The following is a 57671-nucleotide window of genomic DNA, read 5'->3' as shown; positions in this document are numbered from 1 at the left end:
CGTCATCGCCTCCGAGGCGAGGCGGTAGGAGTCGGCGACCTTGCCGAGCTGGTCGGGGAGCTTGCTCGATCGGGTGCGGAATTGATCGCCGGCCTGGCCGATCCAGGTGACGATCGCGTCGTCGCCGAGAAGACCGCGCAGCTTGCCCTCCGCGTACTGGGCCTCGGATCCGATCGCGCCCCACCGCCGCGCCACATCGCGGACGACGAAGGGGTCACCGGGGGTGGGATCGTCGAAGCCGAAAACCTCCTGCCAGTCGCGGGGCCTCATCGGCGGTCCCCCTCACGTGCATCGGCCTCCAACGGCACCACGCGGAAGGTGGAGGCGACGGCGTCGAACAGCTCGTGGAGCTCGTCGACCAACGGCAGCACCGGGGAGCTGAAGGCGAGGAGGAAGAGGCGGGCGCTGTCGCGGACCGGTACGGCGGTGACGGCGAACACGTGGCGCACCAGTCCGCCGCCGGGCAGCGGCGCGTCGTCGATGCCGACGCTGCGGGCGCAGGATGTGCCGCCGTCGAGCTGGACGATCGACGACCGCGACCACGGCGCGAGCGGGTCGGCGCCCCGGGGACGCTCGGTGAACCGTTCGTCGAGACCGATGGGCGCGGCGTCGGCCGCGGCCGAGGGATCCTCGACGAGTGAGATCGTGCAGGACCCGGTGATGGGTCCGTCCTCGGTCGGGAGGGCGAACCCTGCGGCGTAGACCGCACCGGAATCCCAGGCGTCGGCCGCCTGCCGGGTCAGGAGCGCGCGGACCGCGCCGCGCTGCTCCCACAGCTCCGGGATGCCGCGGGTGCGCTCATCGACCATCCGGCGGATGGCGTCGTCGCGCAGGGCGGGACGCAACTCGAGCTCGTACCAGCTCTGCGGGACGGTGATGGAGAAGCCGAGGCGGCCGGCGAGGCCGGCGAGCGCGGGTCCGCCGCTCACGGCGTCGGCCCCGCGGGAGGAGAGGTGGTCGGGGTGGACGACGTCACCGAGTCGCGCAGGCCGTCACGCAGGTCGTCGTCGGCCTGGCGGTAGGCCTGCGCGGACTGCTCGACCGCGCTGACGATCGCCTCGATGTTCTCCTTCACGCGACCGCGACCGTCGTCCCAGTGGTCCTCGAAGGAGTCGAGGGCCGAGGCGACATCGGCCGATCCCATGCTGCTCGCGCTGCCGTCGACGACCCGCCGGGTGTCGTCGAGGCCGCTCTTGATGGCGCCGAGCGACGAGACGAGCCCCTCCAGGCCGTCGATGTCGACTTCGAGGTCCCCCACGATGCGTCCTCACCTCGGCGGCGCCCCCGAGACGCCGCGTGCGCTGCGGACCTACCCGATTCTCGGCGTCCCAATCCTCGGTGCGGGGACGCCCATCACGACCACCTCAGGCCACGCGGATGCGCAGGCCGGCATCGGCCAGCAGGGACCAGCCGTCAGAGCCCTGGACGACGACGATCCCCGGCGGAAGCGCGAGCGCACCGGCGACCTGGAGGAGCGCGGCCCGAGGGTCGCTGCATCGCACCTCGACGTCGACCCGGTCGGCGGTCTCCACCGCCCGGCCCCGCGGACGCCCGCCTGCCGAGCGCAGCGCCTCGAGGATCGGACCGCTCCAGGCGGTGAGGTCGACCGGCTCCGCCGGCAGCGGGAGGGCGTCCGGTCGGGGCGGCCGGGCGGTGGCGAGGAGGCTCTCCCAGATCACGTCGGGGTCGCGGGCGTCGACGGGGCGCACCTGCACCAGGCGTCCCTCGGCGACGGTGCGGCGCGGCGAGGGCGCCGACGGGGTGGCCGAGGGCCCGGCGAGCGGGGTGACGGTCGCCGTCCCCCGCAGCTGCCAGCCGACGATCGGCGCCGTCCAGGCCTCGCCGCCGTCGGCGGCGAGATCACCGTCGAGCAGCAGGGCGCGCGCCGGCGCTCGCCCGTCGAGGAGACCGTGGCCGTCGTCGATCAGGGTGACGCGGGCGGGGCCGGTGACGCGCACCAGACCGCCGGAGCCGACGAACAGCCGTCCGCCCTCGGCCTCGACGAGACCGCCGTCGCCGACATGGAGCGTCTCGCCCTCGCGCACCGGCTCGGAGCGTCGGGTGGTCAGCACGTCGCCGCTCATGCCTCGGCCGCCAGGGCCTTGCGGATGCGCTGGTCGCTGACCGGCACGGCGGTGCCGAGCTGCTGGGCCCACAGCGAGATGCGGTACTCCTCCAGTAGCCAGCGCACGGTGCGCAGGGCGGCGCCCGGCGGCCGCCCCGGCGGCAGGGCCTCGACACGGTGCAGCCAGGTGTCCTGGAGGTCGGCGATCTGGTCGGCCAGCTGCCGGTCGCGGACGACGGCGGGCGCACCCTCGCCGAGCCGCTCGCGGCGCTGCCGGGCGGCGGCGAGGTAGGCGGGATAGCGCCGCAGCTGCGCGGCCCCGGCCTCGGCGACGAAGCCGCGCGCCATCAGGCGCCCGACCTGGGCACGCAGGTCGGTGAGCGCCGGCAGGAGAGGCAGGTCGGCACGGCCGGTGAGCAGCCGGTCGACCTCGCGCCACTCCCCCAGCACGCGCAACACGTCGGCGAGCACCGCGCGGATGCGCGGCTCCTGCTCGCGGGCGACCCCGGCCTTCAGCGCCTCGTACGCCGCGGCGTCGCGCACCGGGGGCCGCGCGTCGACGGCGTCGCCGAGCACCGCCAGGCGGCAGTCGGCGAGGAGGTCGGCGACGCTCGGATAGGGCGAGCCGGCGAGGCCGAGCTTCTCCAGGTTGGTCAGCGAGTCGAGGACGGCGGCCGTCGGGTCGGGCAGTTCGAGGGCGAGCAGCCGCCGGACGCCGAGGCGGTGGCGGGCGTCGCGCTCGTCGACGGAGCCGAAGACCTGGAGGCCCACGGCGTCCTGCTCGTCGACGAGGCCGGGGTGGACCGTGACCTCGTGGCCGGCACGCCGCTCGGTGTGCGTGGCGGGGATGGTGTCGAAGGTCCACGACGTCTGGCCGGTGGCCGCGATGCCGCTGGTGTCGGCGACCTCGGCGATGGCCTGCTGGAACTGCGGGCGCAGCGGCTCCTTCAGCGCGTCGAGGTCCTTGCCGCGTGCCTGCTCGGCGCCGGCGTCGTCGACGACGCGGTAGGTGGGGCGCAGGTGCTCGGGCACCTTCGACCAGTCCCACGCCTCGCGCGGGACGACGACGCCGGTGGTCGAGCGACACCAGCGTTCGAGGGCGTCGAGCAGCGGCTCCTCGCCGGCGGGCACGGTCGCCAGGAACTCCCGCGCCTTGTCGGGCGCGGGCACGAAGGAGACCCGCAGGTTCTTGGGCAGGCTGCGGATGAGCGCGGTGACCAGCTCCTCGCGCAGCCCCGGCACGATCCAGGAGAAGTCGTCGGCCTCGACCCGGTTGAGGGTGGCCACCGGCACCTCGATGGTCAGGCCGTCGTCGGCCGCCCCGGGCTCGAAGTGGTAGCTGATCGGGAACGTCAGGCCCTCCCCCACCCACTGCTCGGGGTAGTCGGCGAGCGCGACCTCCTCGGCGGTGTCGTGGGTGAGCATGTCGGGGTCGAAGGTGAGCAGGTCGGGACGCCGACGCCGCTCGTCCTTCCACCACCGGTCGAAGTGGGCGCCGCTGACCACCTCGGCGCCGACGCGGGCGTCGTAGAAGTCGAAGAGGGTGTGCTCGTCGACGACGAGGTCGCGGCGGCGCGCGCGGTGCTCGAGCTCGGCCGCCTCCTCGAGCATGCGGCGGTTCTCCTCCAGGAAGCGGTGCCGGCTGTGCCATTCGCCGTAGACCAGGGCGTGGCGGATGAACAGCTCGCGGGCCAGCGCCGGATCGACCTTGCCGTAGCTGACGAGCCGGTCGGCGACGAGCGGGACGCCGTACAGGGTGGCGCGTTCGTGGGCCATGACCGCGGCGCGCTTCTTCGACCAGTGCGGCTCGGAGTAGGTGCGCTTGACGAGGTCGCCGGCGAGCTTCTCGGCCCACTCGGGCTGGATCTCAGCGACCTGCCGGGCCCACAGCCGGCTGGTCTCGACGAGCTCGCCGGCCATCACGAACGCCGGCGGCTTCTTGGCCAGCGGGCTGCCGGGGAAGATCGCGAAGCGTGCGTTGCGGGCGCCGAGGTACTCGCGCAGCGGACGGCGTCCGCGGGGCGCGCCGGGCTTCTGGCGCTCCTTCTCCCGCTCCTCCAGCAGTCCGATCTGGGAGAGCAGGCCCGAGAGCAGGGCCTGGTGGATGCCGTCGGCGTCGGGCTCGTCGGCCGGGTGGCCGATGTGGATGCCCATCTCCTTGCAGACCGTGCGCAGCTGGGACTCGAAGTCCTGCCACTCCCGCACCCGCAGGTAGTTGAGGAACTCGCGCTTGCACATGCGCCGGAAGGCGTTGCCCGACAGCTCGCGCTGCTGTTCGCGCAGGTAGCGCCAAAGGTTGAGCCAGGTGAGGAAGTCGGACTTCTCGGCACGGAACCGGGCGTGCAGCTGGTCGGCCTGCGCCTGATGCTCGGCCGGGCGCTCGCGCGGATCCTGGAGGCTGAGGGCCGCGGCGATGACCAGCACCTCGCGCACGCAGCCGAGCCGTTCGGCCTCGAGGATCATCCGGCCCAGGCGCGGGTCGATCGGCAGCCGCGCGAGACGGCGTCCGATCTCGGTGAGGGCGGGTCCGCGGTCGGCGTCCTGCCGGGGCTTGAGCGCGTGCAGCTCCTCGAGCAACTGGACGCCGGAGGCGACGTTGCGGCGGTCGGGCGGCTCGACGAACGGGAAGCGGGCGAGATCGCCGAGGCCGAGGGAGGCCATCTGCAGGACGACGCTGGCCAGGTTGGTGCGCAGGATCTCGGGATCGGTGAACTCGGGGCGACCCTCGAAGTCCTCCTCGGAGTAGAGGCGGATCGCGATGCCGGGCGCGACGCGGCCGCATCGGCCCGAACGCTGGTTGGCCGAGGCCTGGCTGATCGGCTCGATGGGCAGGCGCTGCACCTTGGTGCGCACCGAGTAGCGGGAGATGCGGGCGACGCCGGTGTCGACGACGTAACGGATGCCGGGCACGGTCAGCGACGTCTCGGCGACGTTGGTGGCCAGCACAATACGGCGACCGGAGTGCGGCGCGAAGACCCGCTGCTGCTCGGCGGCCGAGAGCCGGGAGTAGAGCGGCACGACCTCGATGCCGCCGCCGCGGGTACCTCGGGCGGTGACGAGCTCGCCGAGCGCCTCGGCGGTGTCGCGGATCTCCCGCTCGCCGGGCAGGAACACCAGGATGTCGCCCGACCCCTCGGCCGAGAGCTCGCCGACGGCCTCGACGATCGCCTCGGTCTGGTCGCGCTGGATGGGTTCGCCGTCGTCGTCGTTCTCGGGCAGCTCCAGCAGCGGGCGGTAGCGCACCTCGACGGGGTAGGTGCGCCCGGAGACCTCGATGATCGGCGCCGGGGTGCCGTCGGGGGCGGCGAAGTGGGCGGCGAACCGCTCGGGGTCGATCGTCGCCGAGGTGATGATCAGCTTGAGATCGGGACGCTTCGGCAGCAGCTGCTTGAGGTAGCCGAGCAGGAAGTCGATGTTGAGCGACCGCTCGTGCGCCTCGTCGACGATGATCGTGTCGTACTTCCACAGCATCCGGTCGCGCTGGAGCTCGGCGAGCAGGATGCCGTCGGTCATCAGCTTCACGCGGGTGTCGCGGCTGGTCTGGTCGGTGAAGCGCACCTGGTAGCCGACCGGCGAATCCGGGCCGAGGGGGACGCCGAGCTCGTCGGCGATGCGCTGGGCCACCGATCGGGCCGCGATCCGGCGTGGCTGGGTGTGGCCGATGAGGCCGCCGCGGCGGCGCTGCTTGCCGTCGCGGGCCCGGTGCATCGTCGAGCGTCCACGGCCGAGCTCGAGGCAGATCTTCGGCAGCTGCGTGGTCTTGCCCGACCCGGTCTCGCCGGCCACGATCACGACCTGGTGGTCGCGGATGGCCTCCGCGATGTCGTCGCGGCGCTGGCTGACCGGCAGCTCGGCCGGATAGGTGATCGCGAGCTCCGGCCGGGGGCGCTCGCTCGACGCTGCGGCGCCGGACGTGGTGTCCGCGCTCGTGTCCGCCGTCGTCTCCTCCATGTCCGCGCCATCGTGCCAGGGGCCGCCACGCCGTGCCGAGTCCCGGGCCTTGCGAGAACACGTTCTACCGACGACGATCGGCCGCGTGACCGACGGCCAGCATGCCCCCGACTCCTTCTACGACGTGCTCGTCGTCGGCTCCGGTGGCGGCGCGATGACCGCCGCCTTCCTGGCCGCGCGCGCCGGGCTGCGCACCGCGGTGGTCGAGCGCACCGGCTTCCTCGGCGGCACCTCCGCCTACTCCGGCGGAGCGTGCTGGCTGCCCGGCAGTGCCGTGCAGCAGCGGGCGGGACTGCCCGACTCCACGGCGTCCGCGCGGGAGTACCTCGACGTCGTCCTCGCCGGGGACGCCGACTGGTCGCCCGATCCGGCGCGCATCGAGGCGTTCCTCGCCCAGGCACCCCAGCTGGTCGAGGAGCTCGAGGCGGCCGGCGTCCCGTTCGAGTGGCTGCCGTTCCCGGAGTACTACGACGCGCCCGGCCGGGTGCCGTCGGGCCGCTCGATCCAGCCCGTGTCGATCACCCGCGACGAGCTGCCTGCCGAGGTCGCCGCGCTGGTGCGGCCGCCGGTCGAGCGCGACCGCGCCGGCCAGGGCGGACGCCGCACGCTCTCGGGCGGTCAGGCGCTGATCGCGCGACTGGCCGCCGGCTTCGTGGAGGCGGGCGGCACGGTGCTGACCGGCCACTGCGTGCGGCATCTCCTCACCGAGGCCTCCGGCGGCGGCGACCGCGTCGTCGGCGTGTGGGCGACCACCGAGCACGGCGCCGTCGAGCTGCGGGCGCGGCGGGGCGTCGTCCTCGGGTCGGGCGGGTTCGAGGGCAGCGACGAACGGCGCGGCGAGCACGGCGTCCCGGGCGACGTCGCCTGGACCATGGCGCCGGCGGGCACCAACATCGGGGAGCCGATCGCGGCTGCGCTCGTCGCAGGCGCCGACGCCGACTGGACCGGCCTCGGCTGGTTCTGCCCGGGCCTGGAGCAGCCGGACGGCGGCGGCTCGTTCACCCTGGGCTTCCGCAGCGGCCTCATGGTCGACCGGTCGGGTCGCCGCTACGGCAACGAGTGCCTGCCCTACGACCGGTTCGGGCGGGTGATGGCGCAGGCCGCCGAACGGGTGCCGTCGTGGTTCGTCTTCGACTCCCGCGAGGGCGGGCGGCTGCCGGCGATCGCGATGCCGGAGGGCGACCCCGAGGCTCATCTCGCCGCCGGCACCTGGGTGCGAGCCGACACCATCGCCGACCTCGCGCTGCACCTCGGCATGGACGCCGCCGTGCTGGTCGAGCAGGTCGAGCGGTTCAACGGGTTCTGTCACAGCGGGGTCGATGAGGACTTCGGCCGGGGCGAGGACGAGTACGACACGTTCTTCGCCTTCGGCGAGAGCCCCGGCCCGAACCGGGCCCTGTGCCCGGTCGAGGTCGCGCCGTTCTACGCCGCGCGCTTCGTGCTCTCCGACCTGGGCACCAAGGGCGGGGTGCGCATCGACGCCGAGGGTCGCGCCCTGCGTCCCGACGGCACTGCGGTGCCGGGCCTCTACGCGTGCGGCAACGCGGCGGCGTCCCTCTTCGGGCCGTTCTATCCCGGCCCCGGGGCGCCGCTCGGCAGCGCGATGGTGATGGCGTCGCTGGCCGTGCGCGACCTGGTGGGCTGATCGGTCCTCACTGATCGCCCTTCGCTGATCGCCCTTCGCTGAGGGCGCGCGGCTCCCAGCCGGGGCCGGTGGATCCCACAGGATGCGCACAGGCTGCGGCTCCACGGTGGTCGCCATGACGACCTCCACCGACGCCGCTCCCCCTGCCTCCGCTCCCCCTGCCTCCGCTCCCCCTGCCTCCGGTCCCGCAGCGCGCGTGCCGCTCTCGCAACGCCAGCTCGGCTGGCGCGGCGTCGCGGCTGTCTCGCTGGTCTCCGTCGCCCTCGGCGGCGCCGGAGCCGCCGTGCTCGGCGCCGTCACCGGTGGCGGACAGGGCGGCTTCGGCGGCCCGGGCGGCTTCCGCGGCCCGGGCGGGGGCGGCTTCCCCGGTCAGATGGGTGGGCAGTTCGGCGGGCAGTTCGGGGGACAGCAGGGCGGGCAGCAGGGGCAGTTCGGGCAGATGCCGGGCCAGCCGGGACAGCTCGGGCAGCAGGGCCAGCAGGGGCAGGCGCCGACGGCGCCGTCGGGGTCGGCGTCGGCCGACCCGTCGGTCTGGAGCGCCGGCATCGCCGCCGGCACCCCCGTCGGGCGCCCGCACCCCCGCGCCCTGCACGGGGTCGCCGTCACCACCACCGCTCCCCGGGACGACGTGCGCCCGGACGCCGCGACGATCGTGACGACGGCGGTCTGAGGGGTTGGTCGTCCTCCGGTGGTCGAGGTGCGAGGCGCCCTGGCGCCGAGCCCGCGAGACCCGGCGGCATGACTGCTGACGGTGGAGAGGTCGTCGTTGCTCGGTGTCTGCTCCCGGCTTCCTTGTTCGCTTCGGGGAAAGGCTCCGGTTAGGGCGGTGGGTGGCGCTGTCGCCTGTCGGGTCGCCGCCTGCTTCGGGTTGAAAGGCGCCGGCTACGTGGGTGCCGGGTTGCTCTCGGTGTTCGGGTCGCCGTCGGCGTTGGGTCGAAAGGCGCCGGCTAGGCAGGTGGGTGGGCGCTGTCGCCTGTCGGGTCGCCGTCGGCGTTGGGTCGAAAGGCGCCGGCTACGCGGGTGGGGTTCCGGCTGCTGCTCGTCTCACCGGGCTTCGAGGCTCGCTTCGCTCGCACCTCAGCCACCGGCGATGCCTCCGGACCGGTGGTCGAGGTGCGAGGCGCCCCAGCGCCGAGCCGCGAGACCCAGCAAGATGGACGCCGACAGCAGGGACGATCTGCGGCTCCCGCCCGGTGGCTGAGGTGGCCGAGCCCCCGGGCGAGGGCCTCGAAGCCCAGACACCCGAATGGCAGCCAGGACCAGCGAGATTCAGCCCTCCGAACCCTTGTATTCGAACATGTGTTCGAGTAGGCTGAGGCATGGCCTCCACCACCCCACACCAGGATCTCCCCGAGCTTGCGGACCCGCGTGACCCGCGGTCCCTCCTGGTCCTCGCGCGCAATGCGCGGGTGGTGGCCGAGGACGCCGAACGATCCGTGTTCATCGCCGCCGCACGCTGGGCCCTCGCGCACCCGGCCGTCGATGAATGGGACAGCGCGTGTGTCCCCGGCACCGAACGCACCCTCGCCATCGCCGGCCAAGGTACACCCCTCGTCGCGGAGTTCTGCATCGACGAGTTCGCCGCCGCCATCGGCCTGTCCACCGACGCGGGGCACTACTACATCGGCGACGCCCTCGAACTCGCCACCCGTCTGCCCCGGTGCTGGCGACGGGTGGAGGCCGGCGAGGTGCCGGTGTGGCGGGCACGCAAGATCGCCCAAGCCACCCGACTCCTCTCACCCGAAGCCGTCGCTCTCGTCGATCAACGCCTGGCGTCGTTCGCGCACTCCATCGGCGGACGCGGCATCGAACAGACCGTCAAGGCAGCCGAAGCAGAAGCCGACCCCGAGCTCCTCAAGGCCAGGCGCGAAGCGGCCGACGACAAGCGACACGTCACCATCTACTCCCGCCACGTCGACTTCCACGGCAGGGTCGACATCGAAGGAGCCCTCGACCTCGCCGACGCGTTGGATCTCGAAGACGCCCTCGCGGCCGTCGCTGCCCAACTGAAAGACCTCGGCTGTGAGGAGTCGTTGGACGCCCGCCGGGCCATGGCACTCGGCGAACTCGCACGACGCGAAACACCCCTGACCTTCGACGCGGCTGGCGAGGTGGGGCCGCCGGTCCGGTCCAAGCGGACCCTCCAGCTCTACGTCCACATCAGCCACGCCCCCGGCGAGAACCCCTTCGGTACGGCCGCTCGGGTCGAGAACACCCGCACCGCCCTCGACCTCGACACCCTCCGGTCCTGGTGCACCGACCCCGACACCCAGATCCACGTCCGACCCGTCCTCGACCTCGCCGAACACCGGTCGAGCGAGTCCTACGAGATCCCCACACTCCTCCGGGAACAGGTGATCCTCAGAGACGTCACCTGCGTCTTCCCCCACTTCACCAGGCCCGCCAGATCAGCCGACATCGACCACATCGTCCCCTGGGATCAAGGCGGAAGCACCAGCACAGACAATCTCGCCGCCCTGTGTCGACATCACCATCGTGTGAAGACCCACCACGGCTGGACCTACACCAGCACCAGCGGACCACCCGGCACCGGCGGCACGAGCTATCTCTGGACCAGCCCCCACGGCCAGCACTACCTCCGCACAGCCACCGGCACCACGCCTCTCACGACGACAGCCTGAACCCACGACGGGTTCGGGCCCGTCGTGCTGTCCCAGGGGTCTCGCGCCGAGAGTCCCAGCCCGGCAAGATGTGGCGCACAGGAATCTCACAGACAGCTGGCTCACAGTGATGCCCATGGACCTCACCCGCCCTGATGGATCTCCCCTGCGCGTCCTCGTCGTCGACGACGAGGTCAACATCGCCGAGCTCATCTCCATGGCCCTGCGCTACGAGGGCTTCGGCGTGGAGATGGCCCACACGGGGTCGAAGGCGGTGCAGGCGGCGCGGGACTTCCAGCCCGACGCGGTGGTCCTCGACATCCAGCTCCCCGACTTCGACGGCCTGGAGGTGCTGCGGCGGATGCGCGGCACCGACCCCGACCTGCCGGTGGTGTTCCTGACGGCGCGCGACGCCGTCGAGGACCGCATCGCGGGCCTGACGGCGGGCGGCGACGACTACGTGACCAAGCCCTTCTCGCTGGAGGAGCTGGTGGCCCGGCTGCGGGGCCTCATGCGACGCGCGGGCGCGCAGCAGGCGGCGTCGTCCTCGGTGCTGACCGTCGGCGACCTGACCCTCGACGAGGACAGCCACGAGGTCTTCCGCGACGGCCAGGAGATCAACCTGACCGCCACCGAGTTCGAGTTGCTGCGCTTCCTCATGCGCAACCCGCGGCGGGTGCTGAGCAAGGCGCAGATCCTCGACCGGGTCTGGAACTACGACTTCGGCGGCCAGGCGAACGTCGTGGAGCTCTACATCTCCTACCTGCGCAAGAAGATCGACGTCGGCCGCGAGCCGATGATCCACACGATGCGCGGCGCCGGGTACGTGCTGAAGCCGACCGGCTGACGCATGCGCGACCGCCTGCTGCCCCGCACCCTCACCTCCCGCCTGGTCCTCACCGCCGCGGCCATCGCGCTGCTGGCGACCGCCCTCGTCGGCACGATCTCGACCCTCGCGGCACGCAACTACCTCGACGACCAGCTCTCCCGCGACGTGAAGTCGAGCCTCCAGCGGGCCGAACGCATCCCGCCGCTGGCGGTGCTCCAACAGCCGCCGGCGCAACCGCAGACGGGCGCCCCGGGCGATCCGGACGGCGACGGCCGCTACGGGAGCCGCGACCTGTACGGCCCGGGCGACGCCGTCGGCACGTTGACCGCGTTCTCCCGCGACGCCCTGGCGTCCGGCACCGGCTGGTTCGGCGGCATCGTCGAGCAGGCCGACAACGGCCGCACCAGTCGGGTCGACCTCACCGACGAGGAGAGCGAGCTGCTCAGCTCGGTGCCGGCCGACGGCCGCCCCCATCGCGTCGATCTCGGCGATCGCGGCACCTACCTGGTGGCCGTCGACGCCCAGGGCGCCGTCGCCGCCGGCCTGCCCACCGCGAAGGTCGACGACGTCGTCACGAACCTCGTGCGCTCTACGCTCCTGCTCGGCCTCGGCGTCATCCTGCTCGCCTCGCTGGCCGCGTCCGCCCTGGTGCGTCGCCAGCTGCGTCCGCTGCGCGAGGTCGCCGAGACGGCCCACACCGTCTCCGAGATCCCGTTGGCCGACGGCGAGATCGATCTCGACGAGCGGGTGCCGTCCCATCTCACCGACGAGCGCACCGAGGTCGGCCAGGTCGGTGCCGCCCTCAACACGCTGCTCGACCACGTGGCCGACTCCCTGGAGGCGCGACACCGCAGCGAGCAGCAGGTGCGCCAGTTCGTCGCCGACGCCTCCCACGAGCTGCGTACCCCGCTGGCGACCATCGCCGGCTACACCGAGCTGGCCCGACGCCGTCCCGACGACGCCGCGATGTCGGCGACCGCGCTGGGCAAGGTCGAGGAGGAGGCGGCGCGCATGACCGCGCTCGTCGAGGACCTGCTGCTGCTGGCCCGCCTCGACTCCGGGCGCCCGCTCGAGCGCGAGCCCGTCGACCTCGTGCGCCTGTGCCTGGAGGCGGTCACCGACGCCCGCGTCGTCGCCCCCGAGCACCGCTGGCAGCTCGAGACCCCCGGCGAGGACGCCGCGTGCGAGGTGCTCGGCGACGAGCTGCGCCTGCACCAGGTGCTCACCAACCTGCTGACCAACGCCCGCAAGTACACCCCGGCCGGCTCGACGATCACCGTGACCGTGCTGCCCCAGGGCTTCCGGGTGCACGACGACGGCCCGGGCTTCCCGCCCGACCTGCTCGAGCACGCCTTCGAGCGCTTCGCCCGCGGGGACGCCGCCCGCACCCGCGCCGGCGGCGTGGGCCTGGGCCTGGCGCTCGTCGAGGCGATCGTCACCTCCCACGGCGGCACGGTGTCGCTGCGCTCGCAGCCGGGCGACACCGTCATCGAGGTGGAGCTCCCCGCGGCCATCCCGTCGGCCATCCCCTAGGTCATCGAGCGACCCCGGTGCTACGCTCCTGTCAGATTGTCTGACAATTTCTGGGAGGCACCGATGACCATCGTGAGCGAGCAGCGCACCGGCGAGATGTTCCGTCGCGCCGAGGAGCACACGGCGCACAACTACCACCCGCTTCCGGTGGTCATCGATCACGCCGAGGGCGCCTGGATGACCGACGTCGACGGACGCCGTCACCTCGACCTGCTGGCCGGGTACTCCGCCCTCAACTTCGGCCACGGCCACCCCGACCTCCTGCGCGTCGCCCACGAGCAGCTCGACCGGCTCACCCTCACCAGCCGCGCCTTCGTGCACGACCGGTTCGCCTCCTTCACCGAGGCCCTCGCCGACCTGTGCGGCAAGGACATGGTGCTGCCCATGAACACCGGCGCCGAGGCCGTCGAGACCGCCATCAAGGTCGCCCGCAAGTGGGGCTACGAGGTCAAGGGCGTGCGCGACGGCGCGGCCCGCATCATCGTGGCCTCCGGCAACTTCCACGGCCGCACCACCACCATCGTCGGCTTCTCCGACGACCCCGACGCCCGCGACGGCTTCGGTCCCTTCACCCCCGGCTTCGTCACCGTCCCCTACGGCGACCTCGCCGCCCTCGAGGCCGCGATCCTCGCCGACCCCGCCTCCACCGTCGCCGTGCTCGTCGAGCCGATCCAGGGCGAGGGCGGCGTGATCATCCCGCCGGCCGGCTACCTGCGCGGCGTCCGCGAGCTGTGCACCCGCCACGACGTGCTCTTCGCCGCCGACGAGATCCAGGCCGGCCTCGGCCGCACCGGACGCACCTTCGCGTGCGACCACGAGGACGTCGTCCCCGACATGTACGTGCTCGGCAAGGCGCTCGGCGGCGGCATCGTGCCGGTCTCGGCGGTCGTCGCCGACCGCGACGTCCTCGGCGTCCTGCGCCCCGGCCAGCACGGCTCGACCTTCGGCGGCAACCCGCTCGCCTGCGCGGTCGGCGAGGAGGTCGTGCGCCTGCTCGCCACCGGCGTCTACCAGCAGCGTGCGGCCGAACTCGGCGTCCTCCTGCACGACCGGCTCGCAGCGATGGTCGGCCACGGCATCGTCGGGTTCCGCACCCGCGGCCTGTGGGCCGGCGTCGACATCGACCCGAACGTCGGCACCGGCCGCGCGATCTGCGAGCGGCTGCTCGAGCGCGGCGTGCTGGCCAAGGACACCCACGGCTCCACCATCCGGCTCGCGCCGCCGATCGTGATCTCCGCCGACGACCTCGCCTGGGGCCTCGACCAGCTCGCGGCGGTCGTCGCCGGCTCCTGACCGGGGCCTGACCGGGGCCTGAGAGCCCCACAGGAAACCGACAGGCCAGCTTCACGCTCGCCTCAGAGGGGGCGCCGACAGTGGTCCCATGACCACCGTCGCGCCTCCTCCCTCGGCCCCGTCCGCCCCGTCGCCCACCTCGCCACCCGAGGGCTCGGGTGACGGACGCCGTGCGCTCCCGTGGGAGCGGATCGGGCTCGCCGCCCTCCTCGCCGCCACCGCGGCGCTCTACCTGATCGGGCTCTCGGAGTCCGGCTGGGGCAACTCCTTCTACGCCGCCGCCGCGCAGGCCGGCTCGGAGTCGTGGAAGGCGTTCTTCTTCGGCTCCTCCGACGCCGCGAACTCCATCACCGTCGACAAGACGCCGCTGGCGCTGTGGCCGATGGGCCTCTCGGTGCGGATCTTCGGCCTCTCCAGCTGGAGCATCCTGGTGCCGCAGGCCCTCGAGGGCGTCGCGTGCGTCGCCGTCCTCTACGCGGCGGTCAAGCGCGCCACCGGTTCGGCCGGTGCGGCCCTGCTCGCAGGCGCCACGATGGCGCTGACGCCCGTAGCCGTGCTGATGTTCCGCTTCGACAACCCCGACGCGATGCTCGTCCTGCTGCTCACCGGCTCCGCGTACGCCGTCCAGCGGGCCGTGGAGGCCAGCCGCACCGACGGCGGTCGCCCGACCCGCTGGCTCGTGCTCGCCGGAGCGCTCGTCGGCCTGGGCTTCCTGGCCAAGATGCTCCAGGCGTTCCTCGTGCTGCCGGCCCTCGGCCTGGCCTACCTGATCTTCGCCGGCGTGCCGCTCGCCAAGCGCTTCGGGCAGCTGCTGCTCGGCTTCGGTGCGATGGTGCTCGCCGCCGGATGGTGGATCGCGATCGTCGAGCTGTGGCCGGCGTCCTCGCGGCCCTACATCGGCGGCTCGCAGAACAACTCGATCCTCGAACTGACCCTCGGCTACAACGGCTTCGGACGACTGACCGGCAACGAGACCGGCTCGGTCGGAGGCGGCGGTGGCGGCAACGGCGGCGGCATGTGGGGCGAGACCGGCCTCGGGCGCCTGTTCAACGACGAGATCGGCGCCCAGGCGGCCTGGCTCATCCCGGCCGCGCTCATCCTCGGCATCGCCGCGCTGCTGCTGGTGCGTCGCCTGCCCGTGCTGGAGCGGGTGCGGGCGCGTGCCGGCGTCACGATCTGGCTGGGCTGGCTGGTCACCACCGGCCTCACCTTCAGCTTCATGGCGGGCATCTTCCACGCCTACTACACCGTCGCCCTCGCCCCGGCGATCGGCGCCCTCGTCGGCATCGGCGGCTGGGCTGCCTGGCAGCGGCGCACGTCCCTGTGGGCCGGCGCCGTACTCGGCGCGACGCTCGCCTTCACCTCCGTGTGGGGCTTCGTGCTGCTCGGTCGCAGCGACTGGCAGCCCTGGCTGCGCTGGGTCGTGCTGATCGGCGGCCTCGCCACCGCCCTCGTGCTGGCCGGTGTCTCGCTGCTGCCGCGCCGGATCGCCGCCGCGACCGCGCTGCTGGCCGTCGTCCTGGGCCTCGCGGCTCCGGGCGCCTACTCCCTGGCCACCGCCTCCGAGCCGCACACCGGCTCGATCCCCAGCGCCGGTCCGGCCGGCTCCGGCGGCTTCGGGTTCGGCGGCGGACGCCCCGGCGGCATGGGCGGCATGCCCGGCGGGACGCCTCCGACCGGCACGCAGGGGACGCCTCCGACCGGCACCCAGGGCGGCACCCAGGGCGGTCTCATGGGCACCCTCGGCCAGGGCATGCGGTCGGCGGGCAGCCTCATCGACGGCAGCGACCCGAGCGCGGAGATGGTCGCCCTGCTCGAGCAGGACGCCGACTCCTACACCTGGGTCGCGGCGACCATCGGCTCGCAGAGCGCAGCCGGCTACCAGCTCGCCACCGAGCACTCGGTGATGCCGATCGGCGGGTTCAACGGCAGCGACCCGAGCCCGACGCTCGCGCAGTTCCAGGCCCTCGTCGCGGACGGCGAGATCCACTACTTCATCGGCAGCGGGGTCTCGGGCATGGGCAGCATGGGTGGCAGCGACGCCGCAGCGGAGATCGCGGCGTGGGTGGCGGCGAACTACACCGCCCAGACCGTCGACGGGACGACGGTCTACGACCTCACGAGCCCGACGTCCTGAGCGCCGCCAGCTGGGCGGCGACCTCGTCCGGCAGCGGTGCGACGACACCGACGAGGGCCGGCAGGGTGGCGGTCACGATGACGATCAGCTCGTCCTTCGTGACCGCCCCCGGGTCGGCCTTCCAGCCCAGCACGAGCTCCTCGACCATCGCCGCCCACCCGCGCACGACGAAGCGGGTGGCCGGGGTGTCGGGCACCAGGGTCTCCTGGTCCTCGCGGAAGATGCGGTCGGTCAGGGCTGCGCGGGCCTCGTCGTAGATGTCGCGGATCGACTCGTTTCCGCCGCCCGCACCGCGGACCAGCGAGAGGTAGCCCTCGTAGTTGGCGTCGACGTAGTCGACATAGGCGCTCATCGAGGCCAGCAGCCGCTCGACCGGATCGCCGGCGACAGGCGGCGCGGTCTGGGCGATGAGGTCGTCGGCGGCCCGCCGGACCACCGCCCGGTGGAAGTCGTGCTTGTTGCCGAAGTAGTGGTAGAGCAGCCCCCGCGAGATGCCGGCCTCCTCGGCCAGCATGTCGATGCTCAGCTCGTCGAGCGATCGGTCGGCCAGCAGGCGCACGCCGAGGTCGAGCAACTGGTGGCGGCGCTGCTCGGGCGTGAGGCGGGTACGCGTGGGCAGGGACACGTGCGTGAGTCTATTGACGTTTTTTCAATAGCGCCAGTAGCGTCGGTCCCATGTCCCACTCCCCCACCCGCCGCGACCCGTCCGTGCAGCGGGTCCGTCACCTCGTCATCGGCGCCGGCTTCGGCGGCCTGTGCGCGGCGATCAAGCTCAACGAGGCCGGCGAGTCCGACTTCGTCGTCATCGAGAAGGGGTCCGACGTCGGGGGCACCTGGCGCGACAACACCTATCCGGGCGCCGCCTGCGACGTCCCCTCCCAGCTCTACTCCTTCTCCTTCGCCTCCAATCCCGACTGGACGATGTCGTTCTCGCCCCAGCCGGAGATCCAGGCCTACATCCAGCGGGTCGCCCGCCGCTCGGGCACGCTGGACCGCTTCGAGTTCGACACCGCCGTCCTCAGCGCACGCTGGGACGACGCCGCCGCCCGCTGGGTCGTCGAGACCACGCGCGGCACCTACCTCGCCGAGACCGTGATCTCCGCGGCCGGCGGACTCTCGGAGCCCAAGCTGCCCGAGATCGAGGGCATCGAGAGCTTCGGCGGGGAGCTCTTCCACTCCGCCCGCTGGAACCACGACGTCGACCTCGCCGGCAAGCGGGTGGCCGTCATCGGCACCGGCGCGTCGGCGATCCAGATCGTGCCCCAGGTGCAGCAGGTCGCCGCGCACCTCGACGTCTACCAGCGCACCGCGCCGTGGGTGATCCCGCGCAACGACCGCACCTACTCCGGTCTCGAGCGGGCCGCGCTCAAGCACCTCCCGCCGCTTCGCCGGGCCTACCGCACCGGCATCTACTGGGGTCGCGAGGGCTACGTGCCGGCGTTCACCCGGCTGCCGAAGCTGGCGCTGCCGGCGCAGCAGATGGCCCGCGCCAACATCCGACGCGGCATCGCCGACCCCGAGCTCCGCGCGAAGGTCACCCCGGACTTCGCGATCGGCTGCAAGCGCATCCTCATCTCGAACACCTACTACCCGGCGCTCGCGGCCGACAACGTCGACCTGGTGACCGAGCGCATCGCGCGGGTCACGCCGTCCGGCATCGTCACCGCCGACGGCGTCGAACGGCCCATCGACGTCCTCATCGTCGCGACCGGCTTCTACACCACCGAGCTGCCGATCACCGAGCACCTCGTGGGCCGCACCGGGCGCACCCTCGCGGAGCGCTGGAGCGAGACGGGCATGGCGGCCTACAAGGGCACGACCGTGCCGGAGTTCCCGAACCTCTTCCTCATCGTCGGCCCGAACACCGGCCTGGGGCACTCGAGCATGGTGTTCATGATCGAGTCCCAGGTCGCCTACATCGTCGACGCCGTCCGCACCCTGCGCCGCGAGGGCCTCGCTGCCCTCGAGGTCACCGAGGACGCCGCCTCCGCGTTCAACGCCGACCTCCAGCGGCGCATGCAGCCGACGGTGTGGAACACCGGCGGCTGCTCGAGCTGGTACCTCGACGAGCACGGCAACAACACCACCCTGTGGCCCCGCTCGACCTTCACGTTCAAGAGGCTGCTCGCGCGTTTCGACCGCGACGCCTACCACCTGACGCCGGGCGCCCGTCCGGTCGTCGCGGAGACCGTCTCCACCGCAGCGCCCACCCACGAGGAAGTGACCGCATGAAGAACCTCGCCGACAAGGTCGTCGTCATCACCGGCGCCGGCTCCGGCATCGGCCGGGCCCTGGCCCTCAACCTCGCCGGCAAGGGCGCGATCCTCGCGCTCTCCGACGTCGACGAGGCCGGCCTGGCCGAGACGGTCGACCGGGCCAAGGCCGCCGGCGCCACGGAGGTCCGCTCCGACCGCCTCGACGTCGCCGACCGCGCCGCGATGACCACCTACGCCGACGCGGTGGCCGACCAATTCGGTCGCGTCAACGTCGTCATCAACAACGCCGGCGTCGCGCTGGCGGGCGACTTCGTCGACCTCGCCTACGACGACATCGACTGGATCATCGGCATCAACTTCTGGGGCGTCGTCCACGGCACGAAGGCGTTCCTGCCGCACCTCATCGCCTCCGGCGAGGGCCACCTGGTCAACCTGTCCTCGCTCTTCGGCCTGCTCTCGATCCCGGGCCAGAGCATGTACAACGCCTCCAAGTACGCCGTTCGCGGCATGACCGAGGCGATCCGCGAGGAGATGCTCATCGCCGGCCACAACGTCGGCGTCACCTCGGTGCACCCGGGCGGCATCAAGACCGCGATCGCCCGCAACGCGCGGGTCTCGGCGAAGGAGAACAAGGAGGCCACGGCCAAGCTGTTCGACAAGAAGCTCGCCCGCATGACGCCGGAGAAGGCCGCCGAGATCATCGTCCGCGGCATCGAGAAGAACCAGGCCCGCGTGCTCGTCGGCCTCGACGCCCACGCGCTGCACACCTTCGCGAAGTTCACCGGCTCGCGCTACCAGGACATCGTCGCTCAGGTCTCGAAGAAGACCCTCCCGGCGAAGATCGTCTGAGCCTCCTCACCGCGCGTCCGTCACCGGCCTCCCCTAGGGTCGCTCCCATGGGGAGGCCGGTGCACGTGCGGATGACGAAGTGGGGTGACCGGCCGCACTGGGAGTACCGGGCCGTGCACCTCGGCACCGACGAGCACGGCGACTGGTTCGGCTGCCCGCGCGGCACCCATCACGAGCGACCGGGACTGGCCTTCGACTCCGAGGTCGACAAGGTCGTGCTCGCTCCCCGCGCCGGCGGCTGGAAGGCCAGCCTCTACGCCCCGGGCATCTGGGTCGACACCTACGTCGACGTCTCCACTCCCCCCGTGTTCGACGGCGAGGTGCTGCGCGCGATCGACCTCGACCTCGACGTCATCCGCGCGGCTGACGGCTCGGTGTTCCTCGACGACGAGGACGAGTTCGTCGAGCACCGCGCCCTGTTCGGCTATCCCGACGACGTCGTCCGCGAGGCCGAGGCCACCGCCGCCTGGCTCCTGGACGCCGTCCGCGAGCGGCGAGCACCCTTCGACGGCGTCACCGCCTCAGCCTGGCTCGCGCGTCTCGCCGACCTCGCCGACGGGCGCCGCTGAGGGACGCCGCTTCGCGCGCAGCGGACCGACCAGCCGCGGACCGGCCAACCGGGACTCCAGCTTGCGGGCCTCCCGCTCGAGCGGTTGGGCGATGTACTCGCCGAGGATCACGCCCGAGGCCAGCGCGATCGCCACCGAGGCGGCGGTGATGATGGCCAACAGCCCCTCGGAGGTGGCCGCGCGTCCGCCGTCCTCGGCCAGCAGGGAGAGGCCGCGGTAGATCGAGAGGCCCGGCAGCTGCGGCACCACCGCGGGCACCACGATCACCAGCGGCGGCACCCGCAACCGGCCCGAGAGCGTCCAGCTGACCAGGCCGACGAAGAGTGCCGAGATCGCCACCGACCACGGGCCGCGGAAGCCCTGGGAGGAGATCGCCTGGGAGATGAGCATCGCGACGCCGGCGACGACGCCGATCGGCGCGAGGCTGCGCCTGGGCGCGTAGGTGGCGTAGCCGAAGGCGGCCGCGCAGACCGCGCCGCCGAGGGCCATGAGGCCGGCCGACTTCACATCGACGGCACCCGGATCGAGGCGACCGACGTCGACGCCGATCGCGTCGGCGAACGACAGGCCGCCCGACACGCCGGCGATGATGCCCGCTGTGGCGAGCATCGCCTCGGTGATGCGGGCGCCCGCGGTGACGTAGAAGCCGGTCAGGGCGTCCTGGAGCGCGCCCATGAAGCCGACCCCCGCCAGCAGCATGACGATGTTGGCGGTCACGACCAGCGAGGTGTCGACCGGCAGGTCGGCGGCCGCCGCCGCGACCGCGATGACCGTGGCGATCGCTCCGCCGGCCACCTGCCGGTAGAAGGCCGGCAGCCGGCGCCGGGCCATGCGCAGCTGGAGCCGGTCGATGGTGACCGCGGCCAGGAACGCGAGGACGACGACGAGCAGGCTGCCGCCGAACTGCACGCCCACCGCGCCGCACATGACGCCCCAGCCGAGGGTCACCTTCCACCGGGCGGTCGGGTGCCCGGAGGAGACCAGCCGGGCCAGCCGGGCCCGTGCCTCGCGCAGGTCGACCCGGTCGGCGAGCAGGTCGCGCACCAGGTGGTCGACCTGGGTGAGGTCCTCGTAGTCGATGTCGCGATGCTTGATGAGCCGGGTGTGGCTGACCGGCTGCTCCTCCGGCGCGGCCTGGAAGCTCATCGTCAGGTTGGTGAAGGTGACGTCGAGGTCGGGATGGCGCAGGCCGAGGTGCCGCGCGACCGACTGCATGGTGGCCGTGACGTCGGCCGCGCCGGCGCCCGAGGACAGCAGCACCTCGCCGATACGCAGGCACAGGTCGATGGTGAGGTTGACCTCCCTGGGCTCCAACGATGTCACGCGGGCGATGCTGTCATGTCGGCCTGCGATGGCGGTGATTGTGGAAGGCTGATCGCGTGCGGATCGACTTCCGGGCCTCGCCCCGACCCACCCTGGGGGTGGAGTGGGAGTTCGCGCTCGTCGACCGCCGCACCCGCGACCTGCGCAACGAGGCCGCCCACCTCTTCGCCCGGGCCAAGGCCCGGATGCCCGACCCCGAGCGGCTGCACAAGGAACTGCTGCGCAACACCGTCGAGGTCGTCACCGGCGTCTGCGATTCCGTACCCGAGGCCATGGCCGATCTGCGCCGCACGCTGCACGCCGTGGTGCCGGCCGCCGACGAGCTCGGCCTCGACCTCTACGGCGGCGGCACGCACCCCTTCGCCTCTTGGACCAGCCAGCAGCTGACCGAGGGGGTGCGCTACGAGGAGCTGATCAACCGCACCCAGTGGTGGGGGCGCCAGATGCTCATCTGGGGCGTGCACGTGCACGTCGGCATGGCCGAGCGCGACCGGGTGATGCCGGTGCTCTCGGCACTGCTCACCTACTACCCGCACCTCCAGGCACTCTCGGCCTCCTCCCCGATCTGGTCGGGCGTCGACACCGGTTACGCCTCGAACCGGGCGCTGATGTTCCAGCAGCTGCCGACCGCCGGCCTGCCCTTCCAGTTCACCGACTGGTCCGAGTTCGAGCACTTCGTCTCCGACCAGCTGACGACCGGCGTCATCGACGAGCTCAACGAGATCCGCTGGGACGTGCGGCCCGCCCCGAACCTCGGCACCCTCGAGACGCGCGTCTGCGACGGCATCTCGACCTTCGCCGACCTCGCCCCGATCGTCGCCCTCATCCACTGCCTCGTCGTCGACCTCGACGCCCGCATCGCGGCCGGCGAGACGCCGGTCGTGCTGCCGCCGTGGCACGTGCAGGAGAACAAGTGGCGGGCCGCGCGCTACGGGCTCGACGCGATCGTCATCCTCGATGCGCGCAACGAGGAGCGGCTCGTCACCGACGACCTCGCCGACCTGCTGGTGCGCCTCGCGCCGGTCGCCGACCGCCTCGGCTGCGCGGCCGAGCTGGACGGCGTCCGCGGGATCCTCGAGCGGGGGGCGTCCTACCAACGCCAGCGTGCGGTCGCCAGCGAGACCGGCGGCGACTTCATCGCCGTGGTCGACGCCGTCGTCCGCGAGCTGCGCGCCAGCCTCTGACCCGCCGACGGACCACCATCAGACTCAGCGCGGATTCAGCGCGGCGGAGGCGGCAGGGCGTCGGTCGACTCCAGCTGCCCCATGCCGGTGAGCAGCAGCAGGTCGACGATCACCGAGCGGATCTGGGCGAGCACCACCTCGGCGGTCATCTCCTCCGAGCGCTCCACCTGACCGGTGCCCGCGCCGATCTCGAGCAGCGCCGGCCGCGCGGCCTCGGGCATGCGACCCGCGGCCAGCTCGGCGACCACCAGGTCGACGGCGTCGGCGAGGTCGTCGGCCAGCCGGGCGTAGGAGTGCGGGATCGGGCGGCGGTGGTAGGCGGCCACCGCGACCTGGCGCACCAGCACGCGGGTGCTGCGCAGGGCCCGGTCCATCGGCCCGACCAGGTCGGCCATCCGCCGGATCGTGGGGCGATGCCGGACCCGGAACGGGGAGGAGGCGACCACGGCCATGCCCTCGTCGGCCGCCGCCTGGAGGCGCCGGATGAGGACGTCGGTGGCACGCGCGCGGGCGAGCAGCTCGAGGCCCTCCTCTGCGTCGCCCTCGACCATCACGTGGGCGGCACCGCGCAGGAGGTCGGCGACGGTGCGCACCACCACGGCCGCCTGCTCACGGGGACGCCGCAGCGGCGCCGCGGGCACGACGGTGGCGGCCACGAGGGCGACCGCACCCCCGACCAACGCGTCGGTCCAGCGGGTAAGCGCGCCCCCGGTGCCGGGCAGCAGCACCGCCACGAAGATCGACTGCACCGCCGCCTGGTTGACGAACAGGGTGCCGGCGTCCATCAGCAGGGCGGTCGACATCGCCAGGGCGACGATGAGGGCGAGCTGCCACCAGCCGGTGCCGACCCAGGAGACCAGCAGGTCGCCGACGAGCACGCCGATCGCGACCCCTGCCGTGACCTCGGCGACCCGGCGCAGCCGTTGACCGTAGGAGGTGCCGAGGCTGACGACGGCTGCGATCGGCGCGAACACCGGTTGCGGGTGACCGACGACGTGCTTGGCCAGGAACCAGGCGACCCCGGCCGCCAGCGCGCACTGGAGGATCGCCCACCGCAGCGAGGAGAGCCGTTCGAGTCGCGAGCGCAGGGAGCTGCGCCCGCGACTCCACGCGGCCTCGAGTCGGGCCTCGAGCTCACCGGGCGCATCGCGCACCGGCCGCTCGGACTCCACGGCCCGACCCTAGCGCGAGCGGTCAGGCGGACGCGTGCGCGTAGCCCAGGGCCTGCTGGAGCACGGCGAGGTCGCGGTACCAGGTGCGCACCTCGGTACGGCAGCGCACCCGCTCGACCTTGGTGTCGTACTCACCGCACTCGGCGTTCGCCTCGGAGTCGGTGGGCGGGAAGAGCGTGGTGCCGTCGTAGTGGTGGATGGTGAACCCGTTGGCGGCGTCGCCCTCGACGGCGACGACGGTGTCGGGGGCCGGCTCGTAGGGCGCGACGGCGGCGTGAGGGGAAGCGGCGCCGGCGACACCGGCGGCGCCGAGGCCGCAGCCGAGCAGGACGCCGGCGACGAGGAGCGGGAGCCGGGACGCCGATCGGGGCAGGGACAGGGACATAGGTAGGGACCTCCCGAGAGATCTCGCCCGGGTCGGGCGAACCCCGGGCGATCCGGGGTGCCCCGACGCTAGGGTCCGCGCCACACCATGCGGCAGGGGTGCGCGTCCGCCTGGGGAGGACGCCGACCCGTGTCCGGCCTGTGGAGGATTCGTGACCCCGGACGCGCGGCGTCGTTGGCCCCGGTGCATGCTGTGACCCAGCTCACCTCCCCCGCGGAAAGGCTCGCCCGTGCTCCCTCCCATCGATCCCACCTCCTCGGCGTTCCTCCTGGCCGAGAACCGGAGCATGCCGATGCACGTCGGGGGCCTGCAGCTGTTCGAGAAGCCCGCCGACGCCGGCCCCGACTACATCCGCGAGATGTACGAGTACATGCGCGACGTCGACGAGATCGGGCCGCTCTTCCTCAAGCACCCGCACCGGTCGGTGCGCACGGGTGGCCAGCTGGTGTGGAAGCCCGACACCCAGTTCGACATCGAGCATCACGTGCGCCACAGCGCCCTGCCCGCACCGGGCCGCTACCGCGAGCTGTTCGAGCTGTGCTCGCGACTGCACTCCACGCGCCTCGCCTGGGAGCGCCCGCTGTGGGAGGCCCACATCATCGAGGGCCTCGCCGACGGCAAGGTCGCGCTCTACACCAAGGTGCACCACTCGGTGGTCGACGGCGTCTCGGCGATGCGCCTGCTCCAGAGCACGCTCTCCACCGACCCCGACAAGCGCGGCATGCCGGCACCGTGGGGCGCGCGGCCGCGCAAGCCGTCGTCCTCGGCCCCGGCCGCCACCGCCGACACCGGCAGCGGGCTGGCCGGCGTCCCGATGGAGGCGCTGCGGACGGCGTTCGGCATCACCGCCGAGGCCGCGGGCCTCCCGACCGCGCTGGTGCGCACCCTGCGCAGGGCGGTGCGCAACGAGACGTCCGCGGTCTCCCTCTACGCACCGCGCACGATCTTCAACCAGCGCATCACCGGTGCCCGGCGCTTCGCCGCCGACGATTGGCCGATCGAGCGGCTGCGCGCCATCGGCAAGGCGACCGGGACGACGATCAACGACGTCGTGCTGGCGATGTGCAGCGGCGCGATGCGGGCCTACCTGCTCGATCTCGACGCCCTGCCCGACGCACCGCTGGTGGCGATGGTGCCGGTCGGCCTCAACGCCAAGCAGTCGCAGATCGCCTCGGCCGAGGGCGGCAACGCGGTCGGGGCGGTGATGGTGCAGCTCGCCACCGACCAGGCCGACCCCGCCGACCGGCTCACCGCGATCCACCGGTCGATGAAGGACGGCAAGCAGGGGCTCTCGTCGATGACCCCGGTGCAGATCCTGGCGATGAGCGCCCTGGGACAGGCGCCGGCGATCATCACGCCGCTGCTGCGCATGCAGGGCATCGTGCGGCCGCCCTACAACCTCATCATCAGCAACGTGCCCGGCCCGCGCACCACCCACTACTGGAACGGCGCGAAGCTGGTGGGCACCTATCCGCTGTCGATCCCGATCAACGGCATGGCCCTCAACATCACCTGCACCAGCTACGACGGCCAGCTGATGTTCGGGCTCACCGGCTGCCGCCGCACCGTGCCGAGCCTGCAGAAGCTGCTCACGCACCTCGACGAGGAGCTGGTGGCGCTGGAGAAGGCAGCCGGCGTGGCCTGAGCCTTTCGGCAGCGCCGGCGGCTCAGACGAAGAGCCGTCCGATGACGGCGTCGAAGACCCGGTCGGGCAGCAGCCGCCGCGTCGCCGGCATGAGGATGCCGCCGCGCCCGGCGGCGTACCGGGTACGCGGACGCCGTGCGGTGGCCGCCGACTCGACCGCACGGGCCACCGAGTCCGGACCGGAGGAGAACGCCGGGCGGTCGAAGAACTCCAGCGTGCGGGCCGCCTTGCGGGCCGAACGGGCGTAGGGACCCGCGGCGCTCGTCTCGACCAGGCTGGTGCGGGCGATCTCGTTCCACTCGGTGCGGATGGTGCCCGGGCGCACAAGGACGACGTCGATGCCGAACCGCCTGACCTCCACGCGCAGGCTGTCGCTGAAGCCGTCGACGGCGAACTTCGTGGCGTGGTACCAGGCGCCGAAGGGTTCGTAGATGACCGCGCCGATGGAGGAGATGTTGATGATGCGACCGCTCCCCTGCTCGCGCATCACCGGGATCGCCAGCTGGGTCAGCCGCGCCAGGCCGAAGAGGTTGACCTCGAACTGGCGGCGCGCCTCGTCGATGGCGACCTCCTCGACGGCGCCGTACGCGCCGTAGCCGGCGTTGTTGACCAGCACGTCGAGGCGGCCCTGCTCGGCGACGATGCGCTCGATGCCCGCGGTCATGGACGCCTCGTCGGTGAGGTCCATGCCGAAGACGTGCACGCCCTGGTCGGCGAGGCCCTGCATGCGGTCGACACGGCGGGCCACGCCGTAGACGACGAACCCGGCGCGCAGCAGGCGCAGGGCGGTGGCCTCGCCGATGCCGCTGGAGGCACCGGTGACGAGGGCGACGCGGGGGGAGGTCTGCATGGGCCCATGGTGACAGGGCCGGGTACGGCCGGTGACAGGGCCGGGTCAGCTGCCGGGGAGCCGCCACTCCTCGAACCCGCCGCCGAGCTGCTCGGCCACGGCCCGCAGCCGTGCACGGGTGATGTCGGCGACGGTCAGCAGACCGGCCGCGTGGGCGTTCGAGCCGGGCCGGGTGGGCTCGGCCCGGTCGACCGAGAGGCAGCGCCGCGTGCCGCCGTCCGCGAGGTTGGCCAACGCGACGGCGTGGCCGGTGGTGCCGCTGCCGGCGAAGAAGTCGAGCACCCGCGCGTCGTCGGGCATGGTGGCGAGGATGCGGCGGATCAGCCCGGTCGGCTTGGGCGATTCGAAGACGTGGCCGACGATCGCCTTGAGCTCGGCCACCGCCGTGTCGGTGGAGCCGACCTCCTCGGCCATCCAGATCGTGCTGAGCTTCTTACGGCGTCCGGGGTGCAGCCAGTCGCGCTGGTAGACGTCGACTCGATCGCCCAGGCGGCCCCGGATCCGCCGGCACACGAGGTCGTCGGGGCGTTCGGCGGCCAGGGCGGCGCTCCACCGCCACACCGCCGGACGACCGTCGCCGAAGACCGGCCAGATCTCGACAGCGTCGGCGAAGGGCTCGGTGGCGACCCGGCCCGAGGCGGCGTCGCCGTACAGCGGGTAGTGCAGGGTCGGGGTGGTGGCCGGGTTGAACTTCTTGTTCGTGTTGCGCAGCGGCAGGTGCCGGAACGCCCGGCCCTCCTCGTCGCGCTGGGGGAAGTCGGCCGGGTCGACCGCCTCGGTGGACGACGCCTCCAGCACGCACGCGCGGGGGTCGCGCGCGAAGACCAGCAGGTACTCGTGGCTCGTGGCGAACCCCGGGCCGAGCTGGCGGCCCTTGGGGTTGAGGTTCACCACGATCTGGGCCAGGAAGCACTCCTCGCCGAACACCTCGTCGAGCAGCAGCCGCAGATAGGCGGCCTCGTGGTCGTCGATGCTGGCGAACAGCGCTCCCCCGGGTGCCAGCAGGTCGCGCGCCGCCTCCAGGCGGGGCCGCATCATCTCCACCCAGGCCTCATGGCGCGTGCGGACGGCGTCGCCGCGGATGTCGTCGCGGTAGGCGAAGTCGTTGCCGGTGTTGTACGGCGGGTCGATGTAGATGAGATCGACGTGCTCGCCCTGCGCGACCAGATGCCGGAGCACGTCGAGGTTGTCACCCTCCACGAAGCGGTTCCACGGCACCACGCGCGCACCCTAGTACGGTGCCGACGTGCGCCCTCGGACCTCCCGTACCCGCGCGGCGATCGCCGCCCTGCTGGTCGGATTCGCGATGCCGACGGTGCTGGTGGCGCCCGGCGACGCGGCCGCCCGGGTCGGCGGCGCGGTCGAGCAGCAGCAGGTGGCCCCCGGCGTCCTGCTGACGACGTGGACCGAGGACCGCGGCCACGGTCCGGTGCAGCTGCGCCTGCTCAGCGTCGACTACCGCGAGGCCGGCGTCTCGTGGGACGTCGTCAACACCGGTCGCGTGGCCGCGACCGACACCGTGCTCGACCTGGCCGGCGCTGCGGGCCCGGACGTCGTCGGCGCGGTCAACGGGGACTTCTACGACATCGGACGCACGGGCGCCCCGCTCGGCACGGCGCGGTCGCGCACCGGTGGACTGTGGAACGCCCGCCTCGCGGGGTGGAACTCGACCTTCTCCACGACGCCGAAGGGGCGCCCCGAGATCGGCACGGTCGCCCTGCGGGCCGGGATCCCGGGGCACCCCGGCCTCACCGTCACGAACCTGAACTCCCACCTCGTCGCCGCCGACGGCATCGGCGTGTACACGCCGCGCTGGGGCGACGAACCGGGCGAGCAGGTGCTGGGCGGCGAGACAGGTCCGGTGCGCCGCGTCGCCGTGCGCGACGGCGTCGTGCTGAAGAACGCGCGCGGCCTCAAGCCGGGGCGCGAGCTGACGACCGGGTTCGTGCTGATCGGTCGTGGCGACGGCGCGCGCGCCCTGCGCGACGAGCTGCCGGTCGGCACGCCCGCGCGCCTCCGGGCCGGCCTGAGCCCGCGGGTCGCGATGGCGCTGACCGGCGACCGGTTCCTCGTCGACGACGGCGTGGTGCGGGTCGTCGACAACACCCGGCTGGCACCGCGCACCGCCATCGGGATCGACCGCGACACCCACGAACTGCTGGTGCTCGTGGCCGACGGACGCCGCCAGCGCAGCCGCGGCATGACGATGGTGGAGTTGGCGAACCTGATGATCGACCTCGGCGCCGAGGAGGCGCTCAACCTCGACGGCGGCGGGTCGACGACGATGGTCACGCGCGGCACCGACGGCGCCCTCGGCGTGCGCAACACGCCGTCCGACGGGTTCCAGCGGCGAGTGGCCAACGCGCTCGTCATCACCTACCGGCAGCCGGGGAGCTGACCCGTGGCCGCCCGTTCCTTCACCCGCGCCGAGCTCGAGTCGTTCCGCGACGCCGAGGTGCCCGACCTGCTGCCCGGCCCGGGCGACCCGCCGGTGCGGCTGCTGTTCGTCGGCATCAACCCGGGGCTGTGGACCGCCGCCACCCGCACGCACTTCGCCCATCCGGGCAACCGCCTCTACCCCGCGCTGTTCCGAGGCGGGGTCATCACCCGGCCCATCGACCCCACCGGCATGGACGACGCCGACCGGGCGCATCTGCGCGAGCGGGGCATCGGCATCACCAACCTCGTGCGCCGCGCCACCGCGAAGGCCTCCGAGCTGAGCGCCGACGAGCAGCGCGCCGGCGGGGCCGAGCTCGTCGCGACCGTCGAGCTGGTGCGCCCGCGCGTGGTGGCGATGGCCGGCATCACCGCCTACCGCATCGCGTACGGCGTCCCGAAGGCCGTGATGGGACGCCAGCCCGAGCCGCTGGGCGGTGCCGAGCTGTGGGTCGTGCCGAACCCGAGCGGGCTCAACGCCCACGAGACGGTCGAGTCGCTGGCCGCGGCGTACGCCGAGGTGGCTCGCGCGGCCGGCGTCCTCACCTGAGGCCGCCGGCTCAGACCGGGAACGCCTGGTCCTTGCCCAGCACCGTGAGACCGTCCTGGACGACGAAGCCGCGGGCGAGGTCCTCCTCGGGGTCGACGCCGACCCGGGCACCGGGCGGGACGACGACGTTCTTGTCGAGGATCGCGTTGCGCACCACGGCGCCCGCCCCCACGCGGACGCCGTTGAGCAGGATCGAGCCGGTGACCTCGGCGCCCTGCTCGACCCACACCGCGGGCGAGAGCACCGAGCTGGTCACCGACCCGCCGGTGATCACGACACCGGGCGAGAGCAGCGCCTCCTCGGTGCGGGCCGGGGTGCCGTCGCCACCCTGCACGACCTTCGAGGGCGGCTGCGGGCCGTAGCTGGTGTAGATCGGCCAGGCGAAGTTGTAGAGGTTGAAGACCGGCAGCGGCGAGACGACGTCCATGTGGGCGGCGTAGTAGGAGCGCAGGGTCCCGACGTCGCGCCAGTAGCCCTGGTCGCGGTCGGTGGCACCGGGCACCACGTTGTCCTTGTAGTCGTAGACGCCGGCCTGCGAGCGGCGCACGAAGGCGGGCACGATGTCGCCGCCCATGTCGTGCTGGGAGCCGGTGGTGGTGGCGTCGCGGGTGACGGCGTCGACGAGCGCGTCGGCGTCGAAGACGTAGTTGCCCATCGAGGCCAGCACCTCGCCGGGGCTGTCGGGCAGGCCGACCGGGTCGGTGGGCTTCTCGAGGAACTCCCGGATGCGCGAGGGCTCGTCGGGCACGACGTCGATGACGCCGAACTGGTCGGCCAGGCCGATCGGCTGACGGATCGCGGCCACCGTGCAGGCCGCGCCGCTCTCGACGTGCTGGGTGATCATCTGCGAGAAGTCCATGCGGTACACGTGGTCGGCGCCGACCACGACGACGATGTCGGGCTGCTCGTCGCGGATCAGGTTGAGCGACTGGTAGATCGCATCCGCGCTGCCGAGGTACCAGTGCTTGCCGACGCGCTGCTGGGCAGGCACCGGAGTCACGTAGTTGCCGAGCATCGAGGACATCCGCCAGGTCTGGCTGACGTGCCGGTCGAGGCTGTGCGACTTGTACTGGGTCAGCACGACGACCTGGAGGCAGCCGGAGTTGACGACGTTGGAGAGCGCGAAGTCGATGAGCCGGTAGATGCCCGCGAACGGGACGGCCGGTTTGGCACGGTCGGCGGTCAGCGGCATCAGGCGCTTGCCCTCACCGCCGGCCAGCACGATGGCGAGGACCTTCTTGCGGGCGACCATGCTCATGCCGACAACGTAGTGCCCGGACGGGGTTACGGAGGAGTACCGTCGCGCCGTGCGCGTGGACGTTCTGAGCAAGGAGTACCCCCCGGAGATCTACGGCGGGGCCGGGGTCCACGTCGCCGAGCTCGTGCGAGCGCTGCGCGGCCTCGCCGGCGAGCTCGACCTCGACACCCGGGTGCACGCCTTCGGGGGTCCGCGCGAGGAGGCCGGGACGACGTCCTACGCCGAGCCGGCCGAGCTGGCGGGCGCGAACGCCGCGCTGCGCACCCTGGGAGTCGACCTGGCGATCGCCGACGGCTGCGCCGGCACCGACCTCGTGCACTCCCACACCTGGTACGCCAACCACGCGGGTCATCTGGCGGGGCTGCTGCACGGCGTCCCCCACGTGGTGACCGCGCACTCCCTCGAGCCGCTGCGCCCCTGGAAGGCCGAGCAGCTGGGCGGCGGCTACCGGCTCTCCTCGTGGGTCGAGCGCACGGCGTACGAGTCCGCGACCGCCGTGATCGCGGTGTCGGCGGCGATGCGCGACGACGTGCTGCGCTGCTACCCCGCGATCGATCCCGACCGGGTGCACACCGTGCACAACGGCATCGACACCGGCCTGTGGTCGCCGCGACCGGCACCCGACCGGGTGCGCGAGCTCGGGGTCGATCCCGACCGGCCGTCGGTGGTCTTCGTCGGACGCATCACGCGCCAGAAGGGCCTCCCGCTGTTCCTGCGGGCGTGTGCGGCGCTGCCGCCCGAGGTGCAGGTGGTGCTGTGCGCCGGCGCGCCCGACACCCCCGAGATCGCGGCCGAGGTCACCGGCCTGGTCGACGACCTGCGCGCCACGCGCGACGGCGTCGTGTGGATCGGCGAGATGTTGCCGCGCGCCGACGTCGTCGCCCTGCTGACCCAGGCCACGGTCTTCGCCTGCCCCTCGATCTACGAGCCCCTCGGCATCGTCAACCTCGAGGCGATGGCCTGCGAGACGGCGGTGGTGGCCACCGCCACCGGCGGCATCCCGGAGGTCGTCGTCCCGGGCAGCACCGGCCTGCTGGTGCCGATCGAGCAGGCCGACGACGGCACCGGCACGCCGCTCGACCCCGAGCGCTACGTCGCCGACTTCGCGGCCGCCCTCGTCGAGCTCGTCTCCGACCCCGATCGGGCGGCGGCCTACGGGCGGGCGGGCCGGGCCCGCGCGATCGAGGCCTTCAGTTGGGAGGCCATCGCCGCCCGCACCGTGGAGGTCTACCGGGGCGCCCTCGGCGCCGGCTGACGCGCTTCTGAGACGGCGGCCGCGCGCTGCGGCTCACTGGCTACCGTGCCGACGTGACCTGGACCACATGGCCGCCGGCGGGCACCCCGAAGTACGTGTACCTGCTGTGGGGCGGCGTCGCCGACGACCTCATCGACATGGGCTTCCGCACCGCGTTGCGCGACCTGGGCGCGCTGCGGCTGCAGGTCAACACCGACGACGCCGACGTGGCCGGTGCGATGCGCTTCCACACCGGCGACGCGCCGATCACCGCGGTGGTCTCCCTCTGGGGTCGGCTGGACGACGCCGGCCTGCGCGGCGTCCACGAGCTGCTCGCCGAACGGGCCGACCGGGTCGCCGGCTGGCGGGTCGACGAGCGCCGCCGCCTCGACCCGCCCGAGCACTACGACGGCGAGCGCGCCGACGCCCTGGCGAACGTGGCGGTGCTGCGGCGTCCTGACGAGCTCGACCGGGCGGAGTGGTTGCAGCGGTGGATGGTCGACCACACCGGCGTCGCGATCCGCACCCAGGCCACGCTGGGCTACGTCCAGCACCTCGTGCTGGAGGCGGTGACCCCGGACGCTCCGCGCGTCGACGGGATCGTGGAGGAGCTCTTCCCCACCGCGGGCGTGACCGATGTACACGCCTTCTACGGCAGCGGCGGGGACGACGAGGAGCTCAAGCGCCGACTGGAGGCGCTGATGGCGAGCGTCGCGCGGATCGGTGCCGACCGCGACCTCGACCTGGTGCCCAGCAGCCGACGGCTCTGGGACCTCGCGCCGTGGGGCGCCGACGACTGAGCTCGGGCCCGATCGTCGGCGCCCGCGGGCGCACTGAGTTCGATCAGCTGGCGCCGAGCGAACGCCAGTAGGAGTTCAGCGCGCCGTTGACCTTCACGTACCAGACGAGGGGGCCGATCAGGATCAAGGATCCGAGCAGGTACCAGAGGCCCGTGGCGCCGCCGACCGGCTTCGCCTTGCCGCTGCGCTCGTAGAGACCGCCGACCTCCGAAGCGGTGAGGAACGGCATCACGATGCCGACGAACAGCGCCAGCAGGAGGGCGATGCCGCCGCCGATGCCCTGGTTGGAGTGGCGCTTCATCTCGTCGTGCACCTTGTAGTACCAGACGATGCCGTAGATGCCGAAGGTCACGATGAACAGCAGGATGCCGACGCCGGTGCCGCGGACCTTGCCGATCGGCCCGCCTGCGATCGCGCCCGGCGCGGGCGCCCCGACCGGGGCGGCGTAGGCGGCTGCAGGGACGGCGGGTGCGGGCGTGGGCACCGGGGCGGCGCCCATCGGAGGCGGTGCGGGACTGGTCGGCTCCGGCGCGCCGGCGGCCGGGAACTCCGGCGGGGTCACGTTCGACACGAGAACTCCTGTGTTCGTCTCGCCGCGCCCGGGCGGACGCGGTCGGCATCCGAACCTAGAGCAGTCGGGGCCTCCGCGGCGCCTCCTCCACGCCGCCGCGCCCTGAAGCGACCCCCTACCGGCCCCTTCGGCCCATGGCCGGATGGCCCACATGGGTCATGCGCGGCCGGCGATCGGTCGCGCCTGCCGGGTGGGCGCGGCGGGCGCCTCAGGTGGGGCGGCGTAGCTGCCGAGTGCATTCGGTGAACGCGCCCCCAGCGCGCCCCCTCGCCCCCAACCCCCTTGGACGGCTCCCGTGGTCAAGTACACCCCCGGTCGCTACACAGCGACGACCGTGCTCCCGAGCGCCTCGCGCCATCTGGTGAGCCGCTTCTCCTACGGCGTCACCCCCGCCCTCGTCGCCGAGGTCGACGCGGCCGGCGGCGCCCGTGCCTGGTGGGAGCAGCAGATCGCGACCGCCTACGACGACCCGGACGCCATCGCCGCCGAGGCCGACTGGTGGCCCAACCAGCACTACGACGCGCTGACGATCTGGCAGCGCCAGCAGGCGGGCACCGAGGGCAGCTGGGACGTGATGTCGGACTACAGCCGTCGCCTCGTCGCGCGGCGCATCATCAGCCCACGGCAGGTGCTCGAGGTGATGACGGAGTTCTTCGAGGCCCACTTCCACGTGCCGACCAGCGCCGACAACCCGCCGTTCTGGCGGGTGCCGTACGGCGACGTCATCCGGGCGGGGGCGCTGGGCCGCTTCGAGGACCTCCTCCAGGCCACCATCACCCACCCGGCGATGCTGCTCTACCTGGACGGCGCCACCTCCACCAAGGCGCACCCCAACGAGAACCTGGGCCGAGAGCTGCTCGAGCTGCACACCCTCGGGGTCGGCAACTACACCGAGGACGACGTCAAGAACGCCGCGCGCATCCTCACCGGCTTCCGCGTCGACATGTGGCGCACGTGGGCGGCGTCGTACCAGACCAAGGACCACTGGACCGGGCCGGTGACGGTCGTCGGCTTCAGCGACCCGAACGCCTCCGCCGACGGGCGGGCCGTGACGCGCGGCCTGCTGACCTACCTCGCGCACCACCCGGCGACCGCCCAGCGACTGGCGCGGAAGCTGGCGATCAAGTTCGTGCGCGACGACCCGCCGCAGAGCCTCATCGACCGGCTCGCCCAGGTCTACCTCGACAACGACACCGCGATCGTGCCGGTGCTGCGGGCCCTCATCGACTCGGCCGAGTTCAAGGCCTCGATCGGCATGAAGACCCGCGACCCGGGCGAGGACGTCGTCGCGACCTACCGGGCGCTCGGGGTGCAGCTCCAGGCGCCCACCGCCGACTCCTCCGCGGCCAACGCGACCATCTGGCAAGCCGACTCGCTCGGCCTGCGGCCGATGGCCTGGCCGACCCCCGACGGGCAGCCGATCGACAACACCGCATGGGCGACGCCGTCCCGGGTGCTGGCCTCGATGGAGATGCACTGGGCGATGTCGGGCACCTGGTGGCCCAACCAGGACCTCGCCTACCTCAGCCCCACCCAGTGGCTGCCCCAACGATCCCTGCCGTTCCGCGACCTCGTCGACCACCTCAGCCGCACGATCCACGGCCGGGCCTCGACCGCCTCGACGCTGAAGATCTGCTCCACCGCGGTCTCCGTGCTGCCCGTGGAGGTCATCACCCCCGCCCACGGTCTCGTGAAGTGGGGCTTCCCCCGGCTGCTCGCGGCCCTCCTCGACCACCCGAACCACTACGAGCGGTGACCCCCATGACGATCGCACCCGACCTGCCCGCCACCGACGCTCGGATCGGCACCGACTGCGGCTGCCCCGAGATGCGCGGCCTGAGCCGCCGCGGCGTCCTGCAGGGCGCCGGCCTCGCCGGCCTCACCTACGCCGTCGGCTCCACGGTGGTCTCGATGTCGCCCGCCGCGGCCGCCGGGACGGCGTCCTCGATGGGCACCAACACCATCGTCGTGCTCTCGCTGCGCGGCGCCGCCGACGGCCTCAGCCTCGTGGTGCCGCACGCCGACCCGGCCTACTACGCGAGCCGCCCGACCATCGCGATCCCGAAGGCCAGCCTGTTGGCCGCCGACTCCGCATTCGGCCTGCATCCGAACCTGGCGCCGCTGCTGCCGTTGTGGAACGCCGGCAAGCTGGCCGCCGTCCACGCCACCGGGCTCGCGGTCGCGAACCGCAGCCACTTCTCGGCGATGGAGGAGCTCGAGGACGCCGACCCGGGCAGCAAGCTGCGCGTCGGGTGGCTCAACCGCCTGCTCGGCACCGACGACCAGACCTCCCCGCTCCAGGGCCTGGCCGTCGGCGACATCACCACGCAGTTCTACGGACCCCAGCCGGTGATGTCGTTCTCGAGCCTGGAGGAGGCCGAGATCGCCGGCGACGACAAGTGGGACCCGACCCACCAGCGCGTGCGATCGCTGCACAAGGCGTGGGACGCCTCGAAGAGCCCGATGGCCGCGGCGTTCCGCTCGACGATGGCCGCGGTCGACGGCCTGGCGCCGGCGAAGGCCCAGGCCGACACCAGCGCGGCGTTCCCCGACACCGATCTGGGCCGCGCGCTGGCCTCGGTCTCGCGCACCGTGCGCGGCAAGGTGGGCGTCGGCGTGGTCACCGTCGACCAGGGCGATTGGGACATGCACACCGACCTCGGCACGCTGACCCGCGGCCGGATGATCGACAACGTCACCGACCTCGCCGGCTCGATCGCCGCCTTCTTCGCCGACCTCGGCCCGCTGGCCGACTCGGTGACCCTGGTGACCATCAGCGAGTTCGGACGCCGCGTGGTCGAGAACTCCAACGCCGGACTCGACCACGGCTGGGGCAACGTCATGTTCCTCGCCGGCGCCGGGGTCAAGGGCGGCACCTACTACGGCACCTGGCCCGGTCTGAAGAACAGCCTGGACGCCGACCTCACCGTCACCACCGACTACCGCTCGGTGCTCGCCGAGATCGTCAGGACCCGCACGAGCGCCAGCCTCGCCACCGTCTTCCCCGGCTTCACGCCGACCCCGATCGGAGCGATGCGCTCCTCCTGACCGCCGCGGTCCGCCACAATGCAATACCCCCCGCGGTATCACCCGGCATCTGTGCCACCCCGCACCACCCCCGCACCACCCCCGCATCACCCCCTTCCGAGAGGTCCCCCCGCCATGGCCCGCGCCGTCCGACGGCTCCCCCGTCGCCTCGACTACACACCCGGCAGCTATCCCGCGACGGCGGTGCCGAGCGCGCCGATGCTGCACCTGCTGAGCCGCTTCAGCTACGGCGTCACCCCGGCCCTGGTCGCCGAGGCCACCGCCGCCGGGGGGCAGCGCGCCTGGTTCGAGGCGCAGCTGACGAACGCCTACGACGGCACCGCCGCGGCGGTCGCCGACTGGTGGCCCGATCTCAAGCGCAGCCCGCTGGAGATCTACGCCCGCGATCTGGCCGGCATCCGTCCGGCCTGGCAGGTGATGACCGACTACGTGAACCGCACCCTGGCGCGCCGCATCCTCTCGCCGCGTCCGGTGCTCGAGCAGGTGACCGACCTGCTGGAGAACCACCTGCACGTGCCGGTCAACGGCAACCTCGTCTACCCCTACCGCCCGCAGTACGGCGACCTCATCCGGGCCGGTGCCCTCGGCCGTTTCGAGGACCTCCTCGTGGGCGCCCTCCAGCACCCGGCGATGCTGATGTACCTCAATGCGATCGGCTCCACGAAGGCGCACCCCAACGAGAACCTCGCCCGCGAGCTGCTCGAGCTGCACACCGTCGGGGTGGGCAACTACACCGAGGCCGACGTCAAGGCGACCGCACGGCTGATGACCGGGTTCCTCATCGACCTCACCTCCGGTGCGCTCACCTACAACCTCGCCGCACACGACACCGCGCCGGTGTCGATCCTCGGCTTCACCGACACCAACGCCGACCGCGACGGTCGCGCCGCCTACGTGCGACTGCTGCGCTACCTGGCCAACCACCCGCTCACCGCACGGCGTCTGGCCACCAAGATCGTCGTGCGCTTCGTGCGCGACGACCCGCCGGCCGCGCTCGTCGACCGGCTCGCCGCGGTCTACCTCGCCAACGGGACGGCGATCGCCCCCGTGCTGCGGGCCCTCGTGGCCTCCGACGAGTTCGCCGCCTCGGCCGGCCTCAAGCTGCGCGACCCGGCCGAGGACGTCGTCAACTCGTTCCGCATCCTGCGGGCGAACCTCGTGAAGCCGACGACGGCCACCTCGCCGGCCAACCTGCTCAGCACCGGCGCCCAGAACCTCGGACACGCGCCCTTCACCTGGCCCAGCCCCGACGGCCAGCCGCAGGTCGCGGCCGCCTGGGCGACCCCGGCCCGCGCGGCGGCGTCCCTGCAACTGCACACGAAGCTGGCGACGCTGAAGTACCCGGCGGCGATCTTCGCGACGACGGCCACGTTCCTGCCGCCCCTGCCCCTGGCCTTCCGCGATCTCGTCGACCACCTGCACCGCGTGCTCTACCAGCGGCCGTCGACGGCGACGGTGCTCCAGGCCTGCTGCGAGGCCACCGGCGTCGACCCCGCCGCCTCGATCACCAGCAAGCACGCCGTCGTGGGCACGGGGTTCGCGACCCTGCTCGGCGCCCTGCTCGACCAGCCCGCCTTCTACCAGCGATGAGGACCCCCATGATGACGACCGACGAGGCCTGCTGCCCCGAGATGCGGGCGATGTCGCGCCGCGGCGTCCTGCAGGGCGCTGCCCTGCTGGGCGCCTCGGCCACCATCGGCTCGGCCGTGGTGACCATCGCGGGTGCCGCACCGGCCGCCGCCGCCTCGACGCTGGGCACCGGCACCATCGTGGTGCTCTCGCTGCGCGGTGCGGCCGACGGGCTGAGCCTCGTGGTGCCGCACGGCGACGCCGCCTACTACGCGGCCCGGCCGACGATCGCGATCCCGAAGACCAGCCTGCTGGCCGCGGACTCCTTCTTCGGCCTGCACCCGAAACTCGCGCCGCTGCTGCCGCTGTGGAACGCCGGCACGCTGGCCGCCGTCCACGCCACCGGCCTGCCCGTCGCCAACCGCAGCCACTTCGCGGCGATGGAGCAGCTCGAGGACGCCGACCCGGGGTCGGCCGCGCGCGTCGGGTGGCTCAACCGGATGATCGGCACCGACACCGACACCTCGCCCCTCCAGGGCCTCGCGCTCGGCTCGCTCGTGCCGACCTCGCTCCAGGGCCCCGAGGGTGCACTGTCGATGCCGTCGCTGGCCGACTCCCTCGCCGGCGACCCCGCCTACGCGCCGGGCACGCCGCGCACCGTCTCGCTCGGCTGCGCGTGGAGCAAGGACTCCTCGCCGATGGCCACCGCGATGCGCTCGACCCTGGCCGCCACGCCGAAGCTGGCGACCGCGCTCACGCAGCCCGATCGGACCTCCACCTACGGCGGCTCCGACCTCGGTGCCGCGCTGGCGACGGTCGCGCGGGTCATCAAGGCCGGCATCGGGGTCAGCGCCGTGACGGTCGACCAGGGCGACTGGGACATGCACACCGACCTCGGCACCCTCACCAAGGGCCGCATGCTCGCCAACGCAGGAGACCTGGCCACCGCGATCGCCGCCTTCTTCGCCGACCTGGGCACGCTCGCCTCGAACGTCACGCTGGTGACGATCAGCGAGTTCGGCCGCCGCGTCGCGGAGAACTCCAACGCCGGTCTCGACCACGGCTGGGGCAACGTCATGTTCGTCGCGGGCGCAGGGGTCAAGGGGGGCAAGTACTACGGCACCTGGCCCGGGCTGACCAACAGCCTGGACGCCGACCTCACCGTCACCACCGACTACCGCTCGGTGCTGGCCGAGATCGTCGCGGCACGCACCACGGCCAGCACGGCGACCGTGTTCCCGGGGTTCTCCCCGACGACGGTGGGCGTGATGCGCACGGCGTGAGTCAGGCGGGCTCGACGGCCGCGAACGGCACCCGGACGACGTCGCGGCCGATGCGCAGGTGGTAGCTGGTGCGCCCGCGCTTGGCGACCCGGCCGGTGCGCCCCGCCCACTCGCCGCCGAGGTCGGCACGGATGCGCGCCGTGGACCCGACGGGCAACCGCCACAGGTGGCGGCCCGAGCGGATGGCCTCCAGCTCGAGGTCGTAGTTGGGATGCATCTCGGCGGGACGGCCGCGGTGGGTCCAGGTGAAGACGTGGGCGACGTCGAAGGTGGGCGAGCACTGCGCGCAGGTGATCACCCGCTCGGGGCGGCGGTGCCGCCCGGCGGTGTGGCCGGCCGAGCACACGCCGAGCCAGTCGGGCTCGACGCGGGGAGCGTCTTCGGGGACGCAGCGCTGACCGGAGGAGCCGAGCGAGATGGCGATGCGTCGCCAGTGCTCGTCGTGGCCGTGGCGCGGGCCGGCGAGGGCGTGGGCGATCTCGTGGAGGATCGTGTCGCGGACCTCCCACTCGTCGTGGATCGCCGCGATCGGAGCGGAGATGCCGATCGTGCGGGTGGCGAAGCGGCACACCCCGGCACGACGCTTGGCGCCGTCGAACTCGACCTCCCAACCGGAGGGGGCATGCTGCTCGACGAGGTACTCGGCGAGGGCGTAGGCGTCACGCAGGTCCACGATCGGCGAACCTATCCGGGGGCGCCGACAATCAGCCGTCGGTCGGCTCGGCGGGCTCGGCGGTCTCGGCCGGCTCGTCGGGCTCGGGCCGGGCGACGAACTCGGTGGGCAGGGCGCGGCCGAGATCGGTCAGCGCCCACACGCCCGGCTGCGGGGCGTGCAGCAGGCCCTCGTCGGCGAGCTCCTTGCGCGCCCAGCGCAGCGCCGTGCGCCAGCGGGGCTCGCCCTGCGGGCCGAGCTCGCGGTCGCCGGGCAGCAGCCGCGCGGCCATGCGGCGCTCGACCTCGAGGATCGCGACCTCGGACTCCTCGGTACCGCCGGCGTCCTGGAGGACGCCGACGAGCCAGGGCTTGAAGTCGTCCTGGTGGGTGCGCAGCCGGGGGCGGGCGGGCGCGGCGGCACGCTCGGGGGTACGGCGGCGGGTGACCGGGGACGCCTTGGCGGCGGCGGTGCGGGTGCGCACCGGTGCGGTCTTCGGCGGCTCCGGCGGCGGCTTCGGCATGCCGTGCACGCAGGTGCTGAGGGGCAGGTCGCACATCTCGCAGTAGTCGGCGCTGCTCACGCCCCGAACCTACCCCGGCCACGACGACGCGCCAGCACCAGGACCTCCGCATGCTCGGTCTGGGGGAACATGTCGAACAGCTGCACGCGCACCGGCTCGTAGCCCGGCAGGTCGCCGAGGTCGCGGGCCAGCGTCTCGGGACGGCAGCTGGAGTAGAGCAGCCAGGCGGGCGCGGCCTCCTCGATCCAGGCGCACAGCCGCTCCCCCAGGCCGCGCCGCGGCGGGTTGACCACCAGCAGGTCGGGGGCCGCGCCCGCGGTCGCGGTCGCATCGCCCGCGGTGAAGCCCACCTCCTCGGGCGAGGTGCCGGGGATGCCGGCGGCGTGGGCGGCGGCCCGGGCCGCCTCGGCCGCGCGGACGGCGTCCGCGCTGACCTCGACGCCGTGCACCCGGCGTCCGGGCGCGGCCAGGGTGAGCGCGAAGCCGCCGACGCCGCAGTAGAGGTCGAGCACGGAGCCGACCTCGATGTCGTCGGTCCAGGCGCGGGCGGTGGCGTAGAGGCGTTCGGCGATCGCGGTGTTGGTCTGGAAGAAGCTGCGCGGCCGCAGCTGGAGGGTGACCGGGCCCAGCCGCATCGGCAGGCTGTCGCGCTCGGTGAGCACGATCTCCTCCTCGCCCTCGAGCACGGCCTTGTGCTCGGGCTGGAGGTTCACCGAGGCGACCGCGATCGGCAGTCGGTCGAGCAGCCAGGGCAGGTGCTTGCGCAGGCGGGCGAGGGGCTCGGTGCTGCGCAGCACGAAGCGCACCATCAGCTCACCGTCGGGGCTCGCGGTGACCAGCAGGTGCTTGAGCTCCCCGCGCCGCGCCGGGACGTCGTACGGCGTCAGGCCGGCGCGGGTGACGAGGTCGGCGAGCGTGGGCAGGGCCGCCTGGATCGCCGGCTCGTGCAGCCCGCAGTCGCGCAGGTCGACGCCGCCGCCGACGGGGTCGAGGATGCCGAGGGTGGGCTGCTCGACGGTGCCCGCCACCACCATCTTCGCCTTGTTGCGGAAGCCGGACTCCGGCCCCGTGACCGGGGGCTCCCATCGGATCGACGGATCGACCAGCGGCGCGAGGAGGTCGCGGGCGCGGGCGTCGAGCTGCGCGACCTGCTGCTCGTACGGCGTGGACAGCCAGGTGCACGAGCGACACCGGCCGGCGTCGAAGTGGTGACAGTCCATCCGGCGGCGATCAGGCCGTCGCGGGGGTGGCCGCGAGCAGCTCCCGCACGCGCGGCGTGACCTCGGTGCCGTAGAGCTCGATGCAGCGCATCAGCTGGGCGTGGGGCAGCGTGCCGTTGCTGTACTTCAGGTCGAAGCGCGAGAGGCCGAGCACGCGGGCGGTGGCGGCGATCTTGCGGGCCACGGTCTCGGGCGAACCGACGAACAGCGCGCCGTGGTCGGCCTCGGCCTCGAACTGCTCGCGGGTGGCCGGACCCCAACCGCGCTCGCGACCGATGCGGTCGCGGTTGGCCTTGAAGTGCGGGAACAGCAGCTCGCGCGCCTCCTCGTCGGTGTCGGCGACGAACCCGGGCGAGTGGACGCCGACGGGCAGCGTCGGGACGCCGAGCTGGTCGAGCGCGCGGTGGTAGAGGTCGACATAGGGCGCGAACCGGGCCGGGTCGCCGCCGATGATCGCCAGCATCAGCGGCAGGCGGTACTGAGCGGCGCGCACCACGGACTCCGGGGATCCGCCGACGCCGATCCAGGCCGGGACGACGCCGCCCTCGACCCGCGGATGCACCTCGCCGTCGACCAGCGGACGCCGCGTGGTGCCCTGCCAGGTGAGCGGACCGCCGTCGCGCAGCTTCGCGAAGAGGTCGAGCTTCTCGCTGAAGAGCACCTCGTAGTCGGCGAGGTCGAAGCCGAAGAGCGGGAAGGACTCGGTGAAGGACCCGCGGCCCAGGGTGACCTCGGCGCGGCCGCCCGAGACGGCGTCCAGGGTCGCGATCTTCTCGTGCACGCGCACGGGGTCGTCGGAGCTGAGCACGGTGACCGCGGTGCCGAGGCGGATGCGCTCGGTGCGGGCCGCGATCGCGGCGAGCACGATCTCCGGCGCGGAGACCGCGTAGTCGTCGCGGTGGTGCTCGCCGATGTTGAAGACGTCGAGGCCGACCCGGTCGGCGAGCACGCCCTCCTCGACGACGTCGCGGATGACGGCGGCCGGGTGGCGGCGGCGTCCGTCGGCGTCGACGGTGACGTCGCCGAAGGTGTCCAGGCCGAGCTCGAGGGGCGGGGTGGCGTCCATGCCCCCATCGTCCCAGGTGCGCCGGGACGAACGAAGGGGCGCGTCGCCGAGCGACGCGCCCCTTCTCCCTTCCCTCCCCAGGTGAAGGTTCCTCTCCCCGCCGGTCAGGCCGCCGGGGTGGTCGTGGTGGCCGGGTACAGCTCGATCTCGCGGAGCGTCCCGTCGCGGTTGTACTTCAGCTCGGCGACCAGGACGCCGGGCTGGAGGTCGGCGGTGGTGCCGTCGCTCTCGTCGTCGCCGTCGCCGTGGTGGCCGCCGTGGTCGTCGTCGCCGCCGTCGTCGCCGCCGCGGTCGCGGGCGGCACGGTGGTCGTCATCGCCGCCGCCGGAGCCGCCGTGGTCGTCGTCGCCGTCGTCGTCGCCGTGGTCGCGGACGTGGTCGTCGGCTCCTTCGAAGCCGATCTCGGTGGCGTCGGTGACGGTGACGGTGATGACCGCGCCGGCCTCGTCGGTGATGGTCAGCACGCCGGTGGCGGCGTCGAAGGAGGTGATGGTGCCGAGGTAGTCGCCGTGGTCCTCGTCGTCCTCGCCGTCACCGTCGTCGTCGTTCAGGCAGCGGTCGTCGGAGGCGTCGTCGAGGTCCTCGTTGGCCTCGCCGTGGTGGCCGTCCTCGACCTCCTCGCCGTCGGGGATGCCGTTGCCGTCGGTGTCGGGGTTGGAGGCGCTGGTGCCGAGGTCGTTCTCGTCCTCGTCGTCGACGTGGTCGCCGTCGCGGTCGCCGTCGTCCTTCGCGCAGGGCTCGAGGGCGTCGTCCTCGTCCTCGTTGTCGGTGCTGTCGCGGTCGGCGTCCTCGTCGCCGTCCAGGATGCCGTCGTCGTCGGTGTCGGCGACCGTCGGGTCGGTGCTCGCCGAGCCGTCCTTGACCTCGTCGCCGTCGTCGTCGCCGTCACGGTCGGTGTCCTGCTTGCGCAGGTCGGTGCCGACGCGGAACTCGCGGAGGTTCGACAGACCGTCGCCGTCCTTGTCCTTCGCGGCATCGCGCGGGTCGTTGGGGTTCAGGCCGTGGCTGCGCTCGTAGCGGTCGGGCAGACCGTCGCGGTCGCGGTCGGCACCACCGGCGTGCGCTGCCGTCGCGCCCATCGCCATCAGCACTGCGGTGGTCGAGGCAGCGGCCGCCACGCGCCGCATCGTGCTCTTCGTCGTCTTCATGGGGTTCCCTCCCGGGCCGTCTCCGCCCGGCTGATCGGCCGGACATCGACGATGATGAGCAGTCCGTGACGCACCGCACAGGTTCATGAACGCACTCTCATCGAACCCGCCCCGGGGATGAGAGGACCCTCATCCCCGGCCGCACCGGTCTGGACCGGGAACCGCTCCCGACTCCCCGACGTCTCCCCCACATGCGCCTCCTCCACGCCCTCGCCGTCGCCCCTCTCCTCCTCCCGCTCGCCGCCTGCGGCTCCGGCGAGGACTCCCCCGCCCCGACTCCGACTCCCGCCGAAGGCGCACCCGCCGCCGACGACGGCGACGACGCCGACGGGGGCACCGTCGTCAGCGGTGCCGGTTCGGCCTCGTGTGCGCTGGCCATCGTCGTCGACGGCGTCACCTACGTGGGCGACGGTCGGTTCGGGGAGGTCCCGCTCACCGACCAGACCCTGGCTGCGGAGGTGCCCAGCTGCGACGACACCGGCATCGACGGGGACACGAGCAGCGCGCCCGAGCCCACCGAGGTGCAGGTGATCGACGGCGTGGACCCGCAGGACGCCGTCTGGTGGCCCAACGTCGAGACCGTCGTGGTGCGCCTCGGCGGCGACATCCCCGCACCGCTCCGACGGTTGATGAAGGACGCCGACGGCAACTGACCCCGGGCAGCACGACGGGCCTGAACCCGGGTGGGGTTCAGGCTGTCGTGGTGAGTTGCGTGGTGCCCGTCGCTGTGCGGAGGTAGTGCTGCCCGTGGGGGCTGGTCCAGAGATAGCTGGCGCCGCCGATGTCGGGTGGTCCGCCGGTGCTGGTGTAGCTCCAGCCGTGGTGGGTCTTCACGCGATGGTGATGCCTGCAGAGCGCGGCGAGATTGTCTGTGCTGGTGCTTCCGCCGGCGTCCCACGGGACGATGTGGTCGATGTCTGCTGATCTGGCCGGTCTCGTGCAGTGCGGGAAGACGCAGGTGACATCGCGGAGGATCACCTGCTCGCGCAGGAGTGTGGGGATCTCGTAGGACTCGCTGCTGCGGTGTTCGGCCAGGTCGAGGACGGGTCGGACGACGAGTTGGGTGTCGGGGTCAGCGCACCAACTGCGCAGGGTGTCGAGGTCGAGGGCGGTGCGGGTGTTCTCGACACGAGCAGCCGTTCCGAACGGGTTCTCGCCGGGTGCCTGGCTGATGTGGACGTAGAGCTGGAGGCTCCGCTTGGACCGCACCGGCAGCTCCACCTCGCCAGCCGCGTCGAAGGTCAACGAGGCTTCGCGGCGTGCGAGTTCGCCGAGGGCCATGGCCCGCCGGGCGTCCAACGACTCCTCGCAACCCAGGTCCTTGAGTTGGGCGGCGACCGCGGCGAGGGCGTCCTCGAGGTCCAACGCGTCGGCGAGGTCGAGGGCGCCTTCGATGTCGACACGTCCGTGGAAGTCGACGTGACGGGTGTAGATGGTGACGTGCCGCTTGTCGTCGGCTGCTTCGCGCCTCGCGCGCAGGAGCTCGGGGTCGGCTTCGGCTTCGGCTGCGTTGACGGTCTGCTCGATGCCGCGTCCGCCGATGGAGTGCGCGAACGAGGCGAGGCGTTGGTCGACCAGGTCGACGGCTTCGGGTGAGAGCAGTCGGGTGGCTTGGGCGATCTTCCGTGCCCGCCACACCGGCACCTCGCCGTTCTCGACACGGCGCCAGCAGCGGGGAAGGCGAGCAGCGAGTTCGAGGGCGTCGCCGATGTAGTAGTGACCGGCGTCGGTGGAGAGCCCGATGGCGGCGGCGAACTCGTCGATGCAGAACTCCGCCACCAGGGGCGCACCCTGGCCCGCGATCGCCAACTCGCGTTCGGTGCCCGGGACACACGCGCTGTCCCACTCGTCAGCCGCGGGGTGGGCGAGAGCCCACTGTGCGGCGGCGATGAACACTGAGCGTTCGGCGTCCTCGGCCACCACCCGCGCATCGCGTGCGTGGACCAGGAGGGACCGCGGGTCCCGGAGATCCTGGTGGGTGGTGGAGGCCATGCCTCAGCCTACTCGAACTGGTGTTCGAGAACAAGGGTTCGAAGGGCTGGATCTCGCTGGGTTCGGCTGCTGTGCGGCTTGCTGGGCTTCGAGGCCCTCGCCTGGGGGCTCGGGCACCTCAACCACCGGGCGGGGCCCGCAGATCGCTCCCTGTCGGCGTCCGTCCCACGGTCTCGCGGTGCGGTCCGGAAGGTAGGGCCGGTGGTCGAGGTGCGAGCGCCAGCGAGCCGCGAGACCCCCGCACCCGAAAGGCAGCAGCGCCCACCCACCTCCGTAACCGGCGCCTCTCAAGCCGAAGCGAACGGCGGCCCGAACACTGAGATCAACCCGGCACCGCCGTAGCTGGCGCTTTTTCAACCAGAGCGCGCCCGAAGGCCGGGAGCAGGCATCCAGCACTGACCGCGTCCCCACTGTCGGCGCCCACCTCGCCGGGTCTCGCGGCTCGTCGCTGGCGCTCCTCGCACCTCGACCACCGAAGAAGCCACCGGAAGGAACCACCCGGACCCCGGGCCCGAACACGGACCGCACCACAGTCAGGTCACGGTCAGCCTCGCCTGCGCAGCATCACCGCATGCGATCCCTCGTGGTGATTCCCACCTATGACGAGCGGGCGAACATCCCGATCGTCCTCGACGCGGTCCTGTCGGCCACCGACGCCGATGTGCTGGTGGTCGACGATGCGAGTCCGGACGGGACCGCGGACGTCGTCCGCGCCCATCCCTGCTTCGGCACGCGCGTCCATCTGCTCTCGCGGGCCGGCAAGTCCGGACTGGGGGCCGCGTACCGCGCCGGTTTCTCCTGGGCGCTTGAGGAGGCGCGCGGGTACGACCGGGTCGTCCAGATGGACGCCGACCTCTCCCACCCGCCGCAGGTGGTGCCGCACCTGCTGGCCGCGCTCGACCGCGTCGATGTGGCCGTAGGCTCGCGGTACGTGCGGGGTGGCAGCGTCCGGGACTGGCCGCTCTCGCGGCGGGCGATCTCCTGGCTCGGGAACCTCTACGTGCGGCTGGTGCTGGGCCTGCCGGTGCGCGATGCGACCGCCGGCTTCAAGGCGTTCCGGGCGGACGCCTTGCGGGCGATCGGGGTGGTGCACTCCCGCTCGGAGGGCTACAGCTTCCAGATCGAGAACACGTGGCGCGCAGTTCGCCTGGGGCTGACCATCACCGAGGTGCCGATCCTCTTCACCGACCGCACCCGCGGCACCTCGAAGATGTCGGCCGCCATCGTCGCCGAGGCGCTCTTCCGCGTCGTGGAGTGGCGTCTGACATGACGACGCGGATCACCGGCCGCGGGGCGACGACCGCCCTGCTGGCCCTCCTCGCCGTCGCCGCGTGGTCGCCGACCTTCGCGCGCCCGGTGAGTCCCGACGAGGGCGGATTCCTCATCGTCGCCTCGCAGTGGCGTGCGGGGCGGAGCCTCTACGGCGACTACTGGGTCGACCGTCCGCCGCTGCTCATCGCCCTGCACGCCCTGGCCGATGCCGCCGGCGGCCTGCCGGCGCTTCGCGTGCTCGGCGCGGCCGCTGTGGCGGGCACGGTGCTGCTGGCCGGCGTCCTGGCTGCCGTGGCGAACCCGTCGACCGGACGACGGCCGCAGGTGCCGACGTGGGTGGCGGCGGTGCTCGTGGCGAGCCCCCTGCTCGGATCGACCGAGGTGGCCGGCGAACTGCTGACCACGCCGATCGTGCTCGGCGGCCTGGTGTGTCTGATGCGAGCGCTGAGGGCCGAACGGGCTCGCGCCGTCGTCGGCTGGTCCGTCGCCACCGGAGCACTCGGCGTGGCGGCACCGCTGATCAAGCAGAACGCCGTCGACGTGGGGCTGGCCGCCGGGGTCGTCGTCCTCGGACTGCTGATCCGCCACGACCGACGCTGGTGGCCGCTCACGGGCGGCGTCGCCGCCGGGGCGATCGGCACGCTCGCCGTCGTGCTGGCGGCGGCCGCGATGCGAGGCACCGACCCCGGGCCTCTCTTCCAGGCGGTCGTGACCTTCCGCCTGCACGCCGGACAGCTGTTGCAGCAGCGCGCGCCCACATCGGACGCCCTGCGCCTGCGCCGGCTGCTCACCGACGGCGCCCTCGGCGGCCTCCCGCTGCTCTGGCTGTGCCTGGGACTCCGTGTGCGGCACCGGGCGACAGGTCCGCTGCCGGACCTGCGCTGGGTCGCCCTCGCGCTGCTCGCGTGGGAGTCGGTCGCGGTGCTCGGCGGCGGCAGCTACTGGCTGCACTACCTGCTCGACCTGGTGCCGGGCACCGTCCTGCTCGCCCTCGCCGCCGGGCAGCCGCGGGTGACGTCGTCCGGCACGGATCGCGCACCGGCGACACGGCTGCTCGGAGCGGCGCTCACCATCACCGCCGTCACCACGATCGCCGCCGTCGCCGCCTCGGTCGCGGATCGGTCGGCGCTCGACTCCGACCACGCGGTCATCTCCTGGCTGCGGTCGCACGCCCGCGCCGGCGACACGGCGACCGTCGCTTTCGGCCACGCCGACATCCTCTACGGCAGCGGCCTGCGCAGTCCGTACGTCAACATGTGGAGCCTGCCGACGCGGGTGCGGGACCCGCACCTCGACGGGTTGCGCGCGGTGCTCCGCTCCCGGCGTGCGCCGACCTGGTTGGTGGTGCCGGGGGCGGGACTCGGCTCGTGGGGCGCCCACTCCCATGCGGCCGAGCGCACCCTGGAGCGTCGGTACCGACTCGTCGTCCAACTACCGCACGACGCCGTGTGGCGGCATCGGTCAGCGAGGTGAGGTCCCGGAGCCGGCGAACAGGTCGTCGAGCAGGTCAGGGCGGGGAGGCGCTCCGACCTCACGGAACCACTCCCTCCCGAGGACGGCGCGCGCGACCGGCGTCGGCAGTCGACGCAGCACGGTCACGGTGCGCAACCCACCGCCTCCCGTCTGCTGGCTGCCGTGGGCGGCGAGGGCCGCGATCTTGCGCGGCACCTGGCGCCGGACGTCCACCCGATGGGTGATCTCCGCCCTCGGCAGGTAGGACGACGCCAACCGGTCGAGATCGATCTCCGGGGCCCGGGGGACGGCGTTCAACAGCCGAGCGCCCCACAGCAGCAGCGTGCGGTCGACGGTCGCCTCCACGAGCCGGACGCCGGATCGCTCGGCGGCCGCCCGCGCGACGCGGTGCACGTGCACATGGTCGGGATGGCCGTATCCGCCGGCCGCGTCGTAGCCCGTGAGCAGATCGGCGGACTCCTCGGCGAGCACGTGTTCCAGGCGAGCGGCCGGACCGGCCACCCCGGCGTCGGCGAAGGCGCCGTCGGGGTAGCCGAGCGGGACGACCCGCGCGACGCCGAGTGCGGCGGCGGCCTCCTCGAGCTCCCGCAGCCGGCGCCGGCCGAGCTCCGCGCCCGACCCGAGGGACGGGTCGGCGAGTCCGGCGGCACCGTCGGTGGCCGTGACGAGGACGACGCGGTGCCCCTCCTCGGCGAGCCGGGCGAGCGTGCCGCCGGTGAGCAACGACTCGTCGTCGGGATGCGCATGGAAGCTGACGACGGTGGCGGGCACGGGCCCAGCATGGCCTGCGCGGACGTCGCATCCCAGAGGTGCGGCCGCGCCAGTCAGGCTGTCGTCAGCTAGGCGAGCGCATGGTGGTGCCACCGACCCGGGTCGTCCGGGTGCGGAGAAGGGCATCACCGATGAGTTCGGCAACGTCGCCGTCCTACACCTGCCGGCCACCGGCAGATCCTCGTGATCTCGTCCGCGTCCGGCCGGCCCGGGTCGTCCGGTGGGCGATGGCCCTCGCGGCCGTCGGGCTGGGCATGGGGCTCGTGCTGGAACTGCCGTGGGTGCTCGGAACGACGTGGCCTGACGTCGTGGCCCTCGTGCACGGCGTCCCGGCGTCGGTGCTGGCGGGCCTGGTCGCCCTCTGGTTCGCAGGGCTGCTCGTGCACCTCCCCGTGCTGCGAGCAGCCCTGCCCGGCCTCACCTCCCGTCAGGCCCTCGGCCTCAATCTCGCGGGATCGGCGGTCGCCAACGTGCTGCCGGCGGGTGGGGCGGCCGGAGTCGGGGTCGGCTTCGCCATGACCCGTCGCTGGGGCTTCTCGCCGGAGCAGTTCACGTCCTTCGCGCTGGTGAGCAACCTGTGGAACGCCGCGGCCCGGTTGGTCGTGGGCGCGGCGCTCCTGGTCGGGGCGGTGGGGGTCGGCGTCCCGCTCCCCTCGGGGGCGCGCACGGTCGTGATCTGCGCCGCAGCCACCTTGCTCACGGCGGTCGCCCTCGGGGCGCCGGCGCTGAGCAGCGAGCGCGCGGCACGGGTCCTCGCGGCCGGCCTGGCACGGATCTGGCGGCGCGCGCCTCGTCGCCTCGGCGGCCGGACCGACCGCCGAGCGGCCGTGATGGCGTGGCTGCTGGCCAGTCGGCGGGCCGTCGTGGTCGCCCTCGGGTGCGGCTGGCGCCGGATGACCCTGTTCGTGCTCGCCTACGTGGCGATGCAGGGTCTGTTGCTGCTGGGCTGCCTGGACGCCGTCCACGCCGGCGCCCCGCTCGGAGCGGTGGCGGTGGCGTTCGGGCTCGAACGCCTGATCAGCCTCGCCCCCGTCACCCCCGGAGCCGCCGGGGTGGCGTAGCTCGGCGCGGTCGCGGCCCTGCACGCCCTCGGCGTCGATCCGGTGGCGGCGGCCGCGGGCGTGCTGCTCTACCGGTCGCTCATCTACGCGCTGGAGATCCCGCTCGGCGCCGCGGTCGGTCTCGTGTGGTGGTGGCGGTGGCGGCGATGAGGATCCTGCACGTCACCAACAGCTACCTGCCGCGCCTGGGCGGCATCGAACTCCATGTCCGCGACCTCGCCGAGCGCCAACGGGCCGCCGGCGACGACGTCCTGGTGGTGACGGCCGAACGCGACCCGCGGGGGACGGCCTCGCCCGGGATCGTCCGGATCCCGACGACACCGGGCGCGATCGGTGCGCGACCGCATCTGGTGGGGCTGATGAGGCAGTGGCGGCCGGACGTCGTCCATGCCCATCTGAGCGTCGTGTCGCCGTTCGCCTGGGCCGCCCTCCGAGCCGCCGCGCACGACGAGGGCGCGGCGCGCGTGGCCACGCTCCACTCGATGCTGCCCGCGCACCCGGGGCTGGTGCGCCACGGCCTGCGCCGCTCCGGCATCGGCACCGACCTGGCCTTCGCAGCCGTGAGCCGCGTGGCAGCCGATCGGCTCGCGGCCGCACTGCCGCCCGCGGTGTCGGTGACGGTGCTCCCGAACGGCATCGACCCCGCGATGTGGCGGGTGGGGCACGTTCCGGATCCGACCTTCCGCATCCTCGTCGTCGGACGGCTGGCGGCCCGCAAGCGCCCGCTCGTCGCCCTCGACGCGCTCTCCCGACTGCGTGGCCTGGCACCCGATCTGCGGTGGCAGGCGACCTTCGTGGGGGACGGCCCGCAGCGGCGGCAACTGGAGGACCTGATCCGCCGCCGCGATCTGGCCGACCAGGTGCGGACGCTCGGCCCGCAGCCGCGCGAGACCATCCGTCACCACCTCGCGCGCACCGACGTCCTGCTCTGTCCGGCGAGCCTGGAGTCGTTCGGCATCGCCGCACTCGAGGCCCGCTGCGCCGGCGTCCCGATCGTGGCGATGGCCGGCAGCGGAGTCACCGAGTTCGTGCGTCACGGGTCGGAAGGCCTGTTGGTTTCCGGGGACGCCGATCTCGCGCCTACGCTGCTGTATGCCGCCGACCCGCGGGTCGCCGACCACCTGCGTGCGACCAGCACGACGACCCCGACCGGACTGGAGTGGAGCGTGATCCTCGAGCGCCATGCCGCCCTGCACCGCGCCGCGATGACGGCACAGGGGCGCGGAGTGCTGCGATGTGCGAGCAGGTACGCCAGGCCGTCCGAGGCACGGCCGGTGCGCCGACCACGCGCACCGCGGAGCCGGCATCCGGCTGGCGCCGTCTGACGACGCCGCTGGCGCTCTCGCGGATCGTGCTGCTCATCGGCGTCGTCACGCTCGTCAGTGCCGGCTCCCCCGGTCTGCACGACCGTATGCGGCTGCTGACCCGACTGCTGCCCGACGTGTTCCCGGCGGCGGCGACCACCGGCGACCTCGCGGTCGGCGTGCTGATGATCGTGCTCTCGCGGGCGGTGCGCCGCGGCAAGTACCGCGCATGGTTGCTGACCACCGTGCTCGCAGCTGTCTCGGCGGTGCTCGACCTGCTCAAGGGCCTCGACGTCGAGGAGGCCGTGCTGGCCACGGGTCTGCTCGTGCTGCTCGTGATCGGACGCCACCAGTTCACCGCCCGCCCGGATCCGTTGTCCCGCGCCCGCGTGCTGCAGGTGGTGCTCGCTGGACCGCCGATCGCGACGGCGCTGGGCACGCTCTACCTCTCCGTCGCCCACGCCGGGCAGTCCCCGGGCACCGGGATCGGCGACCGCATCGCGCAGGCCTTCGTCGGCCTCGTCGGGGTACCGGGCCCGATCACCTGGGTGAACCCGGCCGCCCGCGACCACGCGGCGGTCGCCCTCGCCGTGCTGGGCGCCGCCGTTCTGCTGACCCTGCTCCTCGCGCTGGTCCGCCCTGCCGACGGTCCGCATCCGCTGTCCGCCGAGGACGACGCAGCGGTGCGCCGTCTGGTCTCGCGGTTCGGGCACCACGACTCGCTCTCCTACTTCGCCACCCGCACCGACCGGGCGCTGCTGCTCGCCCCGAACGGACGCTCCGCGATCACCTACCGGGTGCTGGGCACGGTGTCGCTGGCTGCCGGCGACCCCTCGGGCGATCCCGACGCCTGGCCCCAGGCGATCGGCGCGTGGCTGGCCGAATGCGACGCCTACGGCTGGACCCCCGGCGTCCTGGGGGCGAGCGAGGCGGCCGCGGAGGCCTACCAGCGGGCGGGGCTCGACGCGTTGGAGATCGGTGACGAGGCGGTGCTGCGCACCGACACCTTCAGCCTCGACGGACGCACCATGCGCGGCGTCCGGCAGGCCGTCGCCCGCTGCGAGCGCGCCGGCCTCACGGCCACCTGCACGCGGGTGCGCGACCTGGACGACGCCACCCGGCGCGAGCTGCGGGTGCACGCCGAGCAGTGGCGCGAGGGGCGCACCGAACGCGGTTTCTCGATGGCGCTCGGGCGGCTGGCCGATCTACGCGATCCCGAGGCCGTGGTCGTCACCGCGAGGGACGCCGGCGGTGAGCTGCACGGCGTCCTCGGACTCGTGCCGTGGGGTGCCGACGGGCTCTCCCTCGACGTCATGCGCCGGCGTCCCGACACCGCCAACGGCGTGGTGGAGCTGATGATCACGGCCCTGTGCGCCGAGGCCGGGCGCCTGGAGGTGCGGCGGATCTCGCTGAACTTCGCGGTCTTCCGCGGCGTCATCGCGCGCGGCGACCGGGTCGGCGCCGGGCCGGTGCTGCGCCTGTGGTGCTCGGTGCTGCGCCGCCTCTCCCGGCATTGGCAGATCGAGTCGCTCTACCGCTCGAACGCGAAGTACCAGCCCGACTGGAGCCCGCGGTTCCTGTGCTTCCGGCGCGCCTCCGACCTGCCGCGGTTGCTCACGGCCGCGATGCGCGCCGAGGGGTTCCTGGCCCTACCGCCGTGGTGGCCGGTGCGCGGCGAGCACCTGGAGTGCGGCGGCTCAGGGCTGCAGTGCCGCGGGCAGCTCGACCACGAACCGGGCACCGCCGAGGTCTGATCCCTCGACCCGCACCCACCCGCCGCTCACCTGGACGACGTCGCGGACGATCGCCAGACCCAGACCGGCACCGCCCGCGTCGCGGGCGCGGGCGTCGTCGAGGCGGGTGAAGCGGTCGAAGACCCGCTCCCGGTCGGCCGGCGCGATACCGGGGCCGTCGTCCTCGACCACCAGCCGCACCCGGCCGCCGTCCTCGGTCAGGGCGACGACGACCCGTCCGGCGGCGTGACGGGCCGCGTTGGCCAGCAGATTGCCGACGACCTGGCCGAGCAGCACGGGGTCGCCGGACACCTGGCCCGCCACCACCCCTGAGCGGTCGAGGAGGACGTCGGGCCGGTCGGTGCGCATCCGATCGACGACCGCATGGACGACGTCGTCGAGGTCGACGTCCCGGGCGGGCAGGGCACCACCGTCGTCGAGGCGGGCGAGGAGGAGGAGTGCCTCCACGAGTTCCTCCATGCGCGTCTCCTGGAGCTGGATCTCCTCCGCGAGCGCCGGGACCGAGGTGGCATCGGGATGGCGACGGGCGACCTCGAGCACCTGACGCACCACGGCCAGTGGCGAGCGCAGTTCGTGGGAGGCGTCGGCGACGAACTGGCGTTGTCGACGCTGGGAGGCGTCGATGCGATCGAGCATCCGGTTCAGCGTGATCGCCAGCGAGGGGATCTCGTCGTCGCCGGGCGGGACGGCCAGCCGACGGTGGAGATCCTCGGAGGTGATGACTGCGGCCTCGCGCCGCATCACCTCGACAGGCGCCAGCGCCCGACCCACGGCGATCCAGACGACGGCTCCGAGGAGCAGCAGTGCGACGGGCACGGCCACCGCGAGGAGCCTGACGGCGGTGCCGGTGGCGGCGTCCACCTGCTCCTCGGCGAGCCCGACGACCACGAGTCGATCGCCGGGCAGGGTGCGGGCGACGACGGCGTAGGAGTCGCCGAGCTCGGGCACCTCGATGCCGCGCTCCTCCCCCGCCGTGCGGACGAGCGGAGCCAGACCCGGATGGTCGCTGGCCAGCACCTCGCCGCGTACGGAGAGCACCTGGACGACGACGTCGTCCTTGCCGGTGAGCACCGCCCGGGCGGGCGCGATGCCGGCGTCGAGACGGACGGCGACGGCGTCGGCCTGCTGACCGGCCGACTCCAGCAGCGACCGCTGCAGGTTCTCATGGAGCACAGCGACGAAGGCGATCGAACCGCCGAGGACGGCGATGAGCCCGACGGCCACCGCGGCAGCGGTCACGCGGGCACGGACGCGGTGGCGCAGACGCGACAGGCGCCCGACGATCGCGGTCCTCATCGGCCGCGCAGCCGGTAACCGCTGCCCCGGACGGTCTCGATGGTCTCGCGACCGAACGGCCGATCGACCTTCCTCCGCAGGCGGCCGACGTAGACCTCGACGACGTTGGGGTCGCCGTCGAAGTCGAAGCCCCACACCGATCCCAGCACCTGCTGCTTGCTCACCACGAGGTCGACGTTGCGCATGAGCAGCTCGAGGACGGCGAACTCGCGGGAGGTGATCTCGATCGACACGCCGCCGCGGCGGATCTCGCGGGTCGCGGGATCGAGTTCGAGGTCGCCGACCTCGAGCACGGGTGGCCGTTCGGTGACCTGGCGACGGGCGAGGGATCGCAGCCGCGCGAGCAGCACCTCGAAGCTGAAGGGCTTCGTGACGTAGTCGTCGGCGCCGGCGTCGAGACCGTCGATGGTGTCGCCGTCGGCGTCGCGAGCGGTGAGCATGAGCACCGGCGTCCAGTCCGAGCGGGCGCGCAGCCGGCGGCAGACCTCGAGTCCGTCGAGCACCGGCAGCATCACGTCGAGCAGGATGACGTCGTAGGTGTTCTCCGCGGCGTACCAGAGCGCCTCCTCGCCGTCGCCGGCCACGTCGGCGGCATGCCCCTCCCCCGTCAGACCGGCCCGCAGGGACGCCGCCAGACGCGGCTCGTCCTCGACCACCAGCACCCGCATCGTCGTCCTTGCCTCTCGTCTGTGACCGACAACATCATCCAACCGGTCCGGGCCTGTCAGCCGCCTGACAGGATGCGCCGCCACGGTGGTGCCCATGACGACCACGACCGCACGCGCCGACGCGCGCCAGCTGCTGAACAAGGTTCCCGAAGTCACCGTCTGGTTCTGGGTCATCAAGATCCTGTGCACGACGGTGGGTGAGTCCTTCGCCGACTACATCAACGAGACGCTGGGCTTCGGCCTGACCAACACCTCGCTGCTCTTCACCGCCGTGTTGGTCGCGGTGCTGGGCGCGCAGCTGCGGCTGCGGCGCTACGTGCCGGGCGTGTACTGGCTGACCGTGGTGGTGGTGAGCGTCGCCGGCACGCTCTACACCGACATCCTCACCGACCGCATCGGCGTGCCGCTGTGGATCAGCAGCACGGTGTTCTCGGTGGTGCTCGCCGTGGTGTTCGGCGTCTGGTTCGCCCGGGAGCGCACCCTGTCGATCCACAGCATCGTCACCTTCCCCCGTGAGGCGTTCTACTGGCTCGCCGTCCTCGTGACCTTCGCGCTGGGCACCGCCACGGGCGACTGGACCCTCACCCTGACCGGCTGGGGCCCCGGGACGTCGGTGCTGCTGCCCCTCACGCTCATCGCGATCGTGGCGGGCCTGTGGCGCTACGGCGCCAACCCGGTGCTGGCCTTCTGGGTGGCCTACATCCTCACCCGGCCGCTGGGGGCGAACATCGGCGACTTCCTGGCCTCCCCGCGCGACCAGCACGGGCTCGGCCTGGGCACGCTGGGAACCAGCGTGGTGTTCCTGACCGCGATCCTGCTCACCGTCATCTACCTGTCGGTCTCGCGGGTCGACGTGATCGACGGCGACGCTCCCGCCGCTGTCTCCACGGACGGCGATCCCCGTCGCGAGCGGACCGCCCTGCGAGTGCTGGTGGCCGTCGCCGTCGCCACGGCGGCGCTGCTGACCTGGACCGACAGCCGTCCGCACGCGAACGCCCTCGCCGCCGAGGAGGGGGCCGCACCGTCGTGCTCGAGCGGGAGCGCCCCGGCCGATGACGCCGCCGCCCACCAGTTGGTCGTCTCCGCGTTCCCGGCCGCGGACGTGAGCCGGTTCGCCGACCTGACGGCCGCCATCGGGAAGGCCGTCGACAGCGGCGACACCGCGGCCGCGGGTACCGCCGCCACTGCCCTGGAGACCGCCTGGGACGACCGTCAGGACGCGCTGCTGGCCGCCGACTGCCAGGCCTGGACCTACGTCGACCAGGAGATCGACCCGGTGCTCTCCTCGGTGCGGGCAGGCACGCCCGACCGGGCCACCGAGGACGCCGCGTTGGCCCACCTCGCCGCCACCCTGGGCTGACCGGTTCGTCCGCGCCCGCACGCCACCCCCGATCGCCGGATCACTCCGGCGATCGGGGGTGGCGTCGTGGTGCGCCTCGAGCGCAGGACCTAGCGCCGGTCCACTGGAACGCTCCGCGACACGAGCCGGGTGACGTACCCCGGCGCCCGCAACCGGACGAGGACCCGGATCCGGCCCGCGTAGCCGGGCGGGATGACGAGGCGACGTCCGTCCCCGATCCCATGACCTGCGTTGTCGCGCCATCGGTACGACACCGCGAGACCCGGCACCTTGCCCGCCAGGGCCCGGAGACCGGCGACCCGCGCGACCAGCACCACGCCGTCCTGCACGAGACGCACCCGCGGCCGCGGGATCCGCCCCTTGCCGACGACGCCGCTGACGGTCGTCACCGTGACCGGCACGTAGCCCGGTGCCGCGACGACGGCGGTGACGCGCAGCCGCTTGCCGCGGTCGGCACGGGTGAGCGCCCGCATGCCGGGCAGGCCGGGGAGTCCCGGCACGGTGCGCACGGTGCCCCTGCTGCTCAGGCGCTGCCACGTCCACGTCACCGTCAGCCCGGGCAGCTCGTTGGCCGAGGGTGCCCCGGCGAGGACGCCGCGCAGCACCTTGCCCACCCGGGGCTTGCCGCTGAGGACCACCCGCACCGCGGGCAGTCCGGCGGCGCTGACCGGGGCGGTCTCGGCGGACGCCGAACCGGAAACGTATCTCGGTGCCGTGAGGTCGGCCGTCGCCCGCAGGACGACGCCGACGTCGCCGGCCACCGGTGTGTAGGAGCCCGTCGTCGCACCCTCGATGGGCGTCGCGACACCGTCGACCACACGCGACCACCGCCAGGCGACGGCGAGCGCGTCGACCGGGGAGGCCAGCGAGACCGACGCCGAGACCGGAGCCCCGACCGTCACGGGGGCGCTGAGCACCACGGTCGCCGCCGGCAGTGCCGTCGGTGACGGCGTCGGTGACGGCGTCGGTGAGGACGTCGGCGTGGGCGTGCCGCCACCGCCACCGCCACCACCGCCGCCACCGCCGGTCGAGATCGGCTGCCACTGGGCGATGAGCACCACCGGCACCGGCGACCCGTCCGCCGACCCGAACACC

General features: G+C 73.1%; 50 protein-coding genes (1 of these 50 running past the window's edge). 27 read left to right on the top strand and 23 right to left on the bottom strand.

Annotated elements, in window-relative coordinates:
• From ABD671_RS10910 to hrpA, 5 genes are all read right to left on the bottom strand, one after another.
• Positions 1-270 carry the 5' end (the start) of a glycohydrolase toxin TNT-related protein gene (locus ABD671_RS10910; protein WP_344733387.1) on the bottom strand. The gene continues 1323 nt to the left of window position 1, outside the view, so the window shows 270 of its 1593 coding nt (coding positions 1-270); it begins with the start codon at positions 268-270; its stop codon lies beyond the left edge, outside the window.
• Positions 267-929 (bottom strand): hypothetical protein, encoded by a 663-nt coding sequence (locus tag ABD671_RS10905; protein ID WP_344733385.1) that lies wholly within the window; start codon positions 927-929, stop codon positions 267-269. The genes ABD671_RS10910 and ABD671_RS10905 overlap by 4 nt, the downstream gene beginning before the upstream one ends.
• A complete protein-coding gene (locus ABD671_RS10900; protein ID WP_344733384.1) occupies positions 926-1258 on the bottom strand; it encodes a hypothetical protein in 333 nt (110 codons plus the stop codon). Before ABD671_RS10900 ends, ABD671_RS10905 begins: the two co-directional genes overlap by 4 nt.
• A 106-nt stretch (positions 1259-1364) precedes the next feature.
• Positions 1365-2072: a hypothetical protein gene (locus ABD671_RS10895; protein ID WP_344733383.1), complete on the bottom strand. Its 708-nt coding sequence runs from the start codon at positions 2070-2072 to the stop codon at positions 1365-1367.
• 8 nt (positions 2073-2080) lie between these two features.
• Positions 2081-6016, bottom strand: coding sequence for an ATP-dependent RNA helicase HrpA (gene hrpA / locus ABD671_RS10890; protein ID WP_344733382.1), 3936 nt, complete (start codon positions 6014-6016; stop codon positions 2081-2083).
• A gap of 85 nt (positions 6017-6101) precedes the next feature.
• Here hrpA and ABD671_RS10885 point away from each other — a divergent pair, with 85 nt between their 5' ends.
• From ABD671_RS10885 to ABD671_RS10855, 7 genes are all read left to right on the top strand, one after another.
• A complete protein-coding gene (locus ABD671_RS10885) occupies positions 6102-7661 on the top strand; it encodes an FAD-dependent oxidoreductase (RefSeq protein ID WP_344733381.1) in 1560 nt (519 codons plus the stop codon).
• Positions 7662-7776: 115 nt separating this feature from the next.
• Positions 7777-8331, top strand: a complete 555-nt coding sequence (locus ABD671_RS10880; protein ID WP_344733380.1) for a hypothetical protein — start codon at positions 7777-7779, stop codon at positions 8329-8331.
• A gap of 649 nt (positions 8332-8980) precedes the next feature.
• Positions 8981-10303 carry an HNH endonuclease signature motif containing protein gene (locus ABD671_RS10875; RefSeq protein WP_344733379.1) on the top strand — a complete coding sequence of 441 codons (1323 nt, stop codon included), beginning with the start codon at positions 8981-8983 and terminating at the stop codon, positions 10301-10303.
• A gap of 109 nt (positions 10304-10412) precedes the next feature.
• A complete protein-coding gene (locus ABD671_RS10870; RefSeq protein WP_486348166.1) occupies positions 10413-11129 on the top strand; it encodes a response regulator transcription factor in 717 nt (238 codons plus the stop codon).
• Between the two features lie 3 nt (positions 11130-11132).
• Complete coding sequence (locus ABD671_RS10865) at positions 11133-12644, top strand: sensor histidine kinase (protein ID WP_344733376.1); 1512 nt, start codon at positions 11133-11135, stop codon at positions 12642-12644.
• Positions 12645-12707: 63 nt separating this feature from the next.
• On the top strand, positions 12708-13937 hold the full coding sequence (gene rocD / locus ABD671_RS10860; protein ID WP_344733375.1) for an ornithine--oxo-acid transaminase: 1230 nt from the start codon (positions 12708-12710) through the stop codon (positions 13935-13937).
• Between the two features lie 88 nt (positions 13938-14025).
• Positions 14026-16074: a glycosyltransferase family 39 protein gene (locus tag ABD671_RS10855; RefSeq protein ID WP_344733374.1), complete on the top strand. Its 2049-nt coding sequence runs from the start codon at positions 14026-14028 to the stop codon at positions 16072-16074.
• Here the strand turns inward: ABD671_RS10855 and ABD671_RS10850 are convergent.
• Positions 16055-16699, bottom strand: a complete 645-nt coding sequence (locus tag ABD671_RS10850) for a TetR/AcrR family transcriptional regulator (RefSeq protein ID WP_344733373.1) — start codon at positions 16697-16699, stop codon at positions 16055-16057. The two genes, ABD671_RS10855 and ABD671_RS10850, sit on opposite strands and share 20 nt — an antisense overlap.
• A 50-nt stretch (positions 16700-16749) precedes the next feature.
• Between ABD671_RS10850 and ABD671_RS10845 the strand changes: the two genes are divergently transcribed.
• The 3 genes from ABD671_RS10845 to ABD671_RS10835 are packed head-to-tail and all read left to right on the top strand — an operon-like array spanning position 16750 to position 19708.
• A complete protein-coding gene (locus ABD671_RS10845) occupies positions 16750-18306 on the top strand; it encodes a flavin-containing monooxygenase (protein WP_344733372.1) in 1557 nt (518 codons plus the stop codon).
• Complete coding sequence (locus tag ABD671_RS10840) at positions 18303-19139, top strand: SDR family NAD(P)-dependent oxidoreductase (protein WP_344733371.1); 837 nt, start codon at positions 18303-18305, stop codon at positions 19137-19139. Before ABD671_RS10845 ends, ABD671_RS10840 begins: the two co-directional genes overlap by 4 nt.
• 47 nt (positions 19140-19186) lie before the next feature.
• On the top strand, positions 19187-19708 hold the full coding sequence (locus ABD671_RS10835; protein WP_344733370.1) for a DUF402 domain-containing protein: 522 nt from the start codon (positions 19187-19189) through the stop codon (positions 19706-19708).
• Here the strand turns inward: ABD671_RS10835 and ABD671_RS10830 are convergent.
• Positions 19661-21031 (bottom strand): threonine/serine exporter family protein, encoded by a 1371-nt coding sequence (locus ABD671_RS10830; RefSeq protein WP_344733369.1) that lies wholly within the window; start codon positions 21029-21031, stop codon positions 19661-19663. The genes ABD671_RS10835 and ABD671_RS10830 overlap by 48 nt on opposite strands.
• A 56-nt stretch (positions 21032-21087) precedes the next feature.
• On the opposite strand from ABD671_RS10830, the gene ABD671_RS10825 reads away from it, so the two are divergent.
• Complete coding sequence (locus tag ABD671_RS10825; protein ID WP_344733368.1) at positions 21088-22215, top strand: glutamate--cysteine ligase; 1128 nt, start codon at positions 21088-21090, stop codon at positions 22213-22215.
• A 35-nt stretch (positions 22216-22250) separates the two neighbouring features.
• On the opposite strand, the gene ABD671_RS10820 is transcribed toward ABD671_RS10825, so the two are convergent.
• Both ABD671_RS10820 and ABD671_RS10815 read right to left on the bottom strand, forming a co-directional pair.
• Positions 22251-23387 carry an FUSC family protein gene (locus ABD671_RS10820; RefSeq protein ID WP_344733367.1) on the bottom strand — a complete coding sequence of 379 codons (1137 nt, stop codon included), beginning with the start codon at positions 23385-23387 and terminating at the stop codon, positions 22251-22253.
• A gap of 22 nt (positions 23388-23409) precedes the next feature.
• Positions 23410-23772: a hypothetical protein gene (locus ABD671_RS10815; RefSeq protein WP_344733366.1), complete on the bottom strand. Its 363-nt coding sequence runs from the start codon at positions 23770-23772 to the stop codon at positions 23410-23412.
• A gap of 229 nt (positions 23773-24001) precedes the next feature.
• Between ABD671_RS10815 and ABD671_RS10810 the strand changes: the two genes are divergently transcribed.
• Positions 24002-25417 (top strand): WS/DGAT/MGAT family O-acyltransferase, encoded by a 1416-nt coding sequence (locus ABD671_RS10810; RefSeq protein ID WP_344733365.1) that lies wholly within the window; start codon positions 24002-24004, stop codon positions 25415-25417.
• 22 nt (positions 25418-25439) lie between these two features.
• Here ABD671_RS10810 and ABD671_RS10805 read toward each other — a convergent pair whose 3' ends face one another.
• Together ABD671_RS10805 and ABD671_RS10800 are read right to left on the bottom strand one after the other, a co-directional pair.
• Positions 25440-26267 carry an oxidoreductase gene (locus ABD671_RS10805; RefSeq protein ID WP_344733364.1) on the bottom strand — a complete coding sequence of 276 codons (828 nt, stop codon included), beginning with the start codon at positions 26265-26267 and terminating at the stop codon, positions 25440-25442.
• A gap of 45 nt (positions 26268-26312) precedes the next feature.
• Positions 26313-27488, bottom strand: a complete 1176-nt coding sequence (locus ABD671_RS10800; RefSeq protein ID WP_344733363.1) for a site-specific DNA-methyltransferase — start codon at positions 27486-27488, stop codon at positions 26313-26315.
• Positions 27489-27513: 25 nt separating this feature from the next.
• Here ABD671_RS10800 and ABD671_RS10795 point away from each other — a divergent pair, with 25 nt between their 5' ends.
• Positions 27514-28665, top strand: coding sequence for a phosphodiester glycosidase family protein (locus tag ABD671_RS10795; RefSeq protein WP_344733362.1), 1152 nt, complete (start codon positions 27514-27516; stop codon positions 28663-28665).
• A 3-nt stretch (positions 28666-28668) separates the two neighbouring features.
• Complete coding sequence (locus tag ABD671_RS10790; protein WP_344733361.1) at positions 28669-29253, top strand: mismatch-specific DNA-glycosylase; 585 nt, start codon at positions 28669-28671, stop codon at positions 29251-29253.
• A gap of 10 nt (positions 29254-29263) precedes the next feature.
• On the opposite strand, the gene glgC is transcribed toward ABD671_RS10790, so the two are convergent.
• Positions 29264-30505 (bottom strand): glucose-1-phosphate adenylyltransferase, encoded by a 1242-nt coding sequence (glgC, locus tag ABD671_RS10785; RefSeq protein ID WP_425574912.1) that lies wholly within the window; start codon positions 30503-30505, stop codon positions 29264-29266.
• A 55-nt stretch (positions 30506-30560) separates the two neighbouring features.
• Here glgC and glgA point away from each other — a divergent pair, with 55 nt between their 5' ends.
• On the top strand, positions 30561-31766 hold the full coding sequence (gene glgA / locus ABD671_RS10780) for a glycogen synthase (protein WP_344733359.1): 1206 nt from the start codon (positions 30561-30563) through the stop codon (positions 31764-31766).
• A 53-nt stretch (positions 31767-31819) separates the two neighbouring features.
• Complete coding sequence (locus tag ABD671_RS10775) at positions 31820-32545, top strand: hypothetical protein (RefSeq protein ID WP_344733358.1); 726 nt, start codon at positions 31820-31822, stop codon at positions 32543-32545.
• Between the two features lie 43 nt (positions 32546-32588).
• Here the strand turns inward: ABD671_RS10775 and ABD671_RS10770 are convergent, their stop codons facing one another.
• Positions 32589-33116 (bottom strand): DUF4234 domain-containing protein, encoded by a 528-nt coding sequence (locus ABD671_RS10770; RefSeq protein WP_344733357.1) that lies wholly within the window; start codon positions 33114-33116, stop codon positions 32589-32591.
• 295 nt (positions 33117-33411) lie between these two features.
• On the opposite strand from ABD671_RS10770, the gene ABD671_RS10765 reads away from it, so the two are divergent.
• From ABD671_RS10765 to ABD671_RS10750, 4 genes are all read left to right on the top strand, one after another.
• The gene (locus ABD671_RS10765; RefSeq protein ID WP_344733356.1) at positions 33412-34872 is read left to right on the top strand and encodes a DUF1800 domain-containing protein; all 1461 of its coding nucleotides are present in this window, start codon (positions 33412-33414) and stop codon (positions 34870-34872) included.
• 5 nt (positions 34873-34877) lie between these two features.
• On the top strand, positions 34878-36164 hold the full coding sequence (locus ABD671_RS10760) for a DUF1501 domain-containing protein (protein WP_344733355.1): 1287 nt from the start codon (positions 34878-34880) through the stop codon (positions 36162-36164).
• 114 nt (positions 36165-36278) lie between these two features.
• Entirely contained in the window at positions 36279-37754 is a 1476-nt protein-coding gene (locus ABD671_RS10755) for a DUF1800 domain-containing protein (RefSeq protein ID WP_344733354.1), read from the top strand.
• Positions 37755-37762: 8 nt separating this feature from the next.
• The gene (locus ABD671_RS10750) at positions 37763-39016 is read left to right on the top strand and encodes a DUF1501 domain-containing protein (RefSeq protein WP_344733353.1); all 1254 of its coding nucleotides are present in this window, start codon (positions 37763-37765) and stop codon (positions 39014-39016) included.
• 1 nt (position 39017) lies between these two features.
• Here ABD671_RS10750 and ABD671_RS10745 read toward each other — a convergent pair whose 3' ends face one another.
• The 5 genes from ABD671_RS10745 to ABD671_RS10725 form a co-directional block, all read right to left on the bottom strand.
• Positions 39018-39689, bottom strand: coding sequence for a SprT-like domain-containing protein (locus ABD671_RS10745; RefSeq protein ID WP_344733352.1), 672 nt, complete (start codon positions 39687-39689; stop codon positions 39018-39020).
• A 31-nt stretch (positions 39690-39720) separates the two neighbouring features.
• Positions 39721-40251 (bottom strand): winged helix-turn-helix domain-containing protein, encoded by a 531-nt coding sequence (locus tag ABD671_RS10740; protein ID WP_344733351.1) that lies wholly within the window; start codon positions 40249-40251, stop codon positions 39721-39723.
• Positions 40248-41411: a 23S rRNA (uracil(747)-C(5))-methyltransferase RlmC gene (gene rlmC, locus ABD671_RS10735; RefSeq protein ID WP_344733350.1), complete on the bottom strand. Its 1164-nt coding sequence runs from the start codon at positions 41409-41411 to the stop codon at positions 40248-40250. The genes ABD671_RS10740 and rlmC overlap by 4 nt, the downstream gene beginning before the upstream one ends.
• A gap of 10 nt (positions 41412-41421) precedes the next feature.
• Positions 41422-42477 (bottom strand): LLM class flavin-dependent oxidoreductase, encoded by a 1056-nt coding sequence (locus tag ABD671_RS10730; RefSeq protein ID WP_344733349.1) that lies wholly within the window; start codon positions 42475-42477, stop codon positions 41422-41424.
• 104 nt (positions 42478-42581) lie between these two features.
• On the bottom strand, positions 42582-43625 hold the full coding sequence (locus tag ABD671_RS10725) for a hypothetical protein (protein ID WP_344733348.1): 1044 nt from the start codon (positions 43623-43625) through the stop codon (positions 42582-42584).
• Between the two features lie 191 nt (positions 43626-43816).
• Between ABD671_RS10725 and ABD671_RS10720 the strand changes: the two genes are divergently transcribed.
• A complete protein-coding gene (locus tag ABD671_RS10720) occupies positions 43817-44278 on the top strand; it encodes a DUF6281 family protein (RefSeq protein ID WP_344733347.1) in 462 nt (153 codons plus the stop codon).
• A gap of 37 nt (positions 44279-44315) precedes the next feature.
• On the opposite strand, the gene ABD671_RS10715 is transcribed toward ABD671_RS10720, so the two are convergent.
• On the bottom strand, positions 44316-45617 hold the full coding sequence (locus tag ABD671_RS10715; RefSeq protein ID WP_344733346.1) for an HNH endonuclease signature motif containing protein: 1302 nt from the start codon (positions 45615-45617) through the stop codon (positions 44316-44318).
• Positions 45618-46188: 571 nt separating this feature from the next.
• On the opposite strand from ABD671_RS10715, the gene ABD671_RS10710 reads away from it, so the two are divergent.
• Both ABD671_RS10710 and ABD671_RS10705 read left to right on the top strand, forming a co-directional pair.
• Positions 46189-46887, top strand: coding sequence for a polyprenol monophosphomannose synthase (locus tag ABD671_RS10710; protein WP_344733345.1), 699 nt, complete (start codon positions 46189-46191; stop codon positions 46885-46887).
• On the top strand, positions 46884-48362 hold the full coding sequence (locus ABD671_RS10705; RefSeq protein WP_344733344.1) for a hypothetical protein: 1479 nt from the start codon (positions 46884-46886) through the stop codon (positions 48360-48362). The genes ABD671_RS10710 and ABD671_RS10705 overlap by 4 nt, the downstream gene beginning before the upstream one ends.
• On the opposite strand, the gene ABD671_RS10700 is transcribed toward ABD671_RS10705, so the two are convergent.
• The gene (locus tag ABD671_RS10700) at positions 48351-49133 is read right to left on the bottom strand and encodes a PIG-L deacetylase family protein (protein ID WP_344733343.1); all 783 of its coding nucleotides are present in this window, start codon (positions 49131-49133) and stop codon (positions 48351-48353) included. The two genes, ABD671_RS10705 and ABD671_RS10700, sit on opposite strands and share 12 nt — an antisense overlap.
• A 131-nt stretch (positions 49134-49264) precedes the next feature.
• Between ABD671_RS10700 and ABD671_RS10695 the strand changes: the two genes are divergently transcribed.
• The 3 genes from ABD671_RS10695 (at position 49265) to ABD671_RS10685 (ending at position 53252) form a co-directional block, all read left to right on the top strand.
• On the top strand, positions 49265-50194 hold the full coding sequence (locus ABD671_RS10695; RefSeq protein ID WP_344733342.1) for a hypothetical protein: 930 nt from the start codon (positions 49265-49267) through the stop codon (positions 50192-50194).
• Positions 50195-50340: 146 nt separating this feature from the next.
• Positions 50341-51519: a glycosyltransferase family 4 protein gene (locus tag ABD671_RS10690; protein ID WP_344733340.1), complete on the top strand. Its 1179-nt coding sequence runs from the start codon at positions 50341-50343 to the stop codon at positions 51517-51519.
• A complete protein-coding gene (locus ABD671_RS10685; RefSeq protein WP_344733339.1) occupies positions 51429-53252 on the top strand; it encodes a phosphatidylglycerol lysyltransferase domain-containing protein in 1824 nt (607 codons plus the stop codon). Before ABD671_RS10690 ends, ABD671_RS10685 begins: the two co-directional genes overlap by 91 nt.
• Here the strand turns inward: ABD671_RS10685 and ABD671_RS10680 are convergent.
• Together ABD671_RS10680 and ABD671_RS10675 are read right to left on the bottom strand one after the other, a co-directional pair.
• A complete protein-coding gene (locus ABD671_RS10680) occupies positions 53196-54548 on the bottom strand; it encodes an ATP-binding protein (protein ID WP_344733338.1) in 1353 nt (450 codons plus the stop codon). The genes ABD671_RS10685 and ABD671_RS10680 overlap by 57 nt on opposite strands.
• Positions 54545-55216 carry a response regulator transcription factor gene (locus ABD671_RS10675; protein ID WP_344733337.1) on the bottom strand — a complete coding sequence of 224 codons (672 nt, stop codon included), beginning with the start codon at positions 55214-55216 and terminating at the stop codon, positions 54545-54547. Before ABD671_RS10675 ends, ABD671_RS10680 begins: the two co-directional genes overlap by 4 nt.
• A gap of 94 nt (positions 55217-55310) precedes the next feature.
• Here ABD671_RS10675 and ABD671_RS10670 point away from each other — a divergent pair, with 94 nt between their 5' ends.
• Positions 55311-56576, top strand: coding sequence for a COG4705 family protein (locus ABD671_RS10670; RefSeq protein WP_344733336.1), 1266 nt, complete (start codon positions 55311-55313; stop codon positions 56574-56576).
• A gap of 89 nt (positions 56577-56665) precedes the next feature.
• Here the strand turns inward: ABD671_RS10670 and ABD671_RS10665 are convergent.
• Positions 56666-57671, bottom strand: a 1006-nt coding sequence (locus ABD671_RS10665) for a hypothetical protein (RefSeq protein ID WP_344733335.1), incomplete at its 5' end; no start/stop codon positions are given.

The organism is Nocardioides fonticola (genome assembly GCF_039536805.1).
Classification (GTDB): Bacteria; Actinomycetota; Actinomycetes; order Propionibacteriales; family Nocardioidaceae; genus Nocardioides; species Nocardioides fonticola.
The sequence above is the reverse complement of the archived record's forward strand: the minus strand, read 5'-3'. Positions and strand labels throughout refer to the sequence as shown.

What these genes read in the sequence shown, in the direction of transcription:
- hrpA (WP_344733382.1), bottom strand. Translation starts at nt 6,016, where the DNA reads ATGGAGGAGACGACGGCGGACACGAGCGCGGACACCACGTCCGGCGCC.
- ABD671_RS10880 (WP_344733380.1), top strand. Translation starts at nt 7,777, where the DNA reads ATGACGACCTCCACCGACGCCGCTCCCCCTGCCTCCGCTCCCCCTGCC.
- ABD671_RS10875 (WP_344733379.1), top strand. Translation starts at nt 8,981, where the DNA reads ATGGCCTCCACCACCCCACACCAGGATCTCCCCGAGCTTGCGGACCCG.
- ABD671_RS10870 (WP_486348166.1), top strand. Translation starts at nt 10,413, where the DNA reads ATGCCCATGGACCTCACCCGCCCTGATGGATCTCCCCTGCGCGTCCTC.
- ABD671_RS10865 (WP_344733376.1), top strand. Translation starts at nt 11,133, where the DNA reads ATGCGCGACCGCCTGCTGCCCCGCACCCTCACCTCCCGCCTGGTCCTC.
- rocD (WP_344733375.1), top strand. Translation starts at nt 12,708, where the DNA reads ATGACCATCGTGAGCGAGCAGCGCACCGGCGAGATGTTCCGTCGCGCC.
- ABD671_RS10855 (WP_344733374.1), top strand. Translation starts at nt 14,026, where the DNA reads ATGACCACCGTCGCGCCTCCTCCCTCGGCCCCGTCCGCCCCGTCGCCC.
- ABD671_RS10845 (WP_344733372.1), top strand. Translation starts at nt 16,750, where the DNA reads ATGTCCCACTCCCCCACCCGCCGCGACCCGTCCGTGCAGCGGGTCCGT.
- ABD671_RS10840 (WP_344733371.1), top strand. Translation starts at nt 18,303, where the DNA reads ATGAAGAACCTCGCCGACAAGGTCGTCGTCATCACCGGCGCCGGCTCC.
- ABD671_RS10835 (WP_344733370.1), top strand. Translation starts at nt 19,187, where the DNA reads ATGGGGAGGCCGGTGCACGTGCGGATGACGAAGTGGGGTGACCGGCCG.
- ABD671_RS10815 (WP_344733366.1), bottom strand. Translation starts at nt 23,772, where the DNA reads ATGTCCCTGTCCCTGCCCCGATCGGCGTCCCGGCTCCCGCTCCTCGTC.
- ABD671_RS10805 (WP_344733364.1), bottom strand. Translation starts at nt 26,267, where the DNA reads ATGCAGACCTCCCCCCGCGTCGCCCTCGTCACCGGTGCCTCCAGCGGC.
- glgC (WP_425574912.1), bottom strand. Translation starts at nt 30,505, where the DNA reads ATGGTCGCCCGCAAGAAGGTCCTCGCCATCGTGCTGGCCGGCGGTGAG.
- ABD671_RS10760 (WP_344733355.1), top strand. Translation starts at nt 34,878, where the DNA reads ATGACGATCGCACCCGACCTGCCCGCCACCGACGCTCGGATCGGCACC.
- ABD671_RS10755 (WP_344733354.1), top strand. Translation starts at nt 36,279, where the DNA reads ATGGCCCGCGCCGTCCGACGGCTCCCCCGTCGCCTCGACTACACACCC.
- ABD671_RS10750 (WP_344733353.1), top strand. Translation starts at nt 37,763, where the DNA reads ATGATGACGACCGACGAGGCCTGCTGCCCCGAGATGCGGGCGATGTCG.
- rlmC (WP_344733350.1), bottom strand. Translation starts at nt 41,411, where the DNA reads ATGGACTGTCACCACTTCGACGCCGGCCGGTGTCGCTCGTGCACCTGG.
- ABD671_RS10730 (WP_344733349.1), bottom strand. Translation starts at nt 42,477, where the DNA reads ATGGACGCCACCCCGCCCCTCGAGCTCGGCCTGGACACCTTCGGCGAC.
- ABD671_RS10725 (WP_344733348.1), bottom strand. Translation starts at nt 43,625, where the DNA reads ATGAAGACGACGAAGAGCACGATGCGGCGCGTGGCGGCCGCTGCCTCG.
- ABD671_RS10720 (WP_344733347.1), top strand. Translation starts at nt 43,817, where the DNA reads ATGCGCCTCCTCCACGCCCTCGCCGTCGCCCCTCTCCTCCTCCCGCTC.
- ABD671_RS10715 (WP_344733346.1), bottom strand. Translation starts at nt 45,617, where the DNA reads ATGGCCTCCACCACCCACCAGGATCTCCGGGACCCGCGGTCCCTCCTG.
- ABD671_RS10710 (WP_344733345.1), top strand. Translation starts at nt 46,189, where the DNA reads ATGCGATCCCTCGTGGTGATTCCCACCTATGACGAGCGGGCGAACATC.
- ABD671_RS10705 (WP_344733344.1), top strand. Translation starts at nt 46,884, where the DNA reads ATGACGACGCGGATCACCGGCCGCGGGGCGACGACCGCCCTGCTGGCC.
- ABD671_RS10695 (WP_344733342.1), top strand. Translation starts at nt 49,265, where the DNA reads ATGAGTTCGGCAACGTCGCCGTCCTACACCTGCCGGCCACCGGCAGAT.
- ABD671_RS10690 (WP_344733340.1), top strand. Translation starts at nt 50,341, where the DNA reads ATGAGGATCCTGCACGTCACCAACAGCTACCTGCCGCGCCTGGGCGGC.
- ABD671_RS10685 (WP_344733339.1), top strand. Translation starts at nt 51,429, where the DNA reads ATGTGCGAGCAGGTACGCCAGGCCGTCCGAGGCACGGCCGGTGCGCCG.
- ABD671_RS10680 (WP_344733338.1), bottom strand. Translation starts at nt 54,548, where the DNA reads ATGAGGACCGCGATCGTCGGGCGCCTGTCGCGTCTGCGCCACCGCGTC.
- ABD671_RS10675 (WP_344733337.1), bottom strand. Translation starts at nt 55,216, where the DNA reads ATGCGGGTGCTGGTGGTCGAGGACGAGCCGCGTCTGGCGGCGTCCCTG.
- ABD671_RS10670 (WP_344733336.1), top strand. Translation starts at nt 55,311, where the DNA reads ATGACGACCACGACCGCACGCGCCGACGCGCGCCAGCTGCTGAACAAG.